This is a genomic window from Coleofasciculus sp. A1-SPW-01, assembly GCF_040217205.1.
Classification (GTDB): Bacteria; Cyanobacteriota; Cyanobacteriia; order Cyanobacteriales; family Coleofasciculaceae; genus Coleofasciculus; species Coleofasciculus chthonoplastes_A.
In genome coordinates this window covers 1-42,439 of the sequence record NZ_JAVJNP010000085.1, presented here as the reverse complement: position 1 = coordinate 42,439, position 42,439 = coordinate 1, and the positions used below count along the sequence as shown (strand labels likewise).

Genomic DNA, 42,439 nt, shown 5'->3' with positions numbered 1-42,439 from the left:
TCGCCCATAAACTTGACCAGAGACAGGAGTATTTGGTATTTCCTCAACCGTTGGTATTTCTGGACAATTAATCGGTTCCGGCGGAGGGATTGGCTGAGGGCGAGACTGTCCCAAAAAAGGGATATGTTCTCCTGAACAACTTGCCATTGCTATAGTAGTTAACACTACTACGACGTTGATTATTGTTTGAGGTTTCATCTTAGGTTTAATTCCTCATTTTTATTTTATTTTTGTAATGGCATATTCACTCTTGGTTTTTCATGGTAAGTGATATAGCTATGGCTACCATCATCAGCCTCAACGTTCTTACTCTCAACTTTTTGAGAGACATAAACGCCGTCTGGAGTATGATTTCCATCACCTCCGGATTCAATTTCTTCTCCACCTGCATTCCCCGCAGAACTTATGTACAGAGAAATCTTATGCGTGTGAGCATAGTAGCTGTTGGTTCCGCCTAAAGAAAACTCTTCAATATTTGCCTTAAAATCCTGTTCACTGCTGAAATTGGTGCCAATATTGGCATTTGCCTCTACAGGAAGCAGTTTTTTAATTGGCAAGCTTCCAGAAGCACCGAGACTTCCCTCGAGTTGCCGACGATTATGAACGCCAAAGTTGAAATTCATGTTAGGTGTTTCCCAGGTTTTAGCATTCTTTAATGTGTAGGTGGCAGTAAACTTGTATCCTTCATGTCCTCCCCCGAAAACTCTTTGCTCTGTTTGTGGGTTGGAAACCATTAACCGAACGTGGCTACCAACGGTTTTGTCACCGAGAAACAATCGTGGTGTTCCTTGGAATTTACCTTGGGTTGCGCCCAATGTGGCAGAGATTCTAGGATTAATGTAATAGGTTCCCTCACTGCCTAAATTTCCGCCTCTTCCCGCCAAAGCACTGCCAAAATTTCTCTCATCAATCAATTTGACCTCTGCGGATGCCCAAACATCTTGCCCGATCGCACTCGGTTGTCGCGGTGCATTTTCCGCTTGTGCCATCACTGAAGGCATCGACGGCGCGATCGCAGTGTCTCCTGTATACTCTCCTAACAAAGGTTCAGCCGATTTCCCGGCTACCACGGCATCGGCTACGGCATCGGCGTGCTGTTCATACTTATCCCCCACCTGCCCCATTCCACCAGAAAGTTGCACTTTCCCTGATTGTTGCTGCATAACGTGGGCAGCTTCATGGGCGGCTAACCCTACACTCGGAGTCTTAGCAAAGGCAATCCGATTCCCACAGGTATAAGCCGCCGCCCCCAACGTCTGAGATGCCGCTGCCGCCTCTTTCCCCATATAAGCTTGAATATGGGATAAGTCTTGACCAAAGGACTGTTGGATTTTATCCAGATGTGGTAATTGTCTCGGTGTTCCCCTAAACCCATCCCCGGCAATGTCTTGGGGTGACTTGTGTTGCACCGCCTCCCCATTGTCTTTAAGTTGCACCCCATCCTCAGCTTCACCGTGGGCATCTTTGGGCTGGATGGCTTGCATTTGTGCCTGTCTTGGCATCGCCTCATCCATTCCCTCAAGCAGCTTTGCCTGAATTAAATCTCGGTCATAACTCGAATAAGCGCGAGTCACCTTTCCAGAAGCCGACGGTTGTTTGGCTTGCGACTGTACAGGAAATCGCGGTGGTGCAAACCCTGTAGCACTATCTTTGGGCGCAGGGGCGGGTGGAATAAACGAAGGTTTCTGCTGTTGAGCTTCCTGCATAAGCTGATGACTATATAACTTGCAATTAATTGGGCAAAACTATATGCTGTATATAAAAATTATATCGGACAAATTCGACTTCCACGTCAGGGGTTCTACCCATTCTATGACTTCTACAGCAATAAATTGGTACAAAGCCAATTATCAATATTTGATGACCTCGGTTAACCGAGTCTATCGTCATCTTGAATGCTACATTTCCCAGAAACAGAATCAGACAACTGATCCAAACCCGGATTTTCCCCCACCGGAAACGCCCAACTCGGCGATTCCCTTTGCCTTGGATATCCTCTGCACCCAATTCGGCTTATCTGCTTGCGATCGCGATATCCTTCTCCTATGTGTAGGTATGGAACTCGACCCGGATTTTCCCTTACTCTGTCGCCAAACCCTGAAAAGGTGAAATGCTCTGTCTGTCAAGCGCTTGAGCTGCTTGTCACCCCTTCAGCCATTACTCCTTTACTGGCTATACTGTGTCAACTCGATAAATCAGTTCGCGGGAGTCCAAATGTACCTTCCTGTGTTATCGATATAACCTGGCTTGCTGTCAATTGTCACCCATGCCAATCCTTGGGAAAATTCACTGGCAAAATCAAATTGAGGCTCGATTATGATCTGCCCACTTTTATTAATATAGCCCCACTTTTCACCCACGGCTACAGCAGCTAGCCCTTCAGAAAAGTCTTTGACTTCATCAAACTCCGTTTTAATCACCATCTGACCTGTTTTATCAACATAGCCCCAAGTCAGATCGGCCATTTCTAGTGGTCCTTCCCGAACAGGTGGACCTGTGACTACGACAGCTAACCCTTCAGAGAAATCAAAAGCCTGTCTAAACTGTAAATCAATAGCGATTTGTCCAGTCTTGTCGATATAGCCCCACTCGACACCCGATCTCACCACTGCCAAACCTTCGGAGAAACTTCTATCTAAACTCAAAGGTGACTCAATAACAAACTGCCCCCTTTGGTCGATATAACCTGATTGTTTGCCAAGCCTGACTAATGCCAGTCCTTCGGAAAAGTCTCTAGCTTTATGAAACTGCGGTTGGATAATTATCTTGCCCGTCTTATCGATATAGCCCCACTTACCATTAATCGCGACACTAGCTAGCCCTTCGCAAAACCGATACGTTGTATCAAATTGTGGTGGGATAACCAGTTTGCCAGTCTTGTTAATATAGCCTATCTTACCACCAATACCTACAGCAGCTAGTCCTTCGGAAAAGGAAGAAGCACTATCAAACTGTGGTTCAATAATAATCTGCCCAGTTGTGTCAATGAAGCCACTCTTATCCCCAATTCTGACCCATGCTAGCCCTTCCGAGAAAAACCCAGCCTCCTCAAACTGGGGTTTAACAATAATCTGCCCCGTTGAGTTTATATAACCATATTTATCACGCTGAATAATCGGAAGCAATTGATTTGTTTCTTGACTTTCTCCCGGTGATAGATTGGGTGAGTCAACTGACTCCAAGGAATTGTTTGAGATTAGCCTCTGCTCTGGCGGACTACAGGAAATTAAAGCGGAAAGAGCAATACCTAAAAATATCAAAATTATTTGAACAAACTTTTTGTTTGAGGTTAGGATCATGCTGGTCTTAAAAACTAGACTTTAACATGGATTTTGACTAAGTTTACCAAATAATTTTAGCTCAACTTAGTAAGAATAAGTCGCAATCCGATGCACTGTATAATTCATCACATTACATTCAGCTCAGTCATTTTCCTCAATCTACTAGAGAGGCTAGCCGTCTCATTATATCAATTGACCTCAGCGCAGATTGTTAGTTTCCACGACAGTTGATCCGTGCAATTGTTCCTACAAAATGGACACCTCTGCGTTTGTTAATTAGATATCTATAAATATCCGGCCAAACATTATCAGTAACTGTTATGCACCCCGCTGAACCACGTCCACGGTGTAAGTATTCATCTCCTTGGGGTCCCTCGTAAACTCTAAACCAGACTGTAGCATAGTCTCCATATTGATTACCCCCAGGATGAGGAAAATCAGGAAGTCGTAGGGCATAAGTCACACCACAGTGTATCTTGTCAACACCCGGACGAACATTTATGATTGCACGTGCACGTTTACTTCCATAAGTTAGTTGTTTCGTTTGGTCGTTATAGGTGAGATCTGCCGACCCACCCCAAGTCATAGTATCGTCAAGATAGCCGGGTGCGAGACTTAGTTTTTTTCCGTATAATTCTGTTTCATGTCCTTCCAAGGACTCAAAGTAATCTCGTCCCTGCCTGAATCCCTCATATTTAACTTTCAAATAATCAGGTAAACTAATTCGTTGACCACTCTCGTCTAGGGCTGTCACCCATCCGCTTGTTCCTCCTGACCAACCCCGATAACCACGAGTATTAACTCCTAGTGTTTGGCCGATTTGAAAACTTGTAGCAGGGCGATCAGCTTGAGCTTGAATATTTCCTACTTTCCCCTTCATTGGTTGGTACTGAATAGTCTTGGTGTGAGGGAACATTGGTAATTTTAATTTACTGTGTGAGTCCTCACCCTGTACAAAATTAGGATATTCCTCTTGTAGAGGTACTGCTACTCCTGTATACTCTCCTAATAAAGGTTCAGCCGATTTCCCAGCTATCACGGCATCAGCTACCGCATCGGCGTGCTGTTCATACTTATCCCCCACCTGTCCCATTCCACCAGAAAGTTGCACTTTCCCTGAATAACTTGCAATTAATTTAGCAAAACTATATCCTGTATATAAAAATTATATCGGACAAAATCGACTTCCACTTCAGAGATTCTACCCATTCTATGACTTCTACAGCAATAGATTGGTACAAAGCCAATTATCAATATTTGATGACCTCGGTTAACCGAGTCTATCGTCATCTTGAATGCTATATTTCCCAGAAACAGAATCAGACAACTGATCCAAACCCCAATCTCCCCCCACCGGAAACGCCTAACTCGGCGATTCCCTTTGCCTTGGATATCCTCTGCACCCAATTCGGCTTATCTGCTTGCGATCGCGATATCCTCCTCCTATGCGTGGGTATGGAACTCGACCCCGATTTTCCGTCACTCTGTCGCCAAGCCAGTGGCGACTCCCAGATTAATTACCCGACTCTGAGTTTAGCCTTATCTGTCTTACCCAACATCAGTTTAAGCGTCCTAGGACGACAATCCCCCTTACAATACTGGCAACTAATTGAAATCGCTCCCGGTGTAACCTTAACCCAATCGCCCCTAAGAATTGACTCCCGTATCCTCTGCTATCTTTTAGGCGAACCCAGCATCGATGCTCAACTTGATGAGCGAGTTAAACCCCTGGATCTCGGCTTAACCGGAGAATTAGCCCTTCCCCCATCCCATCAGCAAATCGCCCAGATCATTGCTTCGGCTTGGTCTGAATCTACCCTCACCTCAAAACTGCCAATTATCGAATTTTCTGGCTCAGATTTGACCACAAAACGCCGCATTGCTGCTGAAGCCACAACATTATTTGGCTGTTCTATCCGTCGCATGTCAGCAACGGTACTCCCCTCAGAATCCACCCAACTGCATCAATTACGGCGACGCTGGGAACGGGAAGCTATCTTAACCAATTGTGTATTGTTCCTCGAATGTGACTCTCTGAACATGGGAGATACACTAGGAGTATCACTGATTTCTCAATTTATTGCTGAAATCAGTACACCTGTAATCCTAAGTAGTCAACAGCGACTTCCCGTAACAGAACGCTCCCTAACCACTTACGATATACCCAAACTCACTCCCCAAGAACAACGTTCCCTATTTTTCACCTATCTAGCAGACAAAGGAAGCGAACTCAATGGCGAGGTTAATCGCTTAATCGCCCAATTCAATCTCAGCCAAAGTGCGATTCATTCCGTCTGTACCCAAGCCATCCATCAGGTTAATCGCAATGATCACACCAATTTAGGAACAACCCTGTGGAATACCAGCCGCCACCAAGCCCGTCCCCGCCTAGATGCACTCGCCCAACGCATTGAAACGCCAATGACGTGGGATGACCTGATTCTGCCAGAATCCCAACTCAAAACCCTCAAGGAAATTGTCGCCCACACCCGCCAACGCGCCAAAGTCTACCAGGATTGGGGAATGGGGGGAAAACAGAGTCGGGGACTGGGACTAACTGCGTTATTCTATGGTCAAAGTGGTACAGGTAAAACCACTGCTGCTGAAATTATTGCTAAAGAACTGCACCTCGATTTGTACCGCATTGATCTGAGTGCAGTTGTCAGTAAATATATCGGAGAAACGGAGAAAAACCTAGCTCAAATCTTTGACGCGGCTGAAGTCGGCGGTGTAGTCCTATTATTCGACGAAGCCGACTCTTTATTTGCCAAACGCGGTCAAGTCAAAGACGCCCGCGATCGCTATGCTAACCAAGAAGTCAGTTATCTACTCCAACGCTTAGAAAACTATCAAGGGTTGGCGATTCTCACAACCAACTTAAGAGACTCCATTGACTCAGCTTTTGAGCGACGGTTGCGTTTTGTGCTGGAATTTCCTTTCCCAGATGCAATACAACGAGAGCAGATTTGGCGGCGCGTCTTTCCCAAGTCTACTCCCACCCGACGATTGAATTTTGAGAAGTTAGCGCGGCTGGCTGTTTCCGGAGGTAGTATCCACAATATTGCTTTAGCCGCAGCCTTTCTCGCCGCTGAAGCCTCAGAACCAGTGGGAATGAAGCATCTATTAGCAGCGGCGCAAACTGAAGGGATCAAGATGCAGATTCAAACCGTGATTAGTGTTGGGACTCAGGATTGGCTAGAGTCATCGAAATCTAAATCTAAGTCAAAATCTAAATCCAAATAAATCAAACGTTTTGAATGCTATGCCCAACTATTAATCCCCACCCTGTAAGAGGGTGGGGAATTACGCCGAATCGATTAATCAAATTATTTTGTCGGGTAGATGCGACTGGGGTGCCAGGATTCGAACCTGGGAATGGCGGGACCAAAACCCGCTGCCTTACCGCTTGGCTACACCCCAATGTGTGTACCTTGCTTATATTAGCAGTTGTAGCTGGGAATATGTCAAGAGATTTTGGAAAATTGGCTGATTTCTCCTGATCTCAGGGAACAGAAAGCTCAATTTACGCGGCGGACTCCTCATATATAAACAAATATTAAGATAAGCTAAGATTATTTAACTCGTTCATCAAGGGTGAAAAAGTTAATATAATCTTTATATTACGCTTAAATCCCCTATAATAAGGCATTAGCTGCATTAATCAGGGGAACGTAGCTTTTACATATCTTCAGGTTAGGAGGATTTTTGTCCAAGGGTTGAACTCAATTTGTATTCTTTTGTAAAGAAAAAATTTGATAGCATGTCGAGTTGTCACCATACCGTCAGACCCAGTAAGAGCAACGCTCTACTGGCGATTTATATCTAGGGGTGACTATAGCTGAAGATAACTCGTCATAGAACCTGGCACAACTTTAACCTACCGATTAACACTGGAGATTCACTAATGAGATTAATTCGCGAAATTGTTCAAGAAGCGGAAAAGACTGGCTACCTGACCCTGCAAGCTGAAGACCAATTGCGTCAGCTTTTAGCCAACAAGTACGATTGGGAAGACTTTACCGCGTTCATCCAATTACAGCAAGCAGTAATGGAAGAACGGGTGAAGCAAGAGTCTCGTGAGCTACTCTACACGCTGTCCTCTTGCCACACCCCTACCCCTTGCCATCAAGCGGGATAGATTCGCAAGCGGCGATTGGGTTCATCACCAAAACTATCGGACTTGAGGCGATAATGTTCCACCAGTTCGTGCTGCATCTTTCGCACTTTTGGCGATCGCGGTAGTAATTCGACGGGCTGTCCATTAGGAATAACGATTTGCTCGACGGCTAACCGTGCTTCTTCTAGCGCCTCAATCTCATCATCACTTCCACTTTGGGTAAACAACCGCAAATCCGCTGCATCGGGAACTCCAGGATCATCCATATCCAACATCCGCCGCAGGGCGCGACTCACTTGGGGAACGGTGCTGGCTTTAACCGCATGAATCGGAATTTGCCGGGAGCGGGCAATTGAGCGCAGTTTCGAGTGACTTTTAACATGCGATCGCAAGCCTAAAATGGCATCGGCGCTATCCATATCCTTGGTTAAGACAACGGGTAAATTGAGCACCCGAATCACCTGCTCAATTTGATGGCGACTCACCCCATAAGGATAGACATGGAGGGGCAGATCTTCACCATTGGGTCCAATCGTATCTATAACCTCGCCAACGGAATTGGGTTGTTGCCAAGAGTCATGGAGAAGCTGATCAAAATAACTGGTTTGAGCCGACGCCGGTGATGAGGAACGCGATAGTGGCTGCATCTGTCCCGACGAACGCCAGCCACTGGGTTTTGCCACTAACCCGGACTGGGTACTGCGCTCCAGGGGTGCGGGTGCATCGGGGAATTCACGGGTAATAATTACCTTATTCTGCTCATCCACCGTCCGCATTTGGGGATTCGGTTTGCGCCCCCGCAGTAGCGCATCCACGGTATCCGCAACACTCTCATGCACGACCCAGCGCTGACGCTCCAGCATTTCCACGGCAATCTCAAAGGTGGGCGGGGCTTTGCGTTCCAATACCGTTTTTTGAGAACCCCGACGTCTGGCTTCATCATCCCCCAGAGTTACGGCTTGAATCCCACCGACTAAATCAGAGAGCGTCGGATTTTTAATCAGATTCTCGATTTGGTTTCCATGGGCTGTTCCCACCAACTGCACCCCCCGTTCTGCGATCGTGCGAGCGGCGAGGGCTTCGAGTTCGGTGCCAATTTCATCAATGACAATCACTTCGGGTGTATGATTTTCTACCGCTTCAATCATCACCTGATGTTGAAGTTCTGGACGCGACACTTGCATCCGCCGAGCTCGACCAATGGCGGGATGGGGAATATCGCCATCGCCTGCAATTTCATTGGAGGTATCAATAATCACCACCCGTTTTTGTAGATCATCTGCCAGCACCCGGGCAATTTCGCGTAACGCCGTCGTTTTGCCCACACCTGGACGCCCCAACATCAAAATTGATTGACCCCGTTCGACCAGATCATGAATCAGACCAATAGTGCCAAACACCGCTCGTCCGACGCGACAGGTTAGCCCGATAATGTCGCCGGGACGATTGCGAATCGCACTAATCCGGTGTAAGGTTTTCTCCAGTCCGGCTCGATTATCCCCACTGAAATGCCCAACCCGCTCAACACAATAGTTTAATTGTTCAGCGGTGACGGGGGTTTCGGACAGATATTCGGCACCAGAGGGAAAACGCACCTCAGGAAATCGACCCAAATCCATCACCACTTCAATTAAATTGTCGCGATGGGGGTGTTGCTCCAGGATTTGGCGAATATCCTCTGGCAAAATAGCGAGTAATTTTTGGAGATCCTCAGTAATCTGCATCCCAGCTAAATTGGTGGTGTTAGATAAGGCTTGATTGGATAACGATTGGGGATGGGATGGGTTCATCCCGTTGGCATTCACCATAGGCTTGTCATTCGTCGTTCGTCGTTTGTCATACTCGCTCCCTTGAGAAGCAAGCTACGTCGTTTGTCATTCGTCCTTTGTCCTTTGTTTATGTAAGGGTTTGAGGACTATTGACAGAACCTACTGAGTTCGGGTTGAACAGGCTTAGGCTCAGACTTGAGTTGAGACACCAAGGAATGGGCTAGAGCCACGGCTTTTGCCAGCCGATGTGGATCATTTTCCAGGTTTGCCCTTGATAATAATGGAAATGCTTGGAAATTGATATTATGATTTGCTTCATGGTATTGATCGAGTTGGTCTAAAATTGGAGCCAGTAATACCCGGGCATAGCTTCCGTAAGCCACACCCGCGACAAAGGGCTGGATGGGGTTAGCGGTAGCGTCTTCTGGGGTTCCAGGGTTGAGGAGTCCTACTGCTTTGAGTTTACTCACGGTATGGTGATTGGTTCCACCCGCCAGTTGCACGTATCCAGGTAAGTTGGCGGATAACACCTTTTGTGCCAGTTTCACGGCTTTTCGAGTGGTTCCTGTACCAATATCACCGCTCATTGGTTTGCCATCGGTTTGCCAGAGGAGGGGACAAGGTAAGGGCGTGATCAGATGGTAAAGTTCCCAGAGATAATCAATCATGCCTTCACCATCCGGACAACTGATAGCCAGCAACTTCAGGGTATGCATCCAGGGAGCGATCGCGCCCCAGAGTCGTTTAAAATCAGTAAAATGCCCAACTTGGGTGTGAATTTCCAAAGCATCAACGCCCGTTGAAAGAATCAGTTCCGCTAGAGTTGTGGGGGCGGATACATAGGAGCGAGTATAGATCAGTTGACTGGGGCAAACGGGTAAGCAACGTCCGCAGCCATAACAGCGTTGATCAATAACACCGGAGAATCCCTGGGGCGAGTGAGGATAGTTGAAAGGTTGGTCTGGTTTCGCTTGTTTTCGGGACTCCGGCGGAGTTGGCGGTGGCTCAAAGACAATAGCTTGAGCCGGACAAATGGTTTGGCAAGGACGGGGACAGTCGGGAGGACAAGCATTGGGATTAAATTCAGCTTTGCGAAAATGGGGATCTTCCCCATCATTTAAACTGACCATTAACCAGGGTTGGTTACTGTATCCCATGCCTTGTGCAAGACCTGACTCCACCAGACTTGTCGCCACCCCTAAGGCTGTCTTTGCCGCCGCAATTACGGCAGGGTCAGCTGCCACATCAATACAATCAGCCCCAGCTAGAGTATACGCCAAGGTGAGGTTACGAACGGCAGGTAGGTGCTGAAAACTTGCGCCACAGATGAGCTTGAACCAGCGACCTTCCTTTAGGGATTGTAAGGGAGTGTACAGTTTAGTCACCCTTATATGCTAATTCCTTGTGCCAAAAATGGGGAGATTGATTTCTGGTGGAAACCTGGGGGACAATAAACCGCAGGGTTCAGGATTAGGGGTGGGCAATTGTGCTGCGATCGCGACTCAGATGCATCCATTTCCCCATATCTAGGCAATTTAGTCAGGTTGTCCCCTAAATCTGGGGGGTAAATCCAGAGGGTGCTGTTTTTCATCTCCGACATGAATGAACCTGGATTTCATGTTTAATTTTTGTAACATTAATGAATTCTGTTGACCCACCGACAGTAGGGGTTTGGTTCCCAAACCCTTTGAAGGATTCCCCATGCCCACAAAAAGACCCCGCTCTGTTCATTTGGCGGAGTCAACCTTAACTCTCTACTACACTAAAAAGAGTACTGCAATCCCAGGGCTAGATCTATAAAGTTTCGGTAAAGTTCAGGGAGAAAAGGTTAAAGATTCTGTAAAGCTACTCCCCCTCAACCTTTGATTAAGTAGCTGGACACTTTGGTCTCCCCCATAGAACCAAAAGCTCCCGCATCCGCTGGTCTAATGCCTTGCCCCGACGACATTTCCTTGTCCTTTCACCTAGAGCGTCGGTCAAGTATTCCTAGAAACCGGGTTTCTAGTCAGCATGACAACGCCATATAAACCTTTCACCTGGCATAACCCGGTTTCTTGACCGATGTCCTAGTATCCCTCCGCACCTCTGCTTCCCTGCTTGCCCAGCTAAAGCATCTATTATAGATAAGGTGTTGGGGATAAATATTTCTTACAGGTTGTGCTAATAAATAATAAGAGAAATGGATGATTTACCATTAGCTATTAATCTTTTGCCATTTTCTACAGGAAACGGAATTCGATCAACTCGCGGATCGACCTGTGCATTAGCCGGATAAGAATGGGCAGACTAGACAAGTAGACTAGGGGCAGGATCAAACAATTGAGATCTCCAATACCTTGAGACGGACTCCTCCCCAACCCTCCCTTTGTCAAGGGGAGGGAACTCAAACTTTGCTCTGCTCACGGCAAAAACTCTTGATTGATCAGCGAGTCAATCTGCTGGATTATTGAAGGACTGACAATGCCAGATTTATTAACAACACTGTTGTATATTCCTCACGGTCATTGCTACTTGTGGCAAACGAATTTAGTTTCCCTACATGTTATTTCTGACGCCTTAATCGCGCTGGCTTATTTTTCAATTCCTGTTACTCTGCTTTACTTTGTTAGCCAGCGAGAGGATGTCCCGTTTCCCAGAATATTTTTCTTATTTGGTGCTTTTATTATTGCCTGTGGGATGACTCACGCTATGGGAGTCTGGACACTTTGGTTTCCAGATTATTGGCTCTCTGGCTTGATTAAAGCATTTACGGCTCTGGTTTCCTGTTACACGGCGTTAGTCCTGATTCCGCTGACTCCCCAAGCCTTGGCGCTACCCAGCCCCGCTCAACTGCAAGCGGCGAATCAGGCGTTGGAAATGGAAATCCGCGATCGCAAACAAGCAGAAGCGGCGGTGCGTACTCTAAATTCACAACTTGAGCAGCGTGTCAATGAGCGTACCAAAGAATTAACCCAGGTGAATCAGAAATTAGAACGGGAAATCAAAGAACGTATTCAAGTCGCCGACGCCTTGCTGGAAGCCGAAGAAAACTATCGCAGTATCTTTGAAAAAGCGGGTTGGGGTATCTTCCAAACCACCCCCGATGGACAGTATCTTAGCGCTAACCCGGCTCTGGCTCAGATTTATGGCTATCCCTCCCCCGAAGCCCTGATCAGTCGCCTCACCAATGGTGAACATCAACTCTATGTGGATCAAAACCAACGGGCTGAATTTAAACGCCTAATTCATCAACAGGGTTCTGTCTCCAGCTTTGAGTCCCAAGTGTATCGCCAAGATGGGAGTATTATCTGGATTAGTGAAAATACTCGTGCAGTACGGGATGCCAATGGCGTACTGCTGTACTATGAAGGATCAGTGGAGGATATTAGCGATCGCAAGCAAGCCGCCGAACAGTTACAAGCTAGTGAGCAAAAGCTACGCCAAATCATTGATCTAGTGCCTCACTTCATTTTCGCCAAAAATCTCGATGGACAGTTTATCCTCGTCAATCAAGCGATCGCGGATGCTTACGGGACAACAGTCGAACACTTGCTTAACCACAAAGATGAGGACTTTATTAAATCCCCCGAACAACTGCGCCGTATTCGCGAAGAAGAACGGCAAATTATCCAACAGGGACAACCCAAACATATCCCAGAGGAACGGGTTCCCGATGCTCACGGGAATATCCGCATCGTGCAAACCACCCGCATTCCCTTTTATGTCACAGGTTCAGCAACACCCGCCATTTTAGGCATTGCTATTGATATTACTCAACGCAAACACATTGAACAAGAACTGCGCGAAAATGCTGCCATAATTCGCGCTTTATACGAAGTCACAACCCAACAAAATTCTGACTTTGAGCAAAAGCTACAAAACTTACTAACCATGGGACGCCGCCAGTTTAATCTGGATGTCGGTATTCTCTCTCATATTGAAAACATTGACACCGAGAACGGGCGTTATGAAATCATCGCCGCTCAAATGCCCAATAATTTGAGCTTCAAAGGCGTCACTCTTGACCTGAAACAAACCTACTGCGGCGAAATCGTACACGCCAAAAAGCCCCTTTGCATCTTATCCGCTAGCACCAGCCAGTGGCACAATCACCCCGGCTTCAAGGTTTTCCAAGTCGAAGCCTATATCGGTGTCCCTGTTATAGTTAGCGGACAATTATATGGTACGCTCTGTTTCGTCAGTCTAACCCCCCGACAAACGCCATTCAAAGATATAGAAATTGAACTGTTAAGACTGATGGCGCAGTGGATTGGTGGAGAAATTGAGCGTCAACAGGCAGCACAAGAATTGGCACAAGCTCGTGATGTGGCTTTGGCAGCGACTCGGGCTAAAAGTGAATTTCTCGCCACGATGAGTCATGAAATTCGCACGCCGATGAATGGGGTGATTGGTATGACTGGACTGCTGTTGGATACGCAGTTAACCTCTCAACAGCAGGAATTCGTCACCACGATTCGTCATAGTGGCGATACCTTACTCACCGTTATTAATGATATTCTCGACTTCTCCAAGATTGAATCCGGCAAACTGGAGTTGGAAGAAGTCTCCTTTGATCTGCAAGTTTGTATTGAAAATTGTTTGGATCTGTTAGCGGCTAAAGCCAGTGATAAGAACTTAGAACTTGCCTATCAAATTACACCTCAAACTCCCCGAATGATTATCGGTGATGTAACCCGCTTACGGCAAATTTTGGTTAACCTGTTGAGTAATGCGGTTAAATTTACCCAATCGGGGGAAGTGATTGTTTCCATTAACGCCGAGAAACTCGACTATGAACAATGGGAGCGCCCGGAAACAAAAACTAGCCTAACTCCACGGATTACTCCCTCAGTGGCTACCCCTCATTATCGGATTCAATTTGCGGTTAAGGATACCGGGATTGGTATTCCCCCAGAACGATTAAACCGTTTATTTCAACCCTTCAGTCAAGTAGACTCCTCAACCACCCGCAAATATGGTGGTACAGGATTGGGACTTGCCATCTGTAAGCAATTGTGCGAAATGATGGGCGGGACAATGTGGGTAGAAAGTCAAGAGGATATTGGCTCAACCTTTTACTTCACGTTGGTGGTTCCGGCTGATCCGAGTACCCAGCAGAATACGAATCAGGTTTGTCGATTGGAACTCGATGGTCAACGACTGCTAATTGTTGATGATAACGACACCAATCGCAAGATTTTGATGCGCCAAGCTCAAGTTTGGGGAATGGAATGCTATGCGGCACAATCAGGGGTTCAAGCCTTAGATTGGCTACATCAGGGGGAACGGTTTGACTTGGCAATTCTGGATATGCAGATGCCAGAGATGGATGGGGTGACATTGGCGCAAAAAATCCGTAAAGTTCCCGGTTGTCAAACTCTACCTCTGGTGATGCTCTCGTCTCTGGGTGAGTTGCAAGTCGATACACCTGATGTGAAGCAGACGTTTGCTGGGTTTTTGACTAAACCGATTAAACAGTCTCAACTGTGTGATGTGCTGATGCAAGCGATGGCGGGGATACCGATTAAGGTGAAAATCCACAGCGCCAAGAAACCAGACATTGACGCCAAGATGGGTGAACGGTTACCCCTACGAATTTTACTGGCGGAAGATAATCCAGTGAATCAGCAGGTAGCGCTGCATCTGCTGCAACGGATGGGATATCGAGCGGATGTCGCAGGGAATGGGTTAGAAGTCTTGGAAGCGCTACGGCGTCAGCCTTATGATGTGGTGTTTATGGACGTACAGATGCCAGAAATGGATGGGTTAGAGGCATCCCGGCGTATTTGTCAAGAGTGGTCAGATCAGAATAAGCAATCGAAACGTCCGCGAATAATTGCCATGACCGCTAATGCCATGGTAGGCGATCGCGAAATGTGCATTGAGGCAGGTATGGATGATTATATCAGCAAACCCATCCGCATTGAGGAATTGGTTGAGGCGTTAAAGAAAGCAGGGGGTGTAGGGGAAGCAGGGGGAGCAGGGGGAGCAGGGGGAGCAGGGGAAGCAGGGGGTGTAGAGGGAGCTTGTAGAGACGTTCCGGTGGAACGTCTGGGAGCAGAGGGAGAGGAGATTAAAGCCTCTGGGAGTTCTGTTGATACAACCCCATCGGATAGTACCACGGTGGCGGGATTGGATCTGTCCGATAAAGCCGTGTTTGACCCGGTAATTTTTCAACAATTACGTGAGATGCTGAATCAAGAGGAAATATTAGCCGAAGTGATTACTCGCTATCTAGAGGAGGCGCCTAAACTCTTACAAGATTTGTCTGATGGAATAACTCAAGGACAAACAGAACTGCTGAATCGAACCGCTCATACCTTGAAATCCAGCAGTGCGATGTTAGGAGCAAGCCGTTTAGCTCATTTGTGTCAGGAGTTAGAAGCCAAGGCGAATCGTGATAACGTTGAAGTTAAAGCCACGCTATTATCGCAGATTAAAGCTGAATATGAACCCGTGAAAAGGGTTTTATTGGAACACAAACCAGACAAAACTTAGTTCGTAGTCAGGGCTTTAGCCCTAGTTCGTAACTATTTCACTCTTTTGGTATAGTAATCTTATGACCACAGACCTAATTGACCCAACACTTGATCAAGCGATCGCGTTTTTAACCACGTCTTCTACCAAACCCCCTGAATCCAAAGCTGTGGTTGAGGCACTATTAACCGCTGAGAAGACAGCCAAACAGACGAAAGTACGCCATAGCTATTCCGAGTTACTGGGAACATGGCGATTGGGATTTATCACCGGAACCAAACGCTCTCGTCAACGTGCTGGCGTGGTGTTGGGTGCGGGACGGTTTTTGCCGAAATGGGTAAAGATTCAGTTATCCTACTCCCCCTCAGAAGCGAGTCAAGACCAAGGAACAGTAGTAAATTCGGTGGAACTGGGATCTCTGCACCTAGTTGTCACTGGACCGACTCAGTTTTTTGCTAAGACGAATATCCTGGCTTTTGATTTCACCCGCATAAACCTGTCATTATTTGGCTTAAAATTATATAACGGATATATTCGCGGCGGTCAAGAGCGAGAGGCTTCTTTTTATGATAAACCGTTAAAAGATAAGGCATTTTTTACCTATTTTCTCGTCGAAAATCAAGCAATTGCCGCAAGAGGACGCGGCGGTGGGTTGGCATTGTGGACAGCATTGTAGGGATAGCATTGTAGGGGCGGGTTTAGGAACTAAATTATCTTGTTATCCCTAACGTACAAACAAAACCCGCCCTATCTCACCTTAAATCAAGATTAAAACGTCAATGTAACTCGGATAGTACCAACATAAATCGCATCATTATCATCATTGTGTTCTGGATTAGTAATCACAAATAATCCTGGAGTAATCGAGATATCGTCATTCAGCGGAAAACGGTAAAATGTTTCTAGATGTAACGCTGTATCCCGATCCTCAAAATCCGCGCCCAGTTCATTATTAAGAATCTTCGGCGGTTGACCAATTACAATACCGACTAAACTATCTTCTTGGCCAAAATCCGGCAAAGCCAACAACATCGCCCAGGTAAAGATATTAGCATTAGGTTGATTGGGTAAGTCCTTAGCTTGCGCTTGAATTAAACCCACTCGCCCGCCTAAAATAAATCCTGGATTGACTCGTATAGAGGCTTCAGCCGCAAAAGAGTTAGCTGTTACGTCTTCAGTCTCGCGATTAAACGGATCACTGGTTAATTCGCTACCAGTTCCCGTATTAAAACTATTCGAGGAACGGGTGTATGTGAAACTTAAAGAGGCGATGTCACTAGGTTGCCAGGTTAATTGCGCGATCGCAGCATAAGTATCATTGCCCAAAATCCCATTATCGGCTTCATTGGCATCAATGGCAACATAGCCCAAGGATAGATTAACAGACTCACCCAAGTTCTGAGAAATGCCAATTCCCGCCCCTTCTCCTTGACGGCGGATGGGATTTTCTCGCCCAAAGGTGGAAATGGAACCATCCCCACTTCCGCTAAATAGAGGGTTGACGGTGGGGATTAAATCGCCTAACCCGATTCCTACTGTACCCAGACTCACTTGGGTTTGGGGAGTGACTAAAAATCGGTACTCTAATTCATCAAGTTCTACTTCATTGTCATCCTTTCCATCAAACCCTAAGTTTGCCATTTGTGTCCCTGTAGCTTCGGCAAATTCGGGAATATCACGACCTTGCAAACGGATTTGTAGTCTATCTTTTCCGGTAAAACTGGTTTCTAAGGTGAGGCGAAATCGATTGCCAAAGGTGAGATTATTGTCAATGGGTTCACCACTTCCATCAGCTTTTTTTGTCCCCTGAACTCCACTAAACGCAAGAATCACCTCTCCTTCTAATTCAGTGGTGGGAGAAAATTGCTGAGATTCTAATTGAGTTGTGCGCTTTTCTAGGCTGTATACCCGTTCGCTAATTAGGTTTAATTCAGTAGAAAAATTTTGTTGTAATCGTTGCAATGTTTTTAGATCAGTTTCGGCAACGGGGTTGGTTGTACTGTTAATATTTTGTTCGTAAATGTAATCTAGACAAGCCTTTAATCCAGTGGCAAATTCATAGCGAGTCAGGGTTTGATTGCCGCGATAGGTGTTATTCGGATATCCGCTGAGACAACCATAGCGATCAATGAGCGATCGCAATGCCTGAAATGCCCAATCATCAGGACTCACATCGGCTAGCTGAGATACTGGTGTGACGGTGTTCATGTCACTATTGGTGAGTTCCTTTGATCGTGAATAATTAGAGTCAATATCGGTTGTCATAAACTCATTGGCTAGGGTGGTATGTGTTCCTATTAAAGGAGAAACTAATACAATTATCACTAGCCCTATTTTTTGATATAAAACTTGTCCAATCATCTTTTATTTGAGACGTTGTTCACACAGTTCTAATAAAGATTCGGTAAATTGACACCGATCTGGAAACTGAGTGCTGATGTAAATATGTCGCACTAAGGTTAAGGTTGTATAAGACTGAATCGCTGGACGAAGGGCTTCACCTGCAAGCTGAATAAATCTCTCCGCTAACGCATTTTCTCGATCCACTAAGGCTTCGGAATTGCCTAAAGTTCGCAAACTTTGCTCTGTGATATGTCCAATAAAGTTACCAATATCTAAGCCGGGATTGCCTTGACAATATAAGTCCAGATCCAGTAAATAAAGGCGATTGTTATCGATAAGGATTTGGTCAGGATAAAAGTCGCGATGAATACCCAGAAGTTGCGGTTCTGGGGTTATTGCTGCCACGCGATCGCACGCCGCTAAAATTTGCTTTAAACGGGTTTCCCACTGGGGTTTGAGTTGAGATACTAGGGGCAGACGTTCGTGCAAAATTCGCAGTTCATCGGCTATGGTGTGGCAACGCTGGGGCGGAATTTTGGCTTGATGTAGTTTATGAATGGCTTCGGCAATGCGTTTAGCTAGGGTAATTCCTTGGGGTTGGGGGAGTAGTTTGGTGGCGGTTACTCCGGGTACTTTGCGCTGAAGCCACATCTGAAAGTCGGGAATTACGGCGATGGGTTCGGGTATACTAATTCCATCGTTACTATTATCGGTAAATCCTTTCTGCCAAAGGGTTTGGTTGAGTTGATAGCTTTTAAAATCAGTGCCTTTTGCCCGTACTTTGCCGAGGAGGGTGATGGGAATGGTGGAATGATTGGGATGGGTTAGGTTATATTCAATTAAGCAGCGACGTCCGGGTTTGTGGCGAATGACGCGAATGGCACAAAGGTTGCTTTTTTGAAGGGGTTGTGGTAGGTTTTTGGTGAGTTCTTGCTGGGCGGTGATTGGGTTAAGGGCTGCGGTAAGGAATGACAGGTTTGGATCGGTGGTGATGTTGAATGGATCGATTACGGGAATGGTCATGGGATTGACGATTTTAAATGAAAATTGGTGGTGTCGAAATGATGTTTTTTTAACGCAGAGGGGCGCAGAGGTAAGCGCAGAGGGGCGCAGAGGTTTTGGGGGATTTGGATGATGGGTTGGGGGATTTGGAGGAATTATGGGACATGAGAGTCTCAAACTCTGACAAAGGACAAATGACGAATGACGAATGACGATCTCCACCGTTAGCTTTTATGGTGTTCACCTACTTATTTCTTGCTTTTTGTTTTCTCTATCGGCTGGAGATTGCATCTGATATAAGCTGGTATATTTTTTATTGAGTTGGATTAATTGGGAATGGGTTCCTTGTTCGAGGATTTGTCCGTTTTCTAGGTAGAGAATTAAATCAGCATGGGCGGCGAGGGTTAAGTCATGGGTGATGAGAAAGGTGGTGCGGTTTTTGGCTACGCTTTCTAGGGCGGTAATCACGGCTTTTTCGTTATGTTTGTCTAAACCTGTGGTGGGTTCATCGAGGATGAGAATTGGGGCTTGGCGAATGGCGGCTCGGGCGATGGCTAAACGTTGACGTTGTCCCCCGGAGAGGGTGGAGCCTCGCTCGCCTAAGATGGTGTCGTAGCCTTGGGGAAGCGCTTCGACAAATTCATGAGCATTGGCAAGACGCACTGCTGCTTCAATCTCGGCGTGGGTAGCATCGGGAACACCGTAGCCGATGTTTTCCCAAACGGTGGCGGCAAAGAGTAAACTGTCTTGCATGACGACACTAATTTGAGTTCGCAATGATTTGAGGGTATAGTCACGAATATCTCGTCCATCAATCATGACTCGCCCTTCAGTGGGATCATACAAACGCAAAAGTAGGCTCAGAAGTGTCGATTTACCACTCCCGGAGGTGCCCACTAGAGCTACTTGTTGTCCCGGTTTTACGTCTAATTCAATGGCTTTGAGTAAGGGATTACCGGCTTGATAGGCAAAGCTGACGCAATCAAATCTGACATATCCTTGAAATGGAGGCGCGACAATGGCAAAGGGGGAATCGTCAACCTCCGGTGTTTCATCTAAAATGTCTAAAACACGCTCCCCAGAGGCTACTGCTTTTGATAGTCGCCCGGTATATTTAGCAAAGTTCTGTATTGGTTTAAAGGCTTGTTTGAGATAGGTTAAGAAAACTAGAACATCTCCAGGGGTGAGATGATCTCGTAATGCTAACCTGGCACCGTACCACAAGACAATGGCTGTACCAATGGCGATGACGACATCCACAGTACGTTCTAAGCTAGCGGATAAGCGTTGGGTTTTCACGCTTTCCTTGAGACTGCGGTGATTGGCTTGGGAGAAGACGTTGGCGAAGGCGTCTTGCAGGGAAAGGGCTTGTACTAATTTAATTGCGCCAATTGATTCGGCTAGAGTGGCGGCGACAGCCCCCTCACGCTGACGCTGCTGACGTGAGGCTTGCTGGATTCGCTCACTTAGGCGGGTGGCGGCAAACCAAAAGAAGGGTAAGGTAATTAATGCTAGTAATGTTAGATCGCGATCGATCCAAATCATGATTCCAATCATACCCAATAGTGTCATAATGCTGACGATAAGGGGCATGACGGCGGTTAGGACAATTTCTTGTAATCGGGTGGTATCGGTGCTGATTCGCACTAATAAATCACCACTTCTAGCTTTGGTATGGTAGGAGAGAGATAGGCATTGAAGATGACGATAGAGTTGTTCGCGAATTTCGGTTAAGATGCGGCTACTGGCTAGGGCTAAACTCACGGTACTCCAGTAAGATGCTATTGCTCGTAGTGCGGTGATGGCGATTAACCCGAAAGCCGATAGGGTTAGCAATGTTACTGGATCAAAACGATTGAGAATACTAATGTTTTTATCGGGTGCATCAATTAAAATATAGTCAAAAACAAATTTCAGGGGCCACGGTTCAAGTAATCGCAATACTACCTCAGCGAATAGAGCGAATACCGCTGTGATTAAGAGTAAACTTTGTTTCTGAAGATAGGGGGCGAAGCGATGTAATATTCGCCAGAAACTAGGAATAGATTTTTTTTTCATTTGTCTTATGTCATTCGTCATTCGTCATTCCCAATCGGCTTCCCCTGTTCCCCTAGAAGGGCGGGTTTAGTCAAGTTATCAGTTTGGTGCAAAATGTTATCTGTCAAACCCGCCCCTACACCCTCTGCTCCCTCTGTCATACCCGCGATTTCTAATAGACGTTTCGCGATCGCATCCCAGGTATGATGGTGCTGTATCCTCTGTCTGGCGGCTTTTCCTAGCTGTTTGCCTAATTCAGGATTATGGTAGAGGCGCTCCAGGGTGGCGGCTAAGGCTACGGCGTCGCCTGGAGGACATAATAAACCATTAATTTCATCTTCAATTAATTCTCTCAATTGTCCAATACGACTCGCCACCACAGGTAATCCGGCTGCCATGTATTCATAGACTTTTAAGGGTGAAAAATAAAAGTCAGATTGGTGCGGATAAGGGGCAACGGCAACGGTCATTTTTGCTAAAATTTCAGGGATTTTATCAGGAGTAACAGCACCCGTAAAATGAGTCACATCTAATAATCCGCGTGCTGACAATTCTGTGACTAAATTATCTCGTTCGGGTCCATCCCCGACAATTAGTAGTCGCGTATTTATATACTTTTTATGTAGGGTGTCAAAGGCTTCGACTAAAACCGATAATCCATGCCAAGGCTTGAGAGTGCCAACAAATCCCACGGTGAATGTTTCTAAATGAATGGATAAGGCTGATTCAATACTACTGGAAAAACGCTCTGGGTTAACGCCATTAGCGATAATATGCACTCGTTTACTTACTCCCGGATATGTTTCTATATAAGTCTTAATTTCTTCAGAAACCGCAATAATTGCACTGGCTGTACTAAATACTTGTTGTGCCACTTGTTCTGCTAGCGTGCGCTCTACTAATCCCCGATGTTTTGCCTGTTCTTCAATCAAGGGAGCATTGACTTCTAAAATCCCTGGTATTCCCATAGACTTGGCATAATCCATTCCGGTAAAACTCCAGAGCGAGTAACGCTCATAAACTAAGTTGAAAATACCGTTATTCTCCAGTGCTATACGTAGATCAAGGTTAGCAGATAGGGCAGCTTGTTCACGGGCAGCTATTTCACCTTTGGGAATAGAGGGTAAACGATGAACAATGACATCGGCTAAATCCGGTGGCGGCTCACCACCAATTCGTGTGGCAAATAACTCAACCTGTATTCCTAGTTTTAGCCAAGCACGAATTACCTCCTGAACATGAATTGAGCAACCTTTTTGACCAAAAACGGGAATACCTGGATCAGCGCAAATGTAAGCAATTCGCATAATTTATAGTCTCAACAAACGACAAACAACTAACTTCATTTTTAACCCTATTTCCTCTCAACTATCCCTGTGTTATGTATAAAAAAAATAGGTCTGTAGGGGCGGGTTTCACCACTTAACTTTATTCTTGACCCTAATGTTACTAAACCCGCCCTGAATCAGGGATAAAATAAATAGGTCTGTAGGGGCGGGTTTCACCACTTAACTTTATTGTTGACCCTGATGTCAATAAACCCGCCCCGTCTCAAGTATGGAATAAAGGGTTATTTGACAAATGACAAGATATCCTGTTTGGTAACGCTTACGCTCAACCCAACCTACTTATACATTTTGTGCAAAACTCACATTATCCTGTTGATTAGTGGACGATATATGATTAGAAACAACTGGAGAAGACTGTAACTTATCTTGATTAACGACTTGATTAAAAATAGTCCGCAAAACCGCAGTATTGCGATAAATATCAAACTCTGACTCAATCAATTGCCGCGCTTTTGTTGCCAGTTTCACCCGTAAACTTGGATTAATCAGTAAGCGTTCTAGAGCATTTGCCAACGCCGGAGAATCATGTTGAGCCACCATTAATCCCGTCTCTTCATGACGCACAACTTCAGGAATTCCGGTTACATCAGTAGCCACACAAGGCGTACCCAGCGCCATCGTTTCCAGTAAAACCGTTGGTAAACCCTCACGATTTCCATCGCTACCAATAATATAAGGTGCAGCAAATACAGCCGCATTCTGGATATGCTCAAAGACTTCATTTTGAGGACGCGAACCAATAATTTCAACCGTTGATTCTAAACCGAGGCGTTGAATTTGCTCTCGTAGATTTGCTGCTAATGAACCTGAGCCAATAATTTGACAGTGAAACGAACAGCCGCGATGGGCAAGAATGGCACAAGCGTCAATTAAAACAGAAACCCCTTTTTTTTCGACCAATCGACTGACTGAAAGAATAGTGGGTGGGCGTTCTTGGGGAGATTTATACCCCAACTGGTTTAAATTCAAGCCATTATAAATGCGCTGGATAGGGGCGGATGCTGTACCATACATCTGTTGTAAATACTTGAGATTATAGTCACTAACCGTAATCACACTTGCCGCATCTTGTAGCTTCCGTTTCATGTCTTCCGGTTCGACACTTTCATGGAAAATATCCTTAGCATGAGCCGTGAAGGTATAAGTAATTCCGGCAAAGTGGGCAGCCAAACGAGCGACACTGGTTGCCACTGTACCAAAGTGGGCGTGGAGATGACTAATATTTTTTAACCGTACCTCTCGTGCTAACCAGGCGGCTTGATAAACGGTACTGGCTTTTTCCCCTTGAGCAAACTCTAATTTTGTCCAAAAATCGGGGATAATTTTACTGGCTTCCTGAAGTTCTGCCCAGAAGAAGCTAGCGGCTGTTGGGTTAAGGCTATTGAGAGACTCGCTCACTCGCCCTTGGATGGGTTTACGAATATAGTAAACTGGGGCGCGAACTTGGGAAATGATGTTTTGAAAATGAGTTTCCGCCGGAGGGCGTAGGGCAAAAATATCTATTTCTAATCCAGCGGCTTCATGGGCTAAAATTTCATTGACGACGAATGTTTCTGAGTAGCGTGGATAACGCTTGAGAACATAACCAACGCGGTTTAATTGTGTGGAAAGCATCATTGTTATGGGGGATTAGGTAAAGGTTGGATATGTAGGGGCGGGTTTAACCGATAACATTCCGGCATTTTCCCCCTCATCCCCTAACCCCTTCTCCCGACCCCCCTCGTTCCCCCCTACAAGAGGGGGGAGGACAGAGGATGCTTCGCTTTTGTTGCACCGGAGTTGGGGAACCGGATTCTCTTACTCCCCTCTCCCCGGCGTGGGAGAGGGGCTGGGGGAGAGGGGTTGAGCTTAAGTTGACAAGGATGCAAAATGCTTCGCCCCGACATAAACAAATGACTCTTGACAAATGACAAATCGGATTCCTGATTCAAGAATTACGAAACATTAACCATGGAAATAACTGGGGAATCAACAACAGATTCGAGTAAATGAGGCAAACGTGCCAACCCATGGAAATCGATGCGATCGCGTCGATGTGTCGATGTTCCCATTGTCTGCGATAGCCATTCCCTTAAAGCGGTGGGCGTGACATTATCGGGATGCAGCATATCAACTAATCCCAAATCCTGTAACCGTTTAGCCCGAATTAACTGTTCCTGGCGCGGTTTGACTCGTGGTACAATCAGCGCGGGTTTGTCAAAGGAAAGAACTTCATAAGTGGTGTTGTAGCCGCCCATGGTAATCACACAATCCGCCCGATTCAATAATTGGGTGGGTTCAGCCAGAAACTCCAACACTCGCAAACGGGGATGTTTTGCCGCGATTTGGTGTAGGTGTTGACGCACAGGAAGGGGCATAAATGGACCGGTTAAAATCACCCCGTTGGTGTCTGGAGGTAAAGGGGTTTGGGCAAACATTTCTGCCAGCTTATCCCCATCTTGCCCACCGCCAACCATACACACCGCCAGCCGCCCAAGGGGAAGATTTAGTGTGGCTAAGGGATCAACGTCGGGAGTATCCACAAATTCCAGTCGTTTGCGCTGATCAAAACAACCGGTATAACGCACCTTCGCGGCTATATCGGGGGAAAATTGACAATCCTCAACCAGATCAGAAATTCTAGGATCACCGTAAATCCACACCGCATCATAATACTTACGAATGATATCTTCATTCTCTGCTTGCTGCCATTCATGCTGTACTTTTATCGGATCATCAAGCACATCCCGTAAACCTAAAACACAACGAGTATCTGTTTGAGTATGCAAATACTCTAGGGTTAAATCTAATTCTCGAATTGCCCCCCGTGGCACATTATCGACAATGAAGACATCGGGTTGAAAGGATTCGACAGTCGCCCGAATAATATTAGCGCGGAGATTGACAATATGTTGTAGCGACAGATCCAAGCGACGGGATTGATATTGTCCATTGGTTCCTTTATGCAGGGCGGGAAGTGCCACATAATCTACGCCATCAGGGATGTGCAGATTACTTGCCTCACTCATGCCACTAATCAGCAGAATGTCCGTGGGTAAAGCAGACTGGGCAAGGGTTTGAGCCATTAACAAATTGCGTCGCTTATGACCCAAACCCATCGTATCATGGGAGTACAACACCACCCGCAATTTCCGAGTTCTAGCGCTATTCGGTTGGACAATCGCCGGAGATAGATGGGAAAACCACCCCGTATGAGCAGCATCAGTCGCACGACTTGTTAGTTCTCTGAAATGAAGATGCTGTGCAATTTCAGCGGTTTTAGGCTCAAAACTGGCGGCTCTTTCTCCATTCAAAAAACGTTCAATTGTGCGCGTTTGTGCTATCATTGTTATCTCCTGATGCTCCAAAATGTGGTTTCTTGTGATTGATGTATCCTTTAGGCGAGCAGGATGATAAAATTGAGGCTTTCCCCTAAAATTTATCTTGCTTTCTGATATCTTAACTTAAATTTAATAAACTGCCGTGAAAACAAGGTGATACTTTTATGAGAACTCTTTCATGTTTGTGATTAAGAAGGGAATAGAGAACGGGGAACGGGGAACGGGGAGAGACTTGACTGCCCATAAACGAAAAGAGACGTTGAAGATATAGCAGTAGACACATCGATTAGGACTTTCGGCACCATTGTAGAGACGCGCCATGGCGCGTCTCTACATAAATGATGTGTCCTAACCGCTATGGCGGTTGCTATAACGTCTCTAGATTTATCGGAAAAAATTATGATGATTATTAGGATAACTAATAATTTTGTCTCAGCGCAGCGTCTAATCAAGTACGGAGGCGATAACCCATGCCTCTAACGGTTTCAATTAAGTCACTGCCTAATTTTTTGCGTAAATAACCGATATAAACATCAACAATATTAGAACCCGGATCATAATCATACCCCCAAACATGACTGAGTAACTGTTCTCGGCTCATCACTTGTCCGGGATGGCGTAATAGGGTTTCTGCGAGGGTAAATTCGCGGGCGGAGAGTTCAACACGTTGACCCTTAACCCGAACCCGACGAGTCCGCAAATCTAAACTAACATGACCGATGGTGAGTACCATCTCCTCCTTGGTTTTCGGCAAATGGTTATTCCGCAACCGCAAGCGCACCCGGGCTAAAAGTTCTTCAAACCGAAAAGGTTTGGTCATGTAATCATCAGCCCCTCCCTCTAATCCAGCGACTTTATCACGGATGTCATCACGGGCGGTGAGAATTATAATTGGGATTTGTTCCCCCTGACCCCGTAATTCCTCTAGTACCTGTAAACCATCTTTACCGGGGAGTCCCAAATCCATAATCAGCAGGTCAAATTCGTGGGAGAGTGCCATATCCAGCGTCTCCCCCGCATCTATGGCTACGCTGGTGGTAAATCCTTTAGCCCGCAGCCCTTTTTCTAGAAATGAGGCAATCCGGGGTTCATCTTCAGCAATTAGAATTCGATTCATGAGGTAAATTATCTTGTCTTGACTCTAGAGGAAGAACAATCGTAAATTGAGCGCCAGCACCCAGTCGGCTGTTGAGTCTCACTTGTCCCCGATGCGCCTGGGCGATCGCTTGAACGATAGATAACCCCAAACCCGCGCCTTCAGAACGACGACGGCTGTTGGGGAGTCGAGCAAACCGCTCAAAAATCCGCTTTTGGTTAGCTGAGTCAATTCCTTTTCCAGTATCGCGAACCCAGAAATAGGCGTTATGGCGATTGATCGCAGAACCCAAGGCGATTTGCTCTCCCGCCTCGGTATGTTGGGTAGCATTTTCAGCCAGGTTCATGATTGCTTGCGTCAGGCGCTGACGATCAGCGACAATTTGACCAGACGCGATCGCATCCAATTGCCAGTTTCGTTCGGCTAAGGCTTTGGCTTTAGCAAAAAGTTCCTCGGTGAATGAGTCAATATCTATGATTTAAACCTGTAAAAAATCGCGCCATTCGGCTTTCGCTAACAGGAGTAAATCATTGACAAATCGGTTCATCCGATCCAATTCATCCAAGACTAATTCCAGAGTTTCCTGTTGAGTTTTTGGGTCATCGTCCCATAATTCCAGATGACCTCGGATAATCGTGATTGGTGTCCGTAATTCGTGACCCGCATCATTGATAAAGTCTCGCTGGCTAGTAAACGCCCGATGCAGACGATCCAGCATTTGATTCAGCGTAGTGGTCAGTTCTGCAATTTCACCCGTACCTTGTATAGGAATGCGTTGCGTCAGATCCGTTTCACTAATCGAACGCGCCGTTTCTGTAACCGAACGTAGGGGGGCGAGTACCCGTCCAGCAGCGATCCAAGCCACAATGGACGCAACCACCATCACAACCAACGTTACTTTAACAATCACCCAAACGACTTCATTAACTTCTTCCTTTTCATAGGCAATCACATTAGCGACAATAAACAGTCCCCGAATTTCTCCGCCAATTTCCACTGGTTCGGCATAGTAAAGAATCGGACCAACTGATGTTTCTTCCCAGCCTTTTGTGGGTTGGGTCAGCTTAGTCCAACGTTTAAGTAGCCATGCATCCGGTTGCAGGGGGTCAGGCAATGCTGTCGGACTAGATTGGTAGAATTGACCCTCAATAATGGTCAGCAGAAACTCTCCATCATTGGGAATATTACGGGATAGAAAAACCTCAAATAAACCGCCAATGTCATCACAAAATGGCTGACCCGTAAAGGGGTTTTTTCCTTGTTGAAACAATCGCTGGAACTCCTGCACCTCTTGGTTTAGAGAACTATCAATTCGTTTGTGCGTCTCCTCCAATAGAACTTGACGGATCAGCCCAACTGATGTACCCGTAAAGCAAACCATGAGCAGGACATACCAGGCAAGAAGACGAGTTCGTGCTTCCCAAAATAGATTACGCCAACCCCAACACCATTCAGTTTTATTCGCCTCATGATTTTGATCAGGTTTGGCTGAGGCGAGGTTGTTACCCAACTTAGTCACGTCGGTTCCCTGGTCGTTCGTCAGTTATCTTAAAACCTGATGTTGATCTGTGCGAATATGTTCCTGACTCTAGGTTTGTAAGTTAGGACACATCATTTGGTAGAGACGTTCCGGCGGAACGTCTCTACAAGGGTTTTGCTCAAAATACCCACCCCCTTCAAGGTGAAATTACGGAGATGGAATCCTCAACTCAGGTTCACACCCCGTAATTTCCACGAGGACTAATCAGAATCACTATGCAACAATTTATCAAAGTGGACAGTAAACCCACCATTTAACGCTGGGGTTCTCTCAGTCTTCTGATCCATTTTCAGGAGATGAAACCGGAATGGGTTGAGTTATAGATAAGGAGATTATCGCTGTCATGATTGTAGCCATATTTTTAAAGACGTTAATACCGGTTAGGCATTTTAAGGAGAGCAACAATGGTTAAAATTTTAGTGATTGAAGATGAGGAGTCTGTACGCGAGAATATCCTGGAACTGCTGGATGCAGAAGGGTTTGATGCGATTATCGCAGAAAATGGACAGAAGGGGTTGCATCTGGCACAACAGCATGATCCGGATTTAATTTTGTGCGATGTACTGATGCCAGAAATGGATGGTTATGGTGTTCTTTCTGCCTTGCGTTCTCAAGGTAAGACGGCTACTATTCCGTTCTTATTTCTCACCGCTAAAGCCGCTAAAACGGATATTAAGCAAGGGATGAATTTGGGCGCAAATGCCTATCTGACTAAGCCCTTTACCTTGGCAGAATTGCTGGATGCGATCGCGACTCATATTGGAGTGATCCATAGGTAGTGGTGCGTGAGGGGGTAAGGGCGGGTTTTGTTGTTCATGTGTTGGTGACAAGTGGTTTTAATGGCTAAACCCGCCCCTACAATTTTGACTCAATCCGATGGTTTAGAGGTGGAAATTAACCAGATAACGTTTATTCGAGGATTCGCCAATGTCAAACCTTTTATGTTTCATCCATTCATGACTTATGGCTATCTCATCCAAGCATCTATCAATTAACGCTAATGAACTGGGGACAATGGAGAATCATCTCTTAACCCTACAAGTGGCAATTATGCAGCAGATTGCCCAAGTAACGCAAGGACAATGTGTTCCTCAAGATGGGCTACAAACGACGGCGGATCAACTACGTCACGGTCTACAGGTTGACTCCTGTCTGATGTTTATAGTATCAGACTTTGAACCGATTACGACACCCTTTGAGGGAGAGGTAAAGGGAAAAAAAATACAAGAAAACCCGTATCAACTACTGCGAGGACAGGGGACTGTAGATGACTCATCCTCTCGGCTAATTTGTGAGTTTTATGGGAAATATTATACTTGGCTAATTCAGGGAAAACCACTGATTTTTCCGATCGCGGATGAACATCCCCCAGCGCCAATTCAAGAATGGCAGAGGCTTTCCGGTTTACCTCTGTTAATTCTACCCCTTTGTCATCGTCAATCCTATTTTGGGGCGATTAGCCTGATGGCGACGCAAGCGCAACGCCAATGGAGTCAGGCAGAAATTGATTGTGTCTGTGCGATCGCGTCTCAATGGGCGATAGTATTCTATCACATTCAACAAGAACAAGAGTACCACATTCAACAGCAAAAGCACCAGCAGGTTATTGCCGCTTTAAATCGGGCGGAATCCCGAAACAACGCGCTTTTGGAAATTATCCCTGATGCTTTGTTTCGGATTAACAGTGCGGGGATTTATTTAGATTGCTATGGCACAAAAACGGAAACGCTTTCTATTCCGGCTACCGATATTATCGGTAAACATTTACATCAAATACTGCCCACACAAGTGGCGGGATTAATTTGGGAACATATTGAACAAGCGCTAGAAACGAAAACCATTCAACGGGTGGAATATCAACTCTGGGTGAATGGCAAAGCCCGCAATTTTGAAGCCCGAATTGTTGCCAGTGGGTTTGAAGAAGTTTCTGTGATTGTCCAAGATGTCACGGATCGGGTGCAAATGCGACTCAGCCTAGAACAAGTGAATGATGCCTTAGAAATGCGTGTGGAAGAACGCACGGCGGCGTTAAGGAAAGTGAATGATGTTCTTCAAGCCGAAATTATCGAAAGAAAACGGATAGAGGAACAACTTCGCACCAGTGAAGAACAATTGCGACAACTGACAGAAAATATTCGCGAAGTCTTCTTTTTAACTACCCCTGATTTTAGCCAGATGATCTATATTAGTCCAGTGTATCAGGAGGTATGGGGACGTTCGACTAAAAGTTTATATGAACAACCTTCATCTTGGTTAGAATCCATTCATCCGGAGGATCGCGATCGCGTAACCCAAGCCTTACACAAACAGTCCCTTGGGGAAGCAAATTTCCAGGAAGAATATCGAATTGTTCGCCCCGATAGTTCAGTACGTTGGATGGGAGTACGGGCGTTTCCGGTGGTGAATGAGGCAGGAATTACTATCCGGATTGCGGGGATTGCGGAGGATATTACGGAACGCCAACGAGTGCAAGCAGAAATTCTCAATGCGTTGGCGCAAGAAAAGGAACTGAGTGACCTCAAATCCCGCTTTATTACGGTAACGTCTCACGAGTTTCGCACCCCTTTAACTACGATTCACTCGTCAGCCGAGTTACTGGAACATTATCGGCATAAATGGTCAGATGAGAAACAACAGATGCATTTGCATCGAATTCAAGGTTCGGTTAAGTATATGACCAAATTATTAAATGATGTATTAATTTTAGGCAAAACAGATGCAGGTAAACTTGCCTTAAGTCTAGAACCTATTAATTTGGAATTATTTTGTGTCACATTAGTGAAAGAGCTGCAACTTAATCAACCCGAACTCTCTGTTATTAACATCAGTTATGAGTGGGAACCGACCCTTGATGCCCAAGAAATCTATCTAGATAAGCAATTACTCCAGCAAATTTTAGAGAATGTGTTAAGCAATGCGATTAAGTATTCATCCTCCGAAGAAACGATTGAAGTTAAACTCAAAGGAAATCGCGAACAAATTACCCTGGAAATTCGCGATCGCGGCATTGGGATTCCCCTAGACGATCAAGACCGATTATTTGAAGCATTCCATCGGGGAACCAATGTTGGCACGATTCCGGGAACCGGATTAGGACTCACCATCGTTAAAAAATGTGTGGATATTCATCAGGGTAATATCGACATTAATAGTATCATCGGGGTTGGCACTACAGTAACCGTTACCTTACCTATTATAAAGTCATGAAAAAGATTCTAGTCATTGAAGATGAAGAACTCGTCCGGGAAAATATCTTAGAACTCTTGGACGCCGAAGGATTAGCCGGAATTGGCGCAACGAATGGTTATAAAGGGATCGATTTAGCCAAAGTCGAGAAACCCGATTTAATTATTTGTGATGTGATGATGCCGGGATTGGATGGGTATAGTGTGTTAAAAACACTGCGTCAGGAGACAACATTTGCCACCACACCCTTTATTTTCTTGACCGCTAAAGCGGCTAAAGCCGACTTTCGTCAAGGGATGGAATTAGGGGCAGATGATTACCTGACTAAACCCTTTACCCGGGCAGAATTACTCGGCGCGATCGCGACTCGGTTTAAAAAGCAACAGCAGTATCGTAGTGAACTTGAGCAAGCAAAGGATCAACTCGATTATTTAATGTATCATGACTCCTTAACCAATTTGCCTAATCAGTTATCCTTACGCGAGCAATTTAAACAGATAAAATCGACGCATAGCCAGCAATTAATGACAGTTATGTGTGTCGGTTTAGATCGATTTAATCAAATTAATGACGACTTAGGGCATAGTGTAGGCGATCGCTTATTACAAGCAGTAGCCCAACGTTTAGTTAACGGAGTCACCTCTGAGGATTATGTAGCACGATTAGGCAGCGGTCAATTTGCGATTATTCTGCCCACAACCCCCCATAAAAAAGATGCCGTTTTCGTTGCCCAAACTCTCTTAGAACAATTTTCCCAAACCTTTGCCATTGATGACCAAGAAATCTTTGTCACCGCTAGTATTGGCATGGCACTCTATCCCCGTGATGGCAGGGATATTGAACAGTTACTGAATCAGGCAAATAAAGCCATGTTTCAGGCAAAACAACAGGGAGGAAATTGCCATCAGTTTTACTCGATTGCCTTAAGTAAAGGAACCTCAGATCGGGTGGCATTAAAAACGAGTTTACGCTATGCCTTAGAACGAGATGAACTTCAGGTTTACTATCAACCCCAACTTAATTTGGAAACAGGTAAAATCATCGGTGCGGAAGCCCTGTTGCGCTGGGAACATCCCGAACGGGGACTGGTTTCTCCGATTAAATTTATTCCTTTAGCCGAAGAAACGGGATTAATCCTGCCGATTGGGGAATGGGTGTTAAAAACGGCTTGCCAGCAAACGCGCGATTGGCAAAAAATGGGTTATCCTCATTTAAAAATCGCCGTCAATTTATCCGGGCGTCAATTTCAACAATTAGACTTGCGTCATCGGTTAGTCAAAATTTTCACCGAAACCGGATTGCGCCCGGAGTATTTAGAATTAGAATTAACGGAGAGTATGCTGGTGGAAAATACCGATGTAGCGATTCGCCGCTTACAGGCATTAAAAGCGCTGGGTGTGGAGATTGCCATTGATGATTTTGGCACAGGGTATTCGTCTTTAAGCTATTTACAGCAATTTCCCTTTGATACCTTGAAAATTGACCGCTGTTTTATTCGCAATATTCAGGATAATCCGAGTCAGGCGGCAATTACCCAAGCGATTATTGAAATGGCAAATACGCTGGATTTAAAATTAGTGGCGGAAGGGGTGGAAACGGATGCGGAACTTTCCTTTGTGGTGCAGCATCACTGTCATAAAATGCAAGGGTATCTGTTTAGTAAGCCTTTGCCCGCTAAGGAATTTGAATCTTTATTATTCAGCGGAAAAGCTTTAGTGGGGATAAAATAGCAAGCCTTGGGTTAAAACCCAAGTCTTAAAGCGAAAGTCGTCTAAAGACGACTGCATATCTAGTCTGAGTCCATTTTAATGGACTTAAGCTATGAGCCAAGAACTTGAGTTCTTGGCGGGTGTCGGGGCTTACCGACAGAGGTGCAAACTATCAGATGTAACCCTTCAGTTCCCGCGTAGTAAATCTGTTTTAATTTATGCAAAAAATGTTGATAACAACCATGAAAAAAATTCTAATTATCGAAGACGAAGAAACCGTCCGGGAAAATCTCATGGAATTGCTGGAAGCTGAGGATTTTGAAGTCTGCGGCGCTGGCGATGGTTGTGCGGGATTGGATTTAGTACCGCAGTATCAACCGGATTTAATTTTATGTGATGTGATGATGCCCAAATTAGATGGGTTTGGCGTCTTAAATACATTACGGAAAAATCCTGTAACCGCCACCATTCCATTTATGTTTCTCACCGCCCGCACCGATAAAACGGATTTGCGTCAAGGGATGGAACTAGGGGCAGATGATTATATTACCAAGCCCTTTAGTGTCGATGAATTACTGAATGCCATTGCCTCCCGGTTACAAAAACAAGCGATAATTGAGGAACAACAAACCCAAAAACTCGACCAGTTACGCACCAGTATCAGTCTGTCTCTCCCTCACGAAATGCGATCGCCGCTAACGAATATCCTGGGATTTTCCCAGTTATTAGTGGAGGAAGCGGATACCCTGGAACGGAATGAAATTAAGGAAATGTCGGAAAGTATCCGTAAATCAGGTGAACGATTACATCGACTGATTCAAAACTTTTTACTCTACGCCGAACTGGAACTCACCGTAACGGATGCGAATCGGATTCAAGCCTTACGCAGTTCTCGAACCAGTTCCGCCGCCTCAATGATTGAAACCATGGTTTGGCAACAGGCGAAACGCAGAAATCGAGAGGCTGATGTCAAGCTTGATGTACATGATTCCAGTCTACAAATTGCCAAAACTCGGATGGAGAAAATTGTCGAAGAATTAGTGGATAATGCGTTAAAATATTCGACCCCTGGCACTCCGGTTTCGGTAACGGGGAGGACGGTTCCCAATCAATCATTCTACGCCTTATCAGTTAGCGATCGCGGACGGGGGATGAGTCAGGAACAAATTACCAAGTTGGGGGCATATCAGCAGTTTGAACGTAAACTGTATGCCCAACAAGGGACAGGATTGGGATTGAGTATCAGTAAGCGGTTAATCGAACTGTTGGGGGGAACTTTAACCATTGATAGCGTACCCAATCAACACACCACCGTTCGCGTTCTTCTTCCTGTTTAATCCGGGAAGCTGGGGAAGCAATGTAGAGACGCGCCATGGCGCGTCTGGAAGCTGGGGGGAGCGAAGTCGAGGTGTTGCCTATTGCCTATTGCCTATTCCCTATTGCCTATTCCCTGTTCCCTGTTCCCTGTTCCCTAACAAATGACAAATAACAAATGACCAAGCTACCCTAGGGAAGCGGGATTTGACTGATTTTGGTTTCAGTTATGGCAGGACACAGTAAGTGGGCAAATATTAAGCGCCAGAAGGCGAGAGTGGACGCAGCGAAGGGGAAAACCTTTGCCAAACTCTCACGGGAGATCATTGTAGCTGCCCGTAGTGGCGTTCCTGACCCGAATGGGAATTTCCGGTTACGCACCGCGATTGAGAAGGCGAAGGCGGCGGGTATTCCCAATGATAATATTGACCGGGCGATCGCGAAAGGGTCAGGTCAGTTTGATAGTGGTAGCGACAACCTGGAAGAGATTCGTTATGAGGGCTATGGTCCTGGAGGTGTGGCGATTCTGATTGAAGCCCTTACCGATAATCGTAACCGCACGGCGGCAGATTTGCGATCGGCGTTTACTAAGAATGGCGGGAATCTGGGGGAAACGGGTTGCGTTAGTTGGATGTTTGAACAAAAAGGGGTGGTGACGGTAGCGGGTGAGGTGTCCGAGGATCGGCTATTGGAAGCATCACTGGCTGGGGGGGCGGAAACTTATGAGTGGATTGAAGACGACGAGGAACCGGGGGTGGAAGTTGTCACCGAGGTAACCAATCTAGAACACCTGAATCAAACCTTACAGGATCAAGGCTTCAGCGTGTGCGATGCTGAGTTACGTTGGATACCGGGGAATAGTGTCGAAATTACTGATCCGGATGTGGCGCGATCGCTCCTAAAATTAATGGATGCCCTAGATGAGTTGGATGATGTGCAGAATGTCACCGCCAATTTTGAAATGGCAGATGATTTGGTGTCGTTGACGATGGCGTGAGAGGAGAGTTGGGGCACGACATTGCTATGCCTCTATTTTTTGGGCTACCATACCTGACATAAGACATAAGACGAATGACGGATGACAACCATTACCATTCGTGAACAGGACTCAACTGATAGCGGATTTACGGCGACTCTCAGTTTTGATGGGCGGGTCAATTATCCGATCGCGATTACTGATCCTTTCACCCCGAAACAAGAACAGATTCTGGAATGGTATTTTGAGGAATGGTTGGTGTTTCCTCAATTGGGAACAGTGAAGGCGGAACAGGCGAAGGAATCGGTTAAGGGTTACGGGGAACAATTATTTGAGCAGGTATTTAGAACTAATATTGATGCCTATAGCGAGTATCGGCAGATCCGGGGGAATTTAAGTCAGCTACAAATTGAGATTGAAAGCCAGACGCCAGAGTTTCAAGCGCTGCATTGGGAAGCGCTGCGTGATCCGGATTTACCGCGTCCCCTGGCGGTGGATTGTCTGATGCTAAGGAAGCATACTAAATCGGTGCCGATTGGGGCAAGTATGCCACCGTTTCCGGTGATTAATTTACTCTTGGTAACCGCACGACCCGATGAAGAAAGGGATGTCGGATATCGTACCATTTCCCGTCCGTTAATTGAAGCGATTGAGACGGCAAAGTTACGGGTGAATGTGGAGTTATTGCGTCCGGCTACTTATCAAGCGTTATCGAAACAGTTAGAGGAGAAAGGGGCGGGATATTATCATATTATTCATTTTGACGCCCATGGCTCGTTGATGAGTTATGAGCAAGTGCAGCAGGGGATAGAAAAGAAGCGGTACACGTTTCAAGCGCGGTGGGGGCGAGAGGATATTGATCCGTATGAAGGGGTGAAGGCGTTTCTGTTTTTGGAGGGGGAAACTCAGGGAAAGGCTGATCCGGTGGAGGCGTCGGAGTTGGCGGATTTGTTGACCGGAAAGGGGATTCCGGTTTGTATTTTAAATGCTTGTCAATTGGGGAAACAAATTCCCCCCCTTGTTAAGGGGGGGACAGGGGGGGATCAAACCAATGCGTCGCCAGAGTTTGCCGAAAATAAGGGGGAACAGGATGGTGAGTTGAGATCCCCCCCAGCCCCCCTTCAAAAGGGGGGAGAAAACGCCCCAGCCTCTCTTCAAAAAGGGGGAGAAAACGCCCCAGCCTCTCTTCAAAAAGGGGGAGAAAACGCCCCAGCCTCTCTTCAAAAGGGGGGAGAAAACGCCCCAGCCCTCCGGGGAGAAAACGCCCGTGAAACCAGTTTAGGCAGTCGCCTGATGGCGGCGGGGATGCAGATGGTGGTGGCGATGGGCTATTCGGTAACGGAAACGGCTGCATCCTTATTAATGGAAACTGTCTATCAGCAAGTCTTTGCCCAAAAGACGATTCGGGAAGCCCTACGCCTGGGACGCCGCGAACTCTACAATAATAAACAACGTAAAGCCTATTATAACCAAAGCATCGACTTAGAAGACTGGCTTTTACCTGTGGTTTATACCAATCAACCCGTTAATCTGAATTTACGGGAATTTACGCCCCAGGAAGAAGAAGATTATTATGCGGCGCGTCAGCAGCAGTATCAGTTTACTCCACCTACCTATGGCTTTGTTGGGCGGGATTTGGAGATTCTCAAGATAGAAAAGGCGTTGCTGCGCCATCCTATTTTACTGTTGCGGGGGATGGGGGGAACCGGGAAAACGACGCTACTGAATTATTTACGGGAATGGTGGCAAACGACTCATTTTGCTGAAGCCATCTTTTATTTTGGCTATGACACAAAAGCCTGGACTTTAAAGCAAATCCTGCGGGAGATAGGGAAGCAGGTTTATGAGAGGTTCGAGTTCAGCCGATTTCAGGCGATGAATCAGGCGGCGCAGGTGCAGAAATTGGCAGATAAACTGAAAACGGAGAATCATATCCTGATTTTGGATAACTTGGAATCGGTGACGGGGAAACGGTTGGCGATTAAACATACGTTATCCAAGACTAAGCGACAAGAAATCCAGGACTTTCTCAGCCGATTAGTCGGTGGGAAGACGCGGGTGGTGTTGGGTTCCCGCAGTGGTGAGGAGTGGTTACAGGGGACGTTTGGCGATAATGTGTATCGGTTACAGGGATTAGATGTTCAGGCGCGTTCAGAGTTGGCGCAAAAGATATTAGAACGGTATTTACCCGCAAAGGCGATTCCGAAGATACGGGAAGATGAGGCGTTTATCCGATTAATGAAACTCTTGGCGGGGTATCCTTTGGCGATGGAGGTAGTGTTGGCGAATCTGAAGCAGCAATCCCCGGCGGAGATTGTCGCGGGGTTGGAGAAGGCGGATATTGCGTTGGATTCGGGGAGTGAGGATAAGACGGAGAGTATTGTTCAATGTGTGGACTATTCCCATCGGAATTTGTCGGCGGCGGCGCAGCAATTGTTGTTGTGTTTAGCGCCGTTTAGTGGGTTTATTTTTAGGGGTGGGATTGGGAATTATGTGAATGAGTTGCAGCAGTTAGCCCCGTTTCAGGATTATCCGTTTGAAGAGTTTGAGGCGGCGATTCAAGAGGCGATTAATTGGGGGTTGTTGTCGAACCTCTCCCCCAGCCCCTCTGAATCCCCCCAACCCCCCTTTGAAAGGGGGGCTAATGAGAGTCTGTTGCGGATTCAGCCGGTTTTTCCTTATTTCTTGCGGATGAAGCTGAATCAACAGGATACAGCGATGCGGGAAGCGTTGCGGGAGGGGTTTAAACGTCACTATTTGACGTTGGCGGGTGTTTATCAGCAGTTGATGAAATCGCAGCAGGCGCAAGAACGACAACAGGGGATTTTCTTCTGTCAACTGGAGTATGAAAATCTCTATAATGCCCTACAACTCTGTTTAGAGAAACAGGAAACGGTGGATATCTTTTTCTGTTTGGATGAATACTTTGTGAAGATTAATGATATCCAGCGTAATCTCCAACTCTCAGAATTCGTCTGTCAGGCACAAGCAGTATATCCGGCATCATTACACAGAGGTGAAATTGGGCTGGAAATTGTCATGGCACAGGATCGGTTAGCCTATTGTTATCTAGAAACCCAGAATTATACTCAAGCCCAAGCTGCTTATCAGCAGGTGCTGGAACTTACCCAACAGCTTACCGGGGTAGAGGAGAGACAGAAACAGAATGCACTGGCTAGCACCTATCACAATTTAGGAGCAGTTGCCCAAGAGTTACGGGAGTATGAGCAGGCAAAGCGATACTATCAGCAAGCTCTGGATATTAACATTGAATTTCGCGATCGCTACGAGCAAGCTAGCACCTATCACCAGTTAGGAAGGGTTGCCGAAGAGTTACGGGAGTATGAGCAGGCAAGGCTATACTATCAGCAGGCTCTGGATATGTTTATTGAATTTCGCGATCTCTTCTCTCAAGCTAGCACCTATCACCAGTTAGGAACTGTTGCCTACTAGTTACGGGAGTATGAGCATGCAAGGCAATACTATCAGCAGGCTCTGGATATTTACATTGAATTTAGCGATCGCTTCTCTCAAGCTGGCACCTATCACGGGTTAGGAATGGTTGCCCAAGAGTTACGGGAGTATGAGCAGGCAAGGCTATACTATCAGCAGGCTCTGGATATTTTTATTGAATTTCGCGATCGCTTCTCTCAAGCTAGCACCTATCACCAGTTAGGAAATGTTGCTGGAGAGTTAGGGGAGTATGAGCAGGCAAGGCAATACTATCAGCAGGCTCTGGATATTTACATTGAATTTAGCGATCGCTACAATCAAGCTAAAACCTATCATTGTTTAGGATTACTGGCAGAAGCCCAGGAAAACTACGCTGAAGCGAGGGTGAATTTACAGACAGCTTTAGAGATATATCTAGAGTATCAGGATGACTATTGGGCTGGTGTAGCGCGAGAAATCTTAGAACGCCTCCCAGATTGAGACGGGCACGATAGTATCGTGCCCCTACCCTATCAATTATCCCTGGGTGTCGTAGGGGTACGGCATATAGCATCCGTGTCAACTTAAGGTAGAAAACCAATGCTGGCAAGGTTTTAAACCGTGTCGATCTACTCCTCAACATTTCCCCCTCATCCCCTAACCCCTTCTCCCGACCCCCCTCGTTCCCCCCTACCCCCCTCATTCCCCCCAACAAGAGGGGGGAGGACAGAGGATGCTTCGCTTTTTTTGCAGGGGGGAGGACAGATGATGCTTCGCTTTTGTTGCACGGGAGAAGGGGAACCGGACTCTCTTGCTCCCCTCTCCCCTGAGTGGGAGAGGGGCTGGGGGAGAGGGGTTGAGCTTAAGTTGACACGGATGCACGTCGGTGCGCCCCTACCTGTTTTCCACCGTGAATTGTAGGGAATTCTGCCTAGACGCGATCATTCCACACCTTTTGTCTTGCCACTCTGCCGCGATGATACAATATCAACGATAGGGAATAGGTTTACCAACAGGTTCGGTGGGCATGGTGTGGGAGGTTGAGTATACCGATGAATTTGAGGAATGGTGGATAACACTCGACGAAGCAACGCAAATTTCTATTGATGTTGCTGTTAGATTACTTGAAGAAAGGGGACCAAATCTCCCGTTTCCTTACACTTCAAAGGTGAAACTGTCTCGTCATTCCCAAATGAGAGAACTACGTGTACAGCACAAAGGGGAACCCTACCGCATACTTTATGCTTTTGATCCGCGTCGGGTTGCTGTACTACTTTTAGGGGGTAATAAAGGGGGAAATGATCGGTGGTATGACGAGAATATCCCCAAAGCCGATTTACTCTACGACGAACTTTTGCAGGAATTATCGGATGAGGGTTTGATATGAAACGAAAGCCAATCAGTGAGTTAAGAAAACAAATGACGCCTGAACAACTAGCCGAGAGTCAAACTCGCGCTCAACTGGCGTCGTTGTCTCTGACTCTAGCCGAGTTACGTCAATCTCTCGGTGTTACCCAACAAGATATGACCGAGGAACTTGGTGTTATTCAGTCTGCTTTGTCTAAACTGGAAAATCAAGAGGACATTCAAATTTCTACTCTATACCGCTATATTAAGGCTCTGGGTGGAACGCTCCAACTGGTTGCCCATTTCCCGGATAGAGATGTGATTATTTCTCAGTTCGAGTCTTAGGGACGGGAGGGGGATCTAAAAGGGGGACGGAAGGGGAACCAGATCCAATAAAACCTACTAAAATAAAAGAATCCTTGCCCTCTTCAACAATAGCCAGGGCAACGGCAATCTTCACATCAGGAGACAGTACCATGTCCTATCACAATATTAGTGCCAGCCTCTCCGACACCGATATCGAAGAAATCAACACCGCCTTACAAACCATCGAACAGAAGCTACCCTTTCTGATCAACCTCAGCCCCAAAGAACGCCATGATCTGTATAAAATGGGCGATAAAAGTTTAGCCTTTGTCAACAATAGCCTCAACGCCGCCCAAACGAACTCTGGCATTCTCCCCGCCAATTTCAACACGGAGGAATTCGAGCGCGACTATCAACTGGCGTTGCGTCTTTCCGAGTTACTCATCCGACTCCAGCAACTGTCAGAAAAGGTGGATGATACCCTGATAGCGGTGGGAAGTGAAGCGATGAAAAGCAGCTTAACCGTGTATGACTACGTGAAAATGGCATCGAAAACCACACCGGGCTTAAAAAGCGTGGCGGAGCAGTTAAAGGAACGCTTTAAAGGCGTGAAAACCAAAGGGAATGGGGGTTCCTCACAGGATGAATCAAGCCCTGAGAGTGATGAGTGACGCTCTGAGCGTGGTGGGAGGACGCTCTGAGCGTGGTGGGAGACGCTCCGAGCGTGGTGGGAGGACGCTCTGAGCGTGGCGGGAGACGCTCCTAGCGTGGTGGGAGGACGCTCCTAGCGTGGTGGGAGACGCTCCTAGCGTGGTGGGAGGACGCTCCTAGCGTGGTGGGAGACGCTCCTAGCGTGGTGAGGGGACGCTCTGAGCGTGGTGAGGGGACGCTCTGAGCGTGGTGGGAGACGCTCTGAGCGTGGTGAGGGGACGCTCTAAGCGTGGTGGTGGAGTCTCAAGGCGACAAACGTTACCCGAACAATAGCGGTTAGGACACATAGTAGAGACGTTCCGCCGGAACGTCTAGAACAACAGGAAAGGAAAGTCCGAATAGATGTGTATACAAATAGAAAGGTGCGTTACGCTTCGCTAACACACCCTACAAATAGAAAGGTGCATTACGCTAGCGTGGCGGGAGGACAAAAAAGTTGAGGCAGGACATCGATTTGGTCGATTAAAATCAAATAGCAAAGTGGAGACGTATCACAAACAATGGTCATTCGTTTGGATAACCTTGGCTACGGCTTGAAGATCCTGTTCTAGGTCTGCCTCAGTATAGTGTAGATACGCTCCTTCTCGTTTCAGAAATTCATCAACGGCTAAACGAGAAGGTAAATTAAGCATTCGTCGGACTTCACCTGCGGTAAGGATACCCGATTTATAAGCTTGAGCCGCCATAATTTCTAATGAGCGCTGGGGCAAATTGTGCCATTTTGCTGTCAAACGACTACCAATATCATCCGGTATTTCAAGGCTAATTTGCATATTAAATAATGCTTGGCTGTCTGGTTTATTAGAATTTATATTAATTATAGTCGTTAAGGTAGGTTGGGTTTCGGCTTCGCTCAACCCAACAGATGCTTCGGAAACAGAATTGATGCACCAATACCAGATAATAGGGTAGGGGCACGATAATATCCATTGGTGTCAACTTAAGCTAAACCCCTCACCCCCAGCCCCTCTCCCACGCCGGGGAGAGGGGAGCAAGAGCATCCGATCCCCCTTCTCCCGTGCAACAAAAACGAAGTATCCTCTGTCATCCCCCCTGCCAAAAAAGCGAAGCATCCTCTGTCCTCCCCCCTCTTGTAGGGGGGAACGAGGGGGGTAGGGGGGAACGAGGGGGGTCGGGAGAAGGGGTTA

Annotated in this window: 31 protein-coding genes, 1 tRNA gene and 1 pseudogene; 16 read left to right on the top strand and 17 right to left on the bottom strand. The window is 46.4% G+C overall.

From position 1 onward, the window contains the following. Nucleotides 1-198, bottom strand: a pseudogene (locus RH949_RS13135) (hypothetical protein); the annotation flags it as partial. 26 nt (nucleotides 199-224) lie between these two features. Next, on the bottom strand, nucleotides 225-1,706 hold the full coding sequence (locus RH949_RS13130; RefSeq protein WP_446353642.1) for an eCIS core domain-containing protein: 1,482 nt from the start codon (nucleotides 1,704-1,706) through the stop codon (nucleotides 225-227). A 106-nt stretch (nucleotides 1,707-1,812) separates the two neighbouring features. Here RH949_RS13130 and RH949_RS13125 point away from each other — a divergent pair, with 106 nt between their 5' ends. Beyond that, on the top strand, nucleotides 1,813-2,109 hold the full coding sequence (locus tag RH949_RS13125; RefSeq protein ID WP_006098331.1) for a hypothetical protein: 297 nt from the start codon (nucleotides 1,813-1,815) through the stop codon (nucleotides 2,107-2,109). An 86-nt stretch (nucleotides 2,110-2,195) separates the two neighbouring features. Here the strand turns inward: RH949_RS13125 and RH949_RS13120 are convergent, their stop codons facing one another. Continuing rightward, a complete protein-coding gene (locus tag RH949_RS13120; protein WP_232231616.1) occupies nucleotides 2,196-3,125 on the bottom strand; it encodes a WG repeat-containing protein in 930 nt (309 codons plus the stop codon). 367 nt (nucleotides 3,126-3,492) lie between these two features. Beyond that, a complete protein-coding gene (locus tag RH949_RS13115) occupies nucleotides 3,493-4,392 on the bottom strand; it encodes a hypothetical protein (protein ID WP_083798898.1) in 900 nt (299 codons plus the stop codon). Between the two features lie 101 nt (nucleotides 4,393-4,493). Here RH949_RS13115 and RH949_RS13110 point away from each other — a divergent pair, with 101 nt between their 5' ends. After that, on the top strand, nucleotides 4,494-6,524 hold the full coding sequence (locus RH949_RS13110; protein ID WP_446353639.1) for an ATP-binding protein: 2,031 nt from the start codon (nucleotides 4,494-4,496) through the stop codon (nucleotides 6,522-6,524). Between the two features lie 105 nt (nucleotides 6,525-6,629). Here RH949_RS13110 and RH949_RS13105 read toward each other — a convergent pair. Beyond that, nucleotides 6,630-6,701 (bottom strand) — tRNA-Gln (locus RH949_RS13105). A 484-nt stretch (nucleotides 6,702-7,185) separates the two neighbouring features. Here RH949_RS13105 and RH949_RS13100 point away from each other — a divergent pair. Continuing rightward, on the top strand, nucleotides 7,186-7,419 hold the full coding sequence (locus RH949_RS13100) for a hypothetical protein (RefSeq protein ID WP_044204643.1): 234 nt from the start codon (nucleotides 7,186-7,188) through the stop codon (nucleotides 7,417-7,419). Here the strand turns inward: RH949_RS13100 and RH949_RS13095 are convergent. Together RH949_RS13095 and ldpA are read right to left on the bottom strand one after the other, a co-directional pair. After that, the gene (locus RH949_RS13095) at nucleotides 7,407-9,122 is read right to left on the bottom strand and encodes a R3H domain-containing nucleic acid-binding protein (RefSeq protein ID WP_446353648.1); all 1,716 of its coding nucleotides are present in this window, start codon (nucleotides 9,120-9,122) and stop codon (nucleotides 7,407-7,409) included. The genes RH949_RS13100 and RH949_RS13095 overlap by 13 nt on opposite strands. Nucleotides 9,123-9,313: 191 nt before the next feature. Then, a complete protein-coding gene (gene ldpA / locus RH949_RS13090; RefSeq protein WP_446353636.1) occupies nucleotides 9,314-10,552 on the bottom strand; it encodes a circadian clock protein LdpA in 1,239 nt (412 codons plus the stop codon). Between the two features lie 1,075 nt (nucleotides 10,553-11,627). Here ldpA and RH949_RS13085 point away from each other — a divergent pair. Beyond that, a complete protein-coding gene (locus RH949_RS13085; protein WP_446353634.1) occupies nucleotides 11,628-15,644 on the top strand; it encodes a response regulator in 4,017 nt (1,338 codons plus the stop codon). Between the two features lie 61 nt (nucleotides 15,645-15,705). Then, nucleotides 15,706-16,299 (top strand): hypothetical protein, encoded by a 594-nt coding sequence (locus RH949_RS13080; RefSeq protein ID WP_446353632.1) that lies wholly within the window; start codon nucleotides 15,706-15,708, stop codon nucleotides 16,297-16,299. Nucleotides 16,300-16,391: 92 nt separating this feature from the next. On the opposite strand, the gene RH949_RS13075 is transcribed toward RH949_RS13080, so the two are convergent. The 9 genes from RH949_RS13075 to RH949_RS13035 form a co-directional block, all read right to left on the bottom strand. After that, nucleotides 16,392-17,888 carry an iron uptake porin gene (locus RH949_RS13075; RefSeq protein WP_446353630.1) on the bottom strand — a complete coding sequence of 499 codons (1,497 nt, stop codon included), beginning with the start codon at nucleotides 17,886-17,888 and terminating at the stop codon, nucleotides 16,392-16,394. A gap of 99 nt (nucleotides 17,889-17,987) precedes the next feature. Beyond that, nucleotides 17,988-18,989 carry a phosphotransferase gene (locus RH949_RS13070; RefSeq protein WP_446353628.1) on the bottom strand — a complete coding sequence of 334 codons (1,002 nt, stop codon included), beginning with the start codon at nucleotides 18,987-18,989 and terminating at the stop codon, nucleotides 17,988-17,990. Nucleotides 18,990-19,208: 219 nt separating this feature from the next. Beyond that, entirely contained in the window at nucleotides 19,209-21,026 is a 1,818-nt protein-coding gene (locus tag RH949_RS13065) for an ABC transporter ATP-binding protein (protein ID WP_446353626.1), read from the bottom strand. A 17-nt stretch (nucleotides 21,027-21,043) separates the two neighbouring features. After that, the gene (locus tag RH949_RS13060) at nucleotides 21,044-22,312 is read right to left on the bottom strand and encodes a glycosyltransferase family 4 protein (protein ID WP_446353624.1); all 1,269 of its coding nucleotides are present in this window, start codon (nucleotides 22,310-22,312) and stop codon (nucleotides 21,044-21,046) included. A gap of 321 nt (nucleotides 22,313-22,633) precedes the next feature. Beyond that, entirely contained in the window at nucleotides 22,634-23,968 is a 1,335-nt protein-coding gene (locus RH949_RS13055; RefSeq protein WP_446353646.1) for a glycosyltransferase, read from the bottom strand. A 320-nt stretch (nucleotides 23,969-24,288) separates the two neighbouring features. Beyond that, nucleotides 24,289-25,680 (bottom strand): glycosyltransferase family protein, encoded by a 1,392-nt coding sequence (locus RH949_RS13050; protein WP_446353622.1) that lies wholly within the window; start codon nucleotides 25,678-25,680, stop codon nucleotides 24,289-24,291. A 442-nt stretch (nucleotides 25,681-26,122) separates the two neighbouring features. Beyond that, nucleotides 26,123-26,791: a response regulator transcription factor gene (locus tag RH949_RS13045; RefSeq protein ID WP_006098579.1), complete on the bottom strand. Its 669-nt coding sequence runs from the start codon at nucleotides 26,789-26,791 to the stop codon at nucleotides 26,123-26,125. Next, complete coding sequence (locus RH949_RS13040; RefSeq protein WP_446353619.1) at nucleotides 26,769-27,176, bottom strand: sensor histidine kinase; 408 nt, start codon at nucleotides 27,174-27,176, stop codon at nucleotides 26,769-26,771. The genes RH949_RS13045 and RH949_RS13040 overlap by 23 nt, the downstream gene beginning before the upstream one ends. Before the next feature lie 72 nt (nucleotides 27,177-27,248). After that, a complete protein-coding gene (locus RH949_RS13035; RefSeq protein WP_446353617.1) occupies nucleotides 27,249-28,289 on the bottom strand; it encodes a histidine kinase dimerization/phospho-acceptor domain-containing protein in 1,041 nt (346 codons plus the stop codon). A 425-nt stretch (nucleotides 28,290-28,714) separates the two neighbouring features. On the opposite strand from RH949_RS13035, the gene RH949_RS13030 reads away from it, so the two are divergent. The 11 genes from RH949_RS13030 (at nucleotide 28,715) to RH949_RS12980 (ending at nucleotide 41,251) form a co-directional block, all read left to right on the top strand. Then, the gene (locus RH949_RS13030) at nucleotides 28,715-29,089 is read left to right on the top strand and encodes a response regulator transcription factor (protein ID WP_006098599.1); all 375 of its coding nucleotides are present in this window, start codon (nucleotides 28,715-28,717) and stop codon (nucleotides 29,087-29,089) included. Nucleotides 29,090-29,149: 60 nt separating this feature from the next. Further along, nucleotides 29,150-29,305 (top strand): hypothetical protein, encoded by a 156-nt coding sequence (locus RH949_RS13025; protein ID WP_006098504.1) that lies wholly within the window; start codon nucleotides 29,150-29,152, stop codon nucleotides 29,303-29,305. Nucleotides 29,306-29,324: 19 nt separating this feature from the next. Then, nucleotides 29,325-31,517 (top strand): sensor histidine kinase, encoded by a 2,193-nt coding sequence (locus RH949_RS13020; protein WP_446353614.1) that lies wholly within the window; start codon nucleotides 29,325-29,327, stop codon nucleotides 31,515-31,517. After that, entirely contained in the window at nucleotides 31,514-33,226 is a 1,713-nt protein-coding gene (locus tag RH949_RS13015; RefSeq protein ID WP_446353612.1) for an EAL domain-containing response regulator, read from the top strand. Before RH949_RS13020 ends, RH949_RS13015 begins: the two co-directional genes overlap by 4 nt. Nucleotides 33,227-33,447: 221 nt before the next feature. After that, a complete protein-coding gene (locus RH949_RS13010) occupies nucleotides 33,448-34,542 on the top strand; it encodes a hybrid sensor histidine kinase/response regulator (RefSeq protein ID WP_446353610.1) in 1,095 nt (364 codons plus the stop codon). Nucleotides 34,543-34,748: 206 nt separating this feature from the next. After that, nucleotides 34,749-35,516, top strand: a complete 768-nt coding sequence (locus RH949_RS13005; RefSeq protein ID WP_044204651.1) for a YebC/PmpR family DNA-binding transcriptional regulator — start codon at nucleotides 34,749-34,751, stop codon at nucleotides 35,514-35,516. An 81-nt stretch (nucleotides 35,517-35,597) separates the two neighbouring features. Further along, entirely contained in the window at nucleotides 35,598-38,948 is a 3,351-nt protein-coding gene (locus RH949_RS13000) for a CHAT domain-containing protein (RefSeq protein WP_446353608.1), read from the top strand. 42 nt (nucleotides 38,949-38,990) lie between these two features. Further along, nucleotides 38,991-39,428, top strand: a complete 438-nt coding sequence (locus RH949_RS12995; RefSeq protein ID WP_446353644.1) for a tetratricopeptide repeat protein — start codon at nucleotides 38,991-38,993, stop codon at nucleotides 39,426-39,428. 526 nt (nucleotides 39,429-39,954) lie between these two features. Next, nucleotides 39,955-40,314, top strand: coding sequence for a type II toxin-antitoxin system RelE/ParE family toxin (locus RH949_RS12990; RefSeq protein ID WP_044204653.1), 360 nt, complete (start codon nucleotides 39,955-39,957; stop codon nucleotides 40,312-40,314). Beyond that, nucleotides 40,311-40,619 (top strand): XRE family transcriptional regulator, encoded by a 309-nt coding sequence (locus RH949_RS12985; RefSeq protein WP_006098483.1) that lies wholly within the window; start codon nucleotides 40,311-40,313, stop codon nucleotides 40,617-40,619. The genes RH949_RS12990 and RH949_RS12985 overlap by 4 nt, the downstream gene beginning before the upstream one ends. A gap of 131 nt (nucleotides 40,620-40,750) precedes the next feature. Continuing rightward, a complete protein-coding gene (locus tag RH949_RS12980) occupies nucleotides 40,751-41,251 on the top strand; it encodes a hypothetical protein (RefSeq protein ID WP_006098572.1) in 501 nt (166 codons plus the stop codon). A 531-nt stretch (nucleotides 41,252-41,782) separates the two neighbouring features. On the opposite strand, the gene RH949_RS12975 is transcribed toward RH949_RS12980, so the two are convergent. After that, complete coding sequence (locus tag RH949_RS12975; protein WP_044204919.1) at nucleotides 41,783-42,064, bottom strand: UPF0175 family protein; 282 nt, start codon at nucleotides 42,062-42,064, stop codon at nucleotides 41,783-41,785. Nucleotides 42,065-42,439 lie beyond the last annotated feature (375 nt).

Excerpts from the sequence above, each read along its gene's own strand:
- RH949_RS13130 (WP_446353642.1), bottom strand. The coding sequence starts at position 1,706 with ATGCAGGAAGCTCAACAGCAGAAACCTTCGTTTATTCCACCCGCCCCT.
- RH949_RS13125 (WP_006098331.1), top strand. The coding sequence starts at position 1,813 with ATGACTTCTACAGCAATAAATTGGTACAAAGCCAATTATCAATATTTG.
- RH949_RS13110 (WP_446353639.1), top strand. The coding sequence starts at position 4,494 with ATGACTTCTACAGCAATAGATTGGTACAAAGCCAATTATCAATATTTG.
- RH949_RS13100 (WP_044204643.1), top strand. The coding sequence starts at position 7,186 with ATGAGATTAATTCGCGAAATTGTTCAAGAAGCGGAAAAGACTGGCTAC.
- RH949_RS13095 (WP_446353648.1), bottom strand. The coding sequence starts at position 9,122 with ATGCAGATTACTGAGGATCTCCAAAAATTACTCGCTATTTTGCCAGAG.
- RH949_RS13085 (WP_446353634.1), top strand. The coding sequence starts at position 11,628 with ATGCCAGATTTATTAACAACACTGTTGTATATTCCTCACGGTCATTGC.
- RH949_RS13080 (WP_446353632.1), top strand. The coding sequence starts at position 15,706 with ATGACCACAGACCTAATTGACCCAACACTTGATCAAGCGATCGCGTTT.
- RH949_RS13075 (WP_446353630.1), bottom strand. The coding sequence starts at position 17,888 with ATGACAACCGATATTGACTCTAATTATTCACGATCAAAGGAACTCACC.
- RH949_RS13070 (WP_446353628.1), bottom strand. The coding sequence starts at position 18,989 with ATGACCATTCCCGTAATCGATCCATTCAACATCACCACCGATCCAAAC.
- RH949_RS13065 (WP_446353626.1), bottom strand. The coding sequence starts at position 21,026 with ATGAAAAAAAAATCTATTCCTAGTTTCTGGCGAATATTACATCGCTTC.
- RH949_RS13060 (WP_446353624.1), bottom strand. The coding sequence starts at position 22,312 with ATGCGAATTGCTTACATTTGCGCTGATCCAGGTATTCCCGTTTTTGGT.
- RH949_RS13055 (WP_446353646.1), bottom strand. The coding sequence starts at position 23,968 with ATGCTTTCCACACAATTAAACCGCGTTGGTTATGTTCTCAAGCGTTAT.
- RH949_RS13050 (WP_446353622.1), bottom strand. The coding sequence starts at position 25,680 with ATGATAGCACAAACGCGCACAATTGAACGTTTTTTGAATGGAGAAAGA.
- RH949_RS13045 (WP_006098579.1), bottom strand. The coding sequence starts at position 26,791 with ATGAATCGAATTCTAATTGCTGAAGATGAACCCCGGATTGCCTCATTT.
- RH949_RS13030 (WP_006098599.1), top strand. The coding sequence starts at position 28,715 with ATGGTTAAAATTTTAGTGATTGAAGATGAGGAGTCTGTACGCGAGAAT.
- RH949_RS13025 (WP_006098504.1), top strand. The coding sequence starts at position 29,150 with ATGGCTAAACCCGCCCCTACAATTTTGACTCAATCCGATGGTTTAGAG.
- RH949_RS13020 (WP_446353614.1), top strand. The coding sequence starts at position 29,325 with ATGGAGAATCATCTCTTAACCCTACAAGTGGCAATTATGCAGCAGATT.
- RH949_RS13015 (WP_446353612.1), top strand. The coding sequence starts at position 31,514 with ATGAAAAAGATTCTAGTCATTGAAGATGAAGAACTCGTCCGGGAAAAT.
- RH949_RS13010 (WP_446353610.1), top strand. The coding sequence starts at position 33,448 with ATGAAAAAAATTCTAATTATCGAAGACGAAGAAACCGTCCGGGAAAAT.
- RH949_RS13005 (WP_044204651.1), top strand. The coding sequence starts at position 34,749 with ATGGCAGGACACAGTAAGTGGGCAAATATTAAGCGCCAGAAGGCGAGA.
- RH949_RS13000 (WP_446353608.1), top strand. The coding sequence starts at position 35,598 with ATGACAACCATTACCATTCGTGAACAGGACTCAACTGATAGCGGATTT.
- RH949_RS12990 (WP_044204653.1), top strand. The coding sequence starts at position 39,955 with ATGGTGTGGGAGGTTGAGTATACCGATGAATTTGAGGAATGGTGGATA.
- RH949_RS12985 (WP_006098483.1), top strand. The coding sequence starts at position 40,311 with ATGAAACGAAAGCCAATCAGTGAGTTAAGAAAACAAATGACGCCTGAA.
- RH949_RS12980 (WP_006098572.1), top strand. The coding sequence starts at position 40,751 with ATGTCCTATCACAATATTAGTGCCAGCCTCTCCGACACCGATATCGAA.
- RH949_RS12975 (WP_044204919.1), bottom strand. The coding sequence starts at position 42,064 with ATGCAAATTAGCCTTGAAATACCGGATGATATTGGTAGTCGTTTGACA.